52 protein-coding genes (2 of these 52 only partly in view) are annotated in these 57,671 nt (G+C 51.8%); 33 read left to right on the forward strand and 19 right to left on the reverse strand.

Going from position 1 to position 57,671, the window contains the following annotated elements; translation table 11 throughout:
• Both RAL91_RS11765 and rsgA read left to right on the forward strand, forming a co-directional pair.
• A protein-coding gene (locus RAL91_RS11765; RefSeq protein WP_306262472.1) for an electron transfer flavoprotein-ubiquinone oxidoreductase crosses the window boundary here: on the forward strand, positions 1–1,215 show its 3' portion. Its footprint begins 465 nt before the window's first position; only the last 1,215 of its 1,680 coding nucleotides appear in the window; its start codon lies beyond the left edge, outside the window; the stop codon is at positions 1,213–1,215.
• Positions 1,216–1,379: 164 nt separating this feature from the next.
• Entirely contained in the window at positions 1,380–2,435 is a 1,056-nt protein-coding gene (rsgA, locus tag RAL91_RS11770; protein ID WP_306262474.1) for a ribosome small subunit-dependent GTPase A, read from the forward strand.
• A gap of 10 nt (positions 2,436–2,445) precedes the next feature.
• On the opposite strand, the gene RAL91_RS11775 is transcribed toward rsgA, so the two are convergent.
• Positions 2,446–3,231 carry a thioredoxin family protein gene (locus RAL91_RS11775; protein ID WP_306262476.1) on the reverse strand — a complete coding sequence of 262 codons (786 nt, stop codon included), beginning with the start codon at positions 3,229–3,231 and terminating at the stop codon, positions 2,446–2,448.
• A gap of 234 nt (positions 3,232–3,465) precedes the next feature.
• Complete coding sequence (gene recQ / locus RAL91_RS11780) at positions 3,466–5,250, reverse strand: DNA helicase RecQ (protein WP_306262908.1); 1,785 nt, start codon at positions 5,248–5,250, stop codon at positions 3,466–3,468.
• Between the two features lie 376 nt (positions 5,251–5,626).
• On the opposite strand from recQ, the gene RAL91_RS11785 reads away from it, so the two are divergent.
• The 3 genes from RAL91_RS11785 to RAL91_RS11795 are packed head-to-tail and all read left to right on the forward strand — an operon-like array spanning position 5,627 to position 7,116.
• Entirely contained in the window at positions 5,627–5,869 is a 243-nt protein-coding gene (locus RAL91_RS11785) for a hypothetical protein (RefSeq protein ID WP_306262478.1), read from the forward strand.
• Positions 5,870–5,872: 3 nt separating this feature from the next.
• The gene (locus RAL91_RS11790; RefSeq protein ID WP_306262480.1) at positions 5,873–6,301 is read left to right on the forward strand and encodes a molybdopterin dinucleotide binding domain-containing protein; all 429 of its coding nucleotides are present in this window, start codon (positions 5,873–5,875) and stop codon (positions 6,299–6,301) included.
• Positions 6,302–6,333: 32 nt separating this feature from the next.
• Positions 6,334–7,116 (forward strand): Fpg/Nei family DNA glycosylase, encoded by a 783-nt coding sequence (locus RAL91_RS11795; RefSeq protein WP_306262482.1) that lies wholly within the window; start codon positions 6,334–6,336, stop codon positions 7,114–7,116.
• Here RAL91_RS11795 and RAL91_RS11800 read toward each other — a convergent pair.
• From RAL91_RS11800 to RAL91_RS11820, 5 genes are all read right to left on the reverse strand, one after another.
• Positions 7,113–8,045: an AEC family transporter gene (locus RAL91_RS11800; RefSeq protein ID WP_306262484.1), complete on the reverse strand. Its 933-nt coding sequence runs from the start codon at positions 8,043–8,045 to the stop codon at positions 7,113–7,115. The genes RAL91_RS11795 and RAL91_RS11800 overlap by 4 nt on opposite strands.
• A complete protein-coding gene (locus tag RAL91_RS11805) occupies positions 8,042–8,338 on the reverse strand; it encodes a putative quinol monooxygenase (RefSeq protein WP_306262486.1) in 297 nt (98 codons plus the stop codon). Before RAL91_RS11805 ends, RAL91_RS11800 begins: the two co-directional genes overlap by 4 nt.
• Before the next feature lie 15 nt (positions 8,339–8,353).
• Positions 8,354–9,817, reverse strand: a complete 1,464-nt coding sequence (locus RAL91_RS11810; protein WP_306262488.1) for a TRAP transporter large permease subunit — start codon at positions 9,815–9,817, stop codon at positions 8,354–8,356.
• The gene (locus RAL91_RS11815) at positions 9,817–10,386 is read right to left on the reverse strand and encodes a TRAP transporter small permease subunit (protein WP_306262490.1); all 570 of its coding nucleotides are present in this window, start codon (positions 10,384–10,386) and stop codon (positions 9,817–9,819) included. The genes RAL91_RS11810 and RAL91_RS11815 overlap by 1 nt, the downstream gene beginning before the upstream one ends.
• Before the next feature lie 138 nt (positions 10,387–10,524).
• Positions 10,525–11,571 carry a TRAP transporter substrate-binding protein gene (locus RAL91_RS11820; protein ID WP_306262492.1) on the reverse strand — a complete coding sequence of 349 codons (1,047 nt, stop codon included), beginning with the start codon at positions 11,569–11,571 and terminating at the stop codon, positions 10,525–10,527.
• A 380-nt stretch (positions 11,572–11,951) separates the two neighbouring features.
• On the opposite strand from RAL91_RS11820, the gene RAL91_RS11825 reads away from it, so the two are divergent.
• Genes RAL91_RS11825 through otnC form a run of 6 tightly spaced genes read left to right on the forward strand, consistent with a single transcriptional unit; the run spans position 11,952 to position 17,537 of the window.
• Entirely contained in the window at positions 11,952–13,088 is a 1,137-nt protein-coding gene (locus RAL91_RS11825) for an isocitrate/isopropylmalate dehydrogenase family protein (protein ID WP_306262494.1), read from the forward strand.
• A 3-nt stretch (positions 13,089–13,091) separates the two neighbouring features.
• Entirely contained in the window at positions 13,092–14,141 is a 1,050-nt protein-coding gene (locus RAL91_RS11830; protein WP_306262496.1) for a Gfo/Idh/MocA family protein, read from the forward strand.
• Positions 14,141–14,818: a GntR family transcriptional regulator gene (locus RAL91_RS11835; protein ID WP_306262498.1), complete on the forward strand. Its 678-nt coding sequence runs from the start codon at positions 14,141–14,143 to the stop codon at positions 14,816–14,818. The genes RAL91_RS11830 and RAL91_RS11835 overlap by 1 nt, the downstream gene beginning before the upstream one ends.
• 9 nt (positions 14,819–14,827) lie before the next feature.
• On the forward strand, positions 14,828–15,631 hold the full coding sequence (locus RAL91_RS11840) for an N-acyl homoserine lactonase family protein (protein ID WP_306262500.1): 804 nt from the start codon (positions 14,828–14,830) through the stop codon (positions 15,629–15,631).
• Positions 15,628–16,899, forward strand: coding sequence for a 3-oxo-tetronate kinase (gene otnK, locus RAL91_RS11845; RefSeq protein WP_306262502.1), 1,272 nt, complete (start codon positions 15,628–15,630; stop codon positions 16,897–16,899). The genes RAL91_RS11840 and otnK overlap by 4 nt, the downstream gene beginning before the upstream one ends.
• Entirely contained in the window at positions 16,896–17,537 is a 642-nt protein-coding gene (gene otnC, locus RAL91_RS11850) for a 3-oxo-tetronate 4-phosphate decarboxylase (protein ID WP_306262504.1), read from the forward strand. The genes otnK and otnC overlap by 4 nt, the downstream gene beginning before the upstream one ends.
• A gap of 172 nt (positions 17,538–17,709) precedes the next feature.
• Here the strand turns inward: otnC and RAL91_RS11855 are convergent, their stop codons facing one another.
• Positions 17,710–18,183 carry an Lrp/AsnC ligand binding domain-containing protein gene (locus RAL91_RS11855; protein WP_306262506.1) on the reverse strand — a complete coding sequence of 158 codons (474 nt, stop codon included), beginning with the start codon at positions 18,181–18,183 and terminating at the stop codon, positions 17,710–17,712.
• Positions 18,184–18,363: 180 nt separating this feature from the next.
• Between RAL91_RS11855 and putA the strand changes: the two genes are divergently transcribed.
• Positions 18,364–21,912, forward strand: coding sequence for a bifunctional proline dehydrogenase/L-glutamate gamma-semialdehyde dehydrogenase PutA (gene putA / locus RAL91_RS11860; protein WP_306262508.1), 3,549 nt, complete (start codon positions 18,364–18,366; stop codon positions 21,910–21,912).
• A 33-nt stretch (positions 21,913–21,945) separates the two neighbouring features.
• Here the strand turns inward: putA and RAL91_RS11865 are convergent, their stop codons facing one another.
• Together RAL91_RS11865 and RAL91_RS11870 are read right to left on the reverse strand one after the other, a co-directional pair.
• Positions 21,946–23,781 carry a tetratricopeptide repeat-containing sulfotransferase family protein gene (locus tag RAL91_RS11865; RefSeq protein ID WP_306262510.1) on the reverse strand — a complete coding sequence of 612 codons (1,836 nt, stop codon included), beginning with the start codon at positions 23,779–23,781 and terminating at the stop codon, positions 21,946–21,948.
• Positions 23,782–23,826: 45 nt separating this feature from the next.
• A complete protein-coding gene (locus tag RAL91_RS11870) occupies positions 23,827–25,134 on the reverse strand; it encodes a UDP-glucose/GDP-mannose dehydrogenase family protein (RefSeq protein ID WP_306262512.1) in 1,308 nt (435 codons plus the stop codon).
• Between the two features lie 659 nt (positions 25,135–25,793).
• Between RAL91_RS11870 and RAL91_RS11875 the strand changes: the two genes are divergently transcribed.
• Together RAL91_RS11875 and RAL91_RS11880 are read left to right on the forward strand one after the other, a co-directional pair.
• Complete coding sequence (locus RAL91_RS11875; RefSeq protein WP_306262514.1) at positions 25,794–27,074, forward strand: porin; 1,281 nt, start codon at positions 25,794–25,796, stop codon at positions 27,072–27,074.
• A 295-nt stretch (positions 27,075–27,369) separates the two neighbouring features.
• A complete protein-coding gene (locus RAL91_RS11880; protein WP_306262516.1) occupies positions 27,370–29,370 on the forward strand; it encodes a tetratricopeptide repeat protein in 2,001 nt (666 codons plus the stop codon).
• A gap of 242 nt (positions 29,371–29,612) precedes the next feature.
• On the opposite strand, the gene RAL91_RS11885 is transcribed toward RAL91_RS11880, so the two are convergent.
• Positions 29,613–30,626 (reverse strand): hypothetical protein, encoded by a 1,014-nt coding sequence (locus RAL91_RS11885; protein WP_306262518.1) that lies wholly within the window; start codon positions 30,624–30,626, stop codon positions 29,613–29,615.
• A gap of 432 nt (positions 30,627–31,058) precedes the next feature.
• Here RAL91_RS11885 and RAL91_RS11890 point away from each other — a divergent pair, with 432 nt between their 5' ends.
• From RAL91_RS11890 to RAL91_RS11910, 5 genes are all read left to right on the forward strand, one after another.
• Positions 31,059–31,778, forward strand: coding sequence for a porin (locus RAL91_RS11890; RefSeq protein ID WP_306262520.1), 720 nt, complete (start codon positions 31,059–31,061; stop codon positions 31,776–31,778).
• A 211-nt stretch (positions 31,779–31,989) separates the two neighbouring features.
• Positions 31,990–32,895: a sulfate adenylyltransferase subunit CysD gene (cysD, locus tag RAL91_RS11895; protein WP_306262522.1), complete on the forward strand. Its 906-nt coding sequence runs from the start codon at positions 31,990–31,992 to the stop codon at positions 32,893–32,895.
• Positions 32,895–34,787: a sulfate adenylyltransferase subunit CysN gene (gene cysN / locus RAL91_RS11900; protein ID WP_306262524.1), complete on the forward strand. Its 1,893-nt coding sequence runs from the start codon at positions 32,895–32,897 to the stop codon at positions 34,785–34,787. Before cysD ends, cysN begins: the two co-directional genes overlap by 1 nt.
• Positions 34,787–35,641: a 3'(2'),5'-bisphosphate nucleotidase CysQ gene (gene cysQ, locus RAL91_RS11905; protein WP_306262526.1), complete on the forward strand. Its 855-nt coding sequence runs from the start codon at positions 34,787–34,789 to the stop codon at positions 35,639–35,641. The genes cysN and cysQ overlap by 1 nt, the downstream gene beginning before the upstream one ends.
• 291 nt (positions 35,642–35,932) lie before the next feature.
• On the forward strand, positions 35,933–36,556 hold the full coding sequence (locus RAL91_RS11910; protein WP_306262528.1) for a hypothetical protein: 624 nt from the start codon (positions 35,933–35,935) through the stop codon (positions 36,554–36,556).
• Between the two features lie 33 nt (positions 36,557–36,589).
• Here RAL91_RS11910 and RAL91_RS11915 read toward each other — a convergent pair whose 3' ends face one another.
• Together RAL91_RS11915 and RAL91_RS11920 are read right to left on the reverse strand one after the other, a co-directional pair.
• Positions 36,590–37,549 (reverse strand): alpha/beta fold hydrolase, encoded by a 960-nt coding sequence (locus tag RAL91_RS11915; protein ID WP_306262530.1) that lies wholly within the window; start codon positions 37,547–37,549, stop codon positions 36,590–36,592.
• A 4-nt stretch (positions 37,550–37,553) separates the two neighbouring features.
• Entirely contained in the window at positions 37,554–39,716 is a 2,163-nt protein-coding gene (locus RAL91_RS11920) for a lytic transglycosylase domain-containing protein (RefSeq protein ID WP_306262532.1), read from the reverse strand.
• Positions 39,717–39,996: 280 nt separating this feature from the next.
• Between RAL91_RS11920 and dapA the strand changes: the two genes are divergently transcribed.
• Complete coding sequence (dapA, locus tag RAL91_RS11925; protein WP_306262534.1) at positions 39,997–40,881, forward strand: 4-hydroxy-tetrahydrodipicolinate synthase; 885 nt, start codon at positions 39,997–39,999, stop codon at positions 40,879–40,881.
• 24 nt (positions 40,882–40,905) lie between these two features.
• Positions 40,906–41,385 (forward strand): SsrA-binding protein SmpB, encoded by a 480-nt coding sequence (gene smpB / locus RAL91_RS11930; RefSeq protein WP_306262536.1) that lies wholly within the window; start codon positions 40,906–40,908, stop codon positions 41,383–41,385.
• 8 nt (positions 41,386–41,393) lie between these two features.
• On the opposite strand, the gene RAL91_RS11935 is transcribed toward smpB, so the two are convergent.
• On the reverse strand, positions 41,394–42,065 hold the full coding sequence (locus tag RAL91_RS11935) for a uracil-DNA glycosylase (RefSeq protein ID WP_306262538.1): 672 nt from the start codon (positions 42,063–42,065) through the stop codon (positions 41,394–41,396).
• 62 nt (positions 42,066–42,127) lie between these two features.
• Positions 42,128–42,721, reverse strand: coding sequence for an NYN domain-containing protein (locus RAL91_RS11940; protein ID WP_306262540.1), 594 nt, complete (start codon positions 42,719–42,721; stop codon positions 42,128–42,130).
• A gap of 348 nt (positions 42,722–43,069) precedes the next feature.
• Between RAL91_RS11940 and rpoZ the strand changes: the two genes are divergently transcribed.
• From rpoZ to parC, 10 genes are all read left to right on the forward strand, one after another.
• Positions 43,070–43,453: a DNA-directed RNA polymerase subunit omega gene (rpoZ, locus tag RAL91_RS11945; protein WP_306262542.1), complete on the forward strand. Its 384-nt coding sequence runs from the start codon at positions 43,070–43,072 to the stop codon at positions 43,451–43,453.
• A 162-nt stretch (positions 43,454–43,615) separates the two neighbouring features.
• Positions 43,616–45,859: a bifunctional (p)ppGpp synthetase/guanosine-3',5'-bis(diphosphate) 3'-pyrophosphohydrolase gene (locus RAL91_RS11950; RefSeq protein WP_306262544.1), complete on the forward strand. Its 2,244-nt coding sequence runs from the start codon at positions 43,616–43,618 to the stop codon at positions 45,857–45,859.
• A gap of 152 nt (positions 45,860–46,011) precedes the next feature.
• The gene (locus RAL91_RS11955; protein WP_306262546.1) at positions 46,012–46,602 is read left to right on the forward strand and encodes a DUF2062 domain-containing protein; all 591 of its coding nucleotides are present in this window, start codon (positions 46,012–46,014) and stop codon (positions 46,600–46,602) included.
• Positions 46,592–47,398, forward strand: coding sequence for a pyridoxine 5'-phosphate synthase (locus tag RAL91_RS11960; protein ID WP_306262548.1), 807 nt, complete (start codon positions 46,592–46,594; stop codon positions 47,396–47,398). Before RAL91_RS11955 ends, RAL91_RS11960 begins: the two co-directional genes overlap by 11 nt.
• The gene (acpS, locus tag RAL91_RS11965; RefSeq protein ID WP_306262550.1) at positions 47,395–47,799 is read left to right on the forward strand and encodes a holo-ACP synthase; all 405 of its coding nucleotides are present in this window, start codon (positions 47,395–47,397) and stop codon (positions 47,797–47,799) included. The genes RAL91_RS11960 and acpS overlap by 4 nt, the downstream gene beginning before the upstream one ends.
• A gap of 177 nt (positions 47,800–47,976) precedes the next feature.
• Positions 47,977–48,726: a signal peptidase I gene (lepB, locus tag RAL91_RS11970; RefSeq protein ID WP_306262553.1), complete on the forward strand. Its 750-nt coding sequence runs from the start codon at positions 47,977–47,979 to the stop codon at positions 48,724–48,726.
• Positions 48,723–49,460, forward strand: a complete 738-nt coding sequence (rnc, locus tag RAL91_RS11975) for a ribonuclease III (RefSeq protein ID WP_306262554.1) — start codon at positions 48,723–48,725, stop codon at positions 49,458–49,460. Before lepB ends, rnc begins: the two co-directional genes overlap by 4 nt.
• Positions 49,453–50,355 (forward strand): GTPase Era, encoded by a 903-nt coding sequence (gene era / locus RAL91_RS11980; protein ID WP_306262556.1) that lies wholly within the window; start codon positions 49,453–49,455, stop codon positions 50,353–50,355. Before rnc ends, era begins: the two co-directional genes overlap by 8 nt.
• Before the next feature lie 40 nt (positions 50,356–50,395).
• Complete coding sequence (gene recO, locus RAL91_RS11985; protein ID WP_306262558.1) at positions 50,396–51,139, forward strand: DNA repair protein RecO; 744 nt, start codon at positions 50,396–50,398, stop codon at positions 51,137–51,139.
• 9 nt (positions 51,140–51,148) lie between these two features.
• Positions 51,149–53,401 (forward strand): DNA topoisomerase IV subunit A, encoded by a 2,253-nt coding sequence (gene parC, locus RAL91_RS11990; protein WP_306262560.1) that lies wholly within the window; start codon positions 51,149–51,151, stop codon positions 53,399–53,401.
• Positions 53,402–53,493: 92 nt separating this feature from the next.
• Here the strand turns inward: parC and RAL91_RS11995 are convergent, their stop codons facing one another.
• The 3 genes from RAL91_RS11995 to hemB form a co-directional block, all read right to left on the reverse strand.
• The gene (locus RAL91_RS11995; protein WP_306262562.1) at positions 53,494–54,237 is read right to left on the reverse strand and encodes an arginyltransferase; all 744 of its coding nucleotides are present in this window, start codon (positions 54,235–54,237) and stop codon (positions 53,494–53,496) included.
• Positions 54,238–54,295: 58 nt separating this feature from the next.
• The gene (locus RAL91_RS12000) at positions 54,296–54,754 is read right to left on the reverse strand and encodes an RDD family protein (RefSeq protein WP_306262564.1); all 459 of its coding nucleotides are present in this window, start codon (positions 54,752–54,754) and stop codon (positions 54,296–54,298) included.
• Positions 54,755–54,833: 79 nt separating this feature from the next.
• Complete coding sequence (gene hemB, locus RAL91_RS12005; RefSeq protein WP_371932511.1) at positions 54,834–55,874, reverse strand: porphobilinogen synthase; 1,041 nt, start codon at positions 55,872–55,874, stop codon at positions 54,834–54,836.
• A 96-nt stretch (positions 55,875–55,970) separates the two neighbouring features.
• Between hemB and RAL91_RS12010 the strand changes: the two genes are divergently transcribed.
• A complete protein-coding gene (locus RAL91_RS12010) occupies positions 55,971–56,384 on the forward strand; it encodes a DUF6163 family protein (protein WP_306262566.1) in 414 nt (137 codons plus the stop codon).
• A 274-nt stretch (positions 56,385–56,658) separates the two neighbouring features.
• The gene (gene ldtR, locus RAL91_RS12015) at positions 56,659–57,180 is read left to right on the forward strand and encodes a transcriptional regulator LdtR (protein ID WP_371932513.1); all 522 of its coding nucleotides are present in this window, start codon (positions 56,659–56,661) and stop codon (positions 57,178–57,180) included.
• Positions 57,181–57,221: 41 nt separating this feature from the next.
• Here the strand turns inward: ldtR and RAL91_RS12020 are convergent, their stop codons facing one another.
• A protein-coding gene (locus RAL91_RS12020; RefSeq protein ID WP_306262570.1) for a DUF1295 domain-containing protein crosses the window boundary here: on the reverse strand, positions 57,222–57,671 show its 3' portion. The gene runs 363 nt beyond the window's last position; 450 of the gene's 813 nt are visible here — the last part of the coding sequence; the start codon falls outside the window, past its right edge — the gene reads right to left on this strand; the stop codon is at positions 57,222–57,224.

Raw genomic sequence — 57,671 nt, forward strand, 5'->3', positions numbered from 1 at the left:
GATGAAAATGGCGCAATGCGGGGCGTCGCCACTGGCGATATGGGGATTGGCAAGGATGGCACGCCAAAACCATCTCACGAGCGCGGTATGGAATTGATTGGCAAATATGTCTTGATCGCAGAAGGCGTGCGCGGGTCTCTTGCAAAGCAATTGATTGCAAAGTTTGAATTGGACAAGGGCAAGGAACCGCAGAAATTTGGCCTTGGTCTTAAGGAATTGTGGGAAGTCAAACCGGAAAATCACAAGCCCGGTCTGGTGCAGCATTCCTTCGGTTGGCCGCTTAACAACAGCACAGGCGGAGGTTCATTCCTGTACCATTTGGAAGACAATCAGGTGGCAGTCGGCTTCGTTGTCCATCTGAACTACAAAAACCCCTACCTGTCGCCCTTCGAAGAGTTCCAGCGGTTCAAGACCCATCTGGCCATTGCGCCCATTTTTGAGGGTGCCAAACGGGTGTCCTATGGCGCACGCGCTATCACGGAAGGTGGTTGGCAAAGCGTACCGAAATTGTGCTTCCCCGGCGGCGCGCTTATTGGATGCTCGGCTGGTTTCGTAAATGTGGCCCGCATCAAAGGCTCTCACAATGCGGTTCTGTCTGGTAAAATGGCAGCAGAGCATGCTTTTGAGGCCATTGCAGCAGGCCGCAGTCAGGATGAACTCACAGGCTATGAAGAAGCCTGGCGCGGTTCAGATATTGGCAAAGACTTGAAACGGGTCCGCAATGTCAAACCGCTCTGGTCTCGTTTTGGCACCATGCTGGGCATAGCCATGGGCGGCCTTGATATGTGGACCAATACACTGGGATTTTCTTTTTTCGGCACGCGCAGCCATGGAAAGCCAGATCATGCCACCTTGGAGCCCGCGTCAAAGCACAAAAAAATTGTGTACCCAAAACCGGATGGTGTGATCAGCTTTGACCGGCTGTCATCTGTGTTTTTGTCGAACACCAATCATGAGGAAGATCAGCCAAGCCATTTGAAGGTCAAAGACTTGCCCCTGCAGAAAACCAGCGAGCATGATGTTTATGCCGGGCCGTCAAGCCGTTATTGTCCGGCGGGCGTTTATGAATGGGTGGAAGAGGGCAGTGAACCAAGCTTTGTGATCAATGCCCAAAACTGCGTTCATTGCAAAACCTGCGATATAAAAGATCCAAACCAGAACATTAACTGGACAGTACCAGAGGGTGGAGGCGGCCCTGTTTATCCAAATATGTAGCCCAAGTCTTTGTCATTGCAGGGATATACTGGTTGGTCTGGATTGGTCCAAAACCGCTATGTTGACTTGATGCCGTCTCTAAACATAGATTTCGCCATGATTACAATGAACAAAACTGATGCATTCATCGTGCGCGTGCATTGGCACGTCGCCTTCACACGCCCATGAACTCTTTGAACTCTGATCTGGAAAATTGGGGCTGGAACAGCTTTTTTGCAGAACAGTTGGCAGAAATCCCCGAGGGCATTCCGGTCAGAGTTGTTGAAGTTCATCGCAGCGGTATTCGCATTGTCGGCCCTTCAATTGACGAGCAGATTCCGCGTTTCAGCACCACTCAGGATGACGAAGAAAGTGTTGCCACAGTAGGAGATTGGCTGCTTCTGGAGGAGGCAACGCACCGCCCCATAAAGCTGCTGACGAGACGCAGCCTGTTTCATCGCCGTGCGCCGGGTAAGGCCCGAAAGCTGCAATTGATTGCGGCCAATATCGACACTCTGTTCATTGTCACCTCCTGCAATCAGGATTTCAACATAGCCCGCCTGGAACGCTATCTGGCGCTGGCAGGTGAAGCCGACGTGCTGCCTGTCATTGTCCTGACAAAAGCTGATCAGACCTCATCACCTGAGAAATATCTGCTCGCTGCCGCCAATCTTGGCGACAATCTGCAGATTGAAATTGTAGATGCACGCAGCGCCGAAAGTGTTGCACGCCTGGCCAAATGGTGTGGCCGTGGGCAAACCGTTGCCCTGGTTGGGTCCTCCGGTGTTGGAAAATCCACCCTCGTAAACGCTCTATGCGGGAATGATCGCGCTGCAACAGGTGCCGTGCGTGAAGGGGATGACAAGGGCCGACACACGACATCCGGCCGAACATTTTATCAATTGCCAAGCGGTGGATGGTTGCTTGATACGCCGGGCATACGAGAATTGCAACTGGCTGAGGTGAAAGAGGGGCTGGAGCAGGTCTTTTCAGACGTTCTGGAACTGGCAGCCCAGTGCCGCTTCAACGACTGCAAGCATGACACCGAGCCAGGCTGCCGGGTGCAGGCCGCGTTAAAAGACGGAACATTGACGCCAGATCGGCTGAACAACTGGCGGAAACTGGCTGCAGAAGAAGTCCAAAATACCGAAAGCCTGTCAGAGCGTCACACCAAAAACCGCGCCTTCACCAAAATGGAAAAGCGGGCCGTGAAGCACAAGAAAGACCACGAAGAGATCTAGGGTCAGCACCCTAGCTGGACAACCCATTCAAGGTCGCCGCACCCAGGATTGCGCCAGGATTTCCGTCGATTGTTGTTTGCACGATGACGGCGCAATTATCATAACCGCTTTTTGAAAGCTCGCTCAGTGGCAAAACCATCTCGGTTTTGGTGCCTTTCCACATGCCAATCGGGCGCATGTCACGTACCACATTGTGATAGGTCACCTTCTGTCCGCGGTTTTCACCCCGGTTGATGCTTACGGTGTGTTCGTCATCATAGAACACCAGCCAGATTGTTGTGTTCTTACCAGCTTTACCAGGCCCATCAACGCTGATGGTCAGTGCCTCACTCGATTTTACCAGTGTGACATCCAGAGGCAGTGACGAGGATGCATCGGAACTTTCTTCTTGCAACTTAGCTATGGAATTGTCGATGCGGGCACGTCGGCTGCCAACCACATGAACCTGTCCGTTTACCACGGCTTGCGGTGTATAGACATTGCGATCGTCGCGGCCTTTGGCATAGGCGCGTTGACGCTCGGAATGTTCCGGTTTGCCAAGTGTATCGCGCCAGCCCAGATAATCCCAGTAATCAACGGGCAGGGTCAAAGCCAGAACCTCGCCTTCTGCGACAAGATCACCAACGACCTTGTCTGCAGGAGGGCAGGATGAGCAGCCCTGGCTGGTAAACAGCTCCACAACAGCTTTCGGTTTGCCGCCAATCTCTGCATGCGCAGATTGGGTTGTCAGCGGCAAAGCCATCATCAGGCTGGCACTGAAGGCAAATGATAGCAAAAGTGTTGTGCGTGCGACCATGTTGTTGGTTCCTTATTCTTCTCACCTACTCATGTAGCGCCTTACCTCATAACGCTCCAGTCACATCTCAGTGAGGCGATCTGCACCAAAGGTGTTGTGGTGTGTAATAACAGCAACTGCCGCAGCGTAATGTGAGTCGACTAAAATCTGATAAGATTTTGAATTAAAACACAAAAATGCTCTTAAGCTGAATCATTCGTTCAAGGAATTGAATCAGTTTCGTAGCCTTTTGTACTAATGGTCTGAAATGACTCGCAAAAACTCGCCGCCATAGCGTTCAAGCTTTTTCGCGCCCACACCGTTTATCTCAACCATATCCGACAGAGTGCCCGGGCGGTGCTGTGCCATTTCGATCAATGTGCGGTCCGGGAAAATGACATAAGCGGGCACATTTTGCTGCCGTGCAAGATCAGTCCGGCAAACCTTGAGTGCCTTCAGCAGTTCCTGATCTGCAACATTGCTCAGTTCAATAGGGGCTGATCTGGCACTTGTACGTTTGCGCTCTGCCTGCTTATCGGGAAAGCGCAGTTTCAGCGCCTCTTCACCGCGCAACACAGGACGTGCTTTTTCGCACACCTGCCATGAGCCTTGGGCGATGGACACATTGGCATAGCCTGCAGCATACAGTTGGCGAAAGAGACTGCGCCATTGAGATTTGTCAAACTCGGTTCCAACACCAAATGTGGGAAGCTGGTCATGTTTTTGCGATTTGATGCGGTCAGTTTCCTCGCCCACAAGAACACTGACCAAATGCTCTAACCCGTATATCTGCCCGGTGCGCAACATGGCAGACAGCGCCTTTTGGGAAGCCTGTGTGGCATCAAACATCTGCCGGGGGTTTTTGCAAAGATCGCAATGCCCGCAAGGGTCAGCTGCTTCATCGAAATAGCCAAGCAGCGTCTGCCGTCGGCATAACGCAGCTTCTGCCAAAGTGAGAAGCGCATTGAGGCGTTGATGATCGGCCCGCTTACGCACATCTGGCGCATCACCTTCATCAATCTGCCGTCGGCGCAGCTTGATGTCGTCAACGCCATAAAGACACAACGTATCGGCTGGCAGACCATCACGTCCGGCCCTGCCGATTTCCTGATAATAGCTTTCCATGGTTTTCGGTAAATCCGCATGAACGACGAAGCGCACATCCGGTTTGTCAACGCCCATGCCAAACGCAATGGTTGCTGTCATGACTACAGCATCTTCCTGAGAAAACCGCCTCTGATTGGTATGCCGCCGTTCTGCCTCCAGACCTGCATGATAGGGCAAAGCATTTACACCCTTGCTGCGCAGATGCTCTGCCAGATCCTCGGTTTTGCGCCGTGATGAGCAATAGACGATGCCAGCCTGATCAGGCCTTGCTGCAACAAACTCGGTGATCTGGCGCTTCGGATTGTTTTTGGGCTCGAAGGCAAGAAACAGATTGGGTCGGTCAAAACCGCGCAGAAACTGCCTTGGCTCTGACGAGAACAGTTTTGAAATGATCTCGCTGCGGGTCTCTTCATCGGCAGTTGCGGTGAAGGCCGCAATCTGAACACCACCCAGAGCCTCGCGCAGTCTGCCGATTTCCAGATAATCCGGGCGAAAATCATGCCCCCACTGGCTGACACAATGGGCTTCATCGACAGCAAGCAAGTTGATTTTCAGGCGGTTCAGCAGTCCCGGAGATGTGGCAATCCGCTCAGGCGCCATATAAAGCAGCTTCAGCGATCCATCATCAAGCGCTGTAAAAACGCGCTCATTCTCTTCGGCATCATTGTTGGACGTAAGAGCCCCGGCTTCAACGCCGTTTTGCCGCAACTGAGCGACCTGGTCATTCATCAAGGCAACCAGCGGCGAAACCACCAGCGTAACTCCATCACCGCACAGAGCAGGCAATTGATAACAAAGAGATTTTCCGCCACCGGTAGGCATAATTGCCAACACATCGTCACCGCCCAGCACACTGGCAACAATTTCTTCCTGGCCAGGACGGAAATCATCATGTCCGAACACGGTTTTGAGCAGATCGCGGGCTTGCTGCATCACGATGCGTTTTGCCCATGTTGGATTGTCTGACCCAAGCCGCCGCCGTCTGCGAATGGCAAGGCCTGTTTTCTCGAAATTTCGATCTGGATAATCCGGTGGTTCAACGTCAACAAGATGGGCTCTTTAGCTCGGGAATCGCTTTGGTTGGCTCCCCATTGGCTACCATGAACAGCAACTTGTCGGCGTGAAAATTATTCGCAGAAACGGGATCAAACCATTCCCGCACGCATCATTTGATCCACGGCCCATAACGATTTTTGTTTTGGCGCTTCTCAACTGTCGCAATTTCCGACAATGGGTGTCGGGCTGGCGATGAGCACGGGAACATATTTTGCTATCCTTTTCAGCATGAACACCAATCTGAGATTGCTGTATGTCGGTTACGTTGATTGAAAATACGCCTGAGGCCGATACGCAAACCCGCATCCATCCCGGCTCGGGGCGTCGCAAAGCCCATGCCTACAACAAGGGCGGTCAGTTGGACCCTGTTGCCTTTGAGCAGGTCAAAGACCTGCTTCAGGGCGCTCCGCAACGCGATATGCTGATCGAGTACCTCCATACCATTCAGGATGAATTTAACTGTCTCCATGCCCGACATTTGCGCGCTCTGTCGTAATGGATGGACCTGTCCAGGTCAGAGATTTATGAGATCGCAACTTTCTATGCCCATTTCACGGTGCTGGAAGATGATGAGGCACCGCTGCCGGACATCACACTGCGTGTCTGCGACAGTCTGACATGTGCGTTGCATGGCGCCGAAGATTTGCTGGAACCGGAAGCGATGGTCAGTATGAACGGCACCGATATTCGCCGCATGAACCTCAGCGCAGGCGATATGGTTTGCGTGACGACCCGTCGCGGCAGCATCACCCTGAAACTGCGGGAAGACTGGGAGTTGCCGCAAGGGCTGATCTTCATCCCATTTTGCTACGCAGAAGCGCCAGCCAACGCATTGACCAATCCGCAACTTGACCCATTTGGTAAAATTCCGGAGTTCAAATTCTGTGCAGTCAGGGTAGAAGCGCTGGTTCAGGAGGCCGCAGAATAGGCTTTCGCAGCAATACATAATATAGGAAAGCCATGCCTGAAGGACATACGATTCACCGCGCCGCCCGCGATCAGCAGCCATTGTTTGCGGGCAGAGAACTGGCCGTTTCATCGCCACAAGGCCGGTTTTTGGAAGGTGCCGAGCATCTTGACGGGCAGGTTTGCCAGAACGTGGAAGCGCTTGGAAAACATCTTCTATACGGCTTTGAAAGCGGTGATACGCTTCACATCCATCTGGGTCTTTATGGCAAAATCCGGAAGCAGGCACAGCCCATGGCAGAGCCAAAGGGTGCGGTTCGGGTTCGTCTGGAAGCTGCTGAATATGGTGTCGATATCAACGGCCCGAATACCTGCAAGATACTTGATCCGGAAGGCAGGGCGGCCTTGTTCAGCCGTATTGGCCCGGATGTGCTGCGCTCTGATGCTGACCCGGATCGTGCTTATGCCCGCATCGTCAAAAGCCGTTCTCCAATTGGCGTTCTGATCATGAATCAGGAAATCATGGCTGGTATTGGCAATATTTACCGCACGGAAATCCTGTGGCGACAGGGCATTCATCCGGACTTGCCAGGTACTGCGCTCACACGGGATGCGTTCAATGCAATCTGGTCAGACAGTTGCGCATTGCTTGAAATCGGTGTGCAGAAGAACGCCATAATCACGGTTGATGGTGGCACGCGCTCAGGCAAACGCTATGGCGAAAAGGTCAATATTTTCAATCTGGAGACCTGTCCGAAATGCGAGGGTCCGGTACGCAAATTCGAAATGGCAACGCGCCGCGCCTTCGTCTGCGATACCTGCCAGAAACTGAGCTAGGTCAACAGGAAAAGCAGCAGTGTAATGGTAAACACGGCAGCGACTGTCGATAGCAAGATGGCCGCAGAACTGCGTCGGGCCATCACACCATAGTGCTCTGCCATAACATAGACATTCTGCGCCACCGGCATGGCCGCAATGATGGTTCCCATGGTCACGATACTTGCTGGCAGGCCAAGCAAATAGAGCGTGAGGGCCATGACGAGCGGGTGGACTACCAATTTCAGAAAAGTCATACTGATAACTGGCGTCAAATTCTCCCCGACGCTGCGCTGTGACAGCGACATGCCCAGTGCAAACAGGGCCGCTGGGGCTGCAGCACCGCCCAGAAAATTGCTGAAGGTGCCAGCGGCTCCTGGCAGTCCTATGCCGCTGGCAGACAGTGCCACCCCAACCATGATTGCCACTGCGAACGGATTGCGGATGGCGCCGATCAGGGCGCGCTTCACGGCAGCACCGTGCGTTCCTCCGCCCGCAGATTCAATTATCATGATCGAGAGCGGTATCATCACCATCAGATCAATAATCAGGGCCGCTGCAGACAAGCGCACACCTTCCGGCCCGAAAGTGGCACCGACAATCGGGATGGCCAGAAAGCCAATATTTGCGATTGAGGATCCCTGACCAAACAACGCCATTTCCTGACGGGTTGCCTTAAAGAAGCTCCTGGCAAACAACATGCCTAATACAAACAGGATCAAGGCGGCGGCCAGCCAACCGCCAAGAAAGCGCCAGTCCAAAATGGCGGCAATATCCTGTCGCGCCAAAGCTCCGATAACGAGGGCGGGCATAGCAAAATAGAAAACAAACACATTGATCGAGCCCGCGCTTTTCGGGTCGATCATATTCGTTCGCCCGGCAGCGTAGCCGAGGGCAACAACGGCAAAAAACGGTAGCGTGAGTTCCAGAATATTGAGGAAGTTAATCATGTTTCCGGGGCAACACGATGATACAGTCTGATGGTTTTCTCATCCACCATTGCTTCTGTTTCAGCCGCAAATTTCAGGAAGTGATCCGAGGAAAGATGAGCATCAAAATCTGACGGAGCACGATAGACTTCATAGAGGAAGTAGCATGTCGGATCATCTGGATCCGCCGCCACATCGAACTGAAGACAATTGGGCTCGTTGGCCAGAGAATTACGCGCCTGCACGACCAGACGCTGAGCAAAAGCCGACGCCTGATCCGGCTTTGCTTTCCATAGTACTGTCACGACAAACATCGGGCATGACCTTCATTAATCGAGGAGGAGCCTTGGCAGCCAAAGGGCCAGCTCGGGAAACAGCATGACCAAAGACAGACCGGTCAATTGCAGTATCACAAAGGGAATAATCCCCGCATAAATATGCTGAATCTTGATCTCTGGAGGCGCAACCGCTTTCAGATAGAACAAGGCAAAGCCGAATGGCGGTGTCAGGAACGATGTCTGCAGATTGATCGCCATGAGGATGGCAAACCAGTAAACGGTATCGATTGCAGCCACGTGGTCGCCAAAGTCGAGATTTGCAATAATGGGTGCAAAAACCGGCAGCACAATAAGGGTGATTTCAATCCAGTCGAAAAAGAAGCCCAATATGAACACCAGCACCATCAGTGCAAACAGGATGCCCCAAGATCCCAGTCCCCAACTGTCAAAAATATGGATGACAACTTCCTCGCCGCCAATCTGACGGAAGACATAGGAAAACAGGGTCGCACCAATGAAAATACCAAAGATCATTGCATTGGTCAGAGCTGAGCGCATGACCACATCTTTGAAGATGCGCCAGAACCGACCCAAAAGGCCTTCGCCTTCCTTGAAATTGTCGTCTTCCAGCTTTGCTTGTCCTTCAAACTCCATATCCGGAATTTTGAGCGCTGGCAGCAGGATCAGGTTGAAAATGGCCAGAAGTATTGCGCCGAAGGCACCGACAGAGGCGGCCTCAGTCGGAGTGGCAAAGCCGCCAAGAATGGAACCCAGAACCATGATGATCAGAATAACAGGCGGGACAAATGACCGGATGATCATACCGATATATCCGGTCATGGTTTCAGGGCCGATATTGCCCTGTGGCTTTGGCGCCAGGGTCGGATTAATGGAGCAGCGGATAACGATGTAAATCAGATAGAAGCAGGCCAGCATGAAGCCAGGGATGATCGCAGCGACAAACAGATTGCCCACAGATTTACTGAGCAGATCGGCCATGATCACAAGCATAATGGAGGGCGGAATCAGAATGCCGAGCGTACCGGATGCCGCTACTGTTCCAGATGCAAGCGCAGGTGAGTAGTTTCGCTCCATCATGACCGGCAGGGCCAGAAGTGACATCATGATAACCGATGCACCGATAATGCCCGTCGTCGCCGCCAGAATGGTGCCCATAATCACCACAGATAGCGCAAGACCGCCCGGCACACGGCGCAAAATGACTTGCAGGCAATTCAAGAGATCGCGCGCAATGCCGGATTTTTCCAGCATGGTCCCCATAAATATGAACATGGGAATGGCGGTCAGGATTAAATTCGTCGAGATACTGCCATAAACCCGGGCAGGGATGGCGTTGAATTGTGGCCAGTCAAACAGCCATGGATCAACTTGTATTGCGATGAAGGCAAAGCTCAGGCCAACACCGCCCAAAACAAAGGCAACGGGAAAGCCCGAAAACAGGAAAACCGCAAGGGCTGCAAACATCAGCAGCGGAAGTGCTTCAGCAAGGGTCATCAGTGACCGCCTCCCAACACGCGCGCTTCGTTTTCAGTACTCAAATTGCCAAGCAGGCCGTCGATCGCTTTCAGAAATTGCGAAACCCCTGCGAACAGCAAAAGACCGAACATCATTACCAGTGTCGATTTAAGGAGCCAGATATTGGTAAGCCCGACTGTGGAGGGCGATACCTCGCCATCTACAAAGGATTTTACAGCATAGGTGTAGCAGTAAATCGTTCCGATATAGGCAAAGGGAATGAGGAAGATAAGTAGTCCGAAAATCTCCATGGCATATTGGACTTTCCGAGGCATGATATCCCTCAAAAGGTCAATCCGAACATGGACCTGCTTCGTCAGCCCGTAACCCATCACCAGCGCAAACAGAATGCCATGTGCCCAGTATTCTGATTCCTGAACCATTGTGGAATTCAGTCCGGCAAATTTGGGAATGCTGAAATAGCGGGTCAACACGTCGTACATGGTAATTGCGATCAGAGCGACCATTGCAACAGCGCCGATGCGCGCTGCCCATGCCAACACCCAGTCCAAGGTATTGTAGATGGGGGAAAGGGCTGTTTTGTTCATATGAATTGCCGATCAGAAGAATGGGCTGCAATATTGGAGTGTTGGCTGAAAATAGACGCTCGAATTAAGTCGAAACCCTAAAGAAGCAAAGAAACCGCGCCATTTCTGGCGCGGTCTTTTATACGTTTTGCGCGGACCTTATTTCAGATACGCGTTTTCTTTCCAGACATTGTATCCAGTCTGAAATTCTTGCAAAGCAGCCCATGCTTCAGCGAAAATTTCAGATTCAGCTTTCAGCTCTTCCACAACAATGCCCCAGTTTTCTTCGTAAACTGCCAATTGTTCGGCATTCCAGTTACGAATGTTGACGCCTTTTTCATCACGCAGACGCGTAAGAGCAGCACCGTTAATGGCTTCACCTTCAGTCAGCATGTTGGTGTAGGTCGCACGACAGGCTGTCCGGATTGTCAGACGCTGATTATCGGTCATGCCATTCCAGGTATCAAGATTGATCAACAGATCCTGCAATGTGGACTGCTGATGCCAGCCAGGGAAGTAGTTGAATTTTGCAAGCTGATAGAAACCGGCAGCTTCATCCACAACAGGCATGGAATACTCAGTCGCATCAATTGTACCGCGCTCAAGAGCTGGGTAGATTTCGCCACCTGGCAGCAACTGGGTGTCTACGCCAAGCTTCTGCATGACCCGTGCACCAAGACCAAAGAAGCGCATTTTCATGCCCTTCATATCATCAAGAGACTTGATTTCCTGACGGAACCAGCCGGATGTTTCTGGTGGTGAAACACCACAGATTTCAGAATGCACATTGAATGTGTTGTAAAGTTTTTCATTCATCAGTTCCTGGCCGCCGCCATAGAACATCCATGCGCCATATTCGCCGGCACCTGGTCCAAATGGGATGGCTGAGAACATGGCAAATGCGATGTCCTTGGAGGTGTGATAGCCTGGGTTTGACCAAGCTGCATCAGCAGTACCATTGCCAACAGCGTCCAGAACTTCAAACGCGGGCACAAGGGCACCTGGCTCAAAGAAACGCATTTCAATGTCGCCACCGGAAATGGCCGTTACCGTTTTCGTGAGCTCTACACCAGCAGAACCAATCAAAGGTTGTGAAGATGGATAGGACGAAGCGACTTTCATACGTACTTTTTCCGCCATGGCGGGTGCAGCCATCAGGCCGATTGCACTGACAGTCGCCAATGCGATTTTCGTGAACTTTTTCATATAGTCCTCCCAGACTTTTGTGGTGGTCGATTAACACCGCGTCTTAAGCGACGCTGATATGTGTTGAGTTTTGATACCAGAGTTTTCAATTATCTGCTGAGTTATTCATATTACGCAATAGATGTGACGTCTATTCGTACAATGTATAAGCCGAATTTCTCCTCCGACATTCGATGGGTGCTGCGTTGATTTTACGATTTCGACCTGCTTGCATCAACGCATTAATTAATGTATGCATTAAATTACAGCAACGTCAATACCCGAGTGCAAGTGAACCAAATTGCCGTTAGATTGTGATGCGAGACGTCATTACGTAAGTATCCATGACAGTTTTACCGGCTCTGGAATGCACACGTGGATCAAACATATGGGAGAGTGAATTGGGTCAAAAGCCGAAGGTCTATGCAATCACGGTTTTCGATGGTGACGGGATTGGTCCTGAGATCATGGCACCAACGCTGAAGTTGCTGCAACGTGTCGCGAGTCTTTTCGGTTCATTCTCCTTTGACTTTAAGCACGTGCCGGCAGGGGCAGGACATTTCCGGGATACGGGCGAAGCGTTGCCCAAAGCCTCTATAGATGCAGCGCGCGCTGCTGATGCAGTCTTGTTGTCCGCAATGGGGCTGCCATCTATCCGAAAGCCCGACGGTACCGAGATTACACCGCAGATTGATTTGCGTTTTGAGTTGGAGCTTTACGCTGGTGTCAGACCCGTCCGGGTTTATCCCGGGCAATCCACGCCCCTTGCTGATCCACGCGCGGAACAGATTGACTTTGTTCTCATTCGCGAATCCACCGAAGGTCTGTTCGCCCACATGCATGAGGGGCAGATTCACGGCGATCAGGAGGCGACAGAAACACTGCGTATTACCCGTCCGGTGTGTGAAAAGCTGTTTGATTTTGCCTTTCGGTTGGCACAGCAGCGAGCAATCAAATTTGATCGCACAGCACGTGTGACATGTGTCGACAAAGCCAATGTGTTCCGTGCCTTCTGGTTCTTCCGCTCGATTTTCATGGAACGTGCAAAGGCATTCCCCGAAATCGAGGCTGATACGGCCTATGTCGATGCTCTGGCCATGTGGATGGTTCAAAAGCCTTGGGAATTTGATGTTCTGGTCACCGAAAATATGTTTGGTGACATTTTGTCCGATCTGGGTGCCGGAATCATGGGCACACTCGGACTGGCGCCTTCTGCTGATATTGGAGATGACGCCGCTGTTTTCCAACCGTGTCACGGCAGCGCGCCAGATATTGCAGGCAAGGGCATAGCAAATCCACTGGCAATGATCCTGTCAGCAGCGATGATGCTGGAATGGTTGGCCGTTGAGCATGAGGATCAGGATTTGGCGAAGGCGGCGCGCATAATAGACGAAGCTGTTGGTGAAAATGTTGTGGCACAGCGTCATCTGACCGGTGATCTGGGCGGTGCAGCCAACACGATCGAATGTGCGGCGTCCGTGATCGCGAACATCGAAAAACGGGCAGCATCAAACGGTGTTTCCGATAAGGTGGCTTGACCCATGGCAATGCCTGCTTTGCGTGTCGGGATGGTGGGATATGGCTATTTTGCGGAATTCCACCTGAATGCCTGGGAGCGATTGACTGGAGCGTCTTTGCAGGCACTGGCAGATCCCAGCGCTGAACGAAGATCTGCAGCGTTGAAGGTCGCGCCGCAGATTGACGTATTTGAGAGCGTAGAGGACATGCTCTCGTCCGGTGAATTCGATATTCTGGATATTGCCACGCCGTCGGCCACGCATCTCGATTTGATCCGCCCTATGCTGGGGCGTGTGCGAGCCGTGATTTGCCAAAAACCGTTTTGCGAAAATCTGGCTGAAGCTCAGGAACTTGCATCCTTGAGTGACAGCAGCTCGACACTGTTGGTGGTTCATGAAAATTTTCGGTTTCAACCTTGGTACCGGGAGATCAGCAACATCCTCGCAGATGGACGGTTGGGCCGCGTCGTCCAGGCCCAATTCAGATTGAGGCCAGGCGATGGCGCGGCCGACGACGCCTACCTGGATCGTCAGCCCTATTTCAGAGACATGAAGCAATTTCTAATCCGTGAAACAGGCGTTCACTGGATTGATGTCTTTCGCTTTCTGTTTGGAGAGCCGGTTGCTGTGAGCGCAGATCTGTTTCGGACAAATCCCGTCATTGCCGGCGAAGACAGCGGCACCTTCACATTCCAGATGGCGGATGGTGCACGCATTGGTTTCGATGGCAACAGAACGCTGGACCATGTGGCACAGAACAGACGGCTGACGATGGGTGAATTTCTGATTGAGGGAAGCCAGGCCAGTTTGCGGCTCTCTGGCGACGGCGCGATCGAGTTGCGCAATTTTGGTGAAAATCATTGGCAAACTCACGCATATTCTTTTGAGGACAGGGACTTTGGCGGCGATTGTGTCTACCATCTGCAACATCATGTCGTGGCGCATTTGCGAGCGGGAAAAACACTTGAAAACACCGCCACAAACTACCTGAAAAACCTTGAAATCCAGACCTTGGTTTACCGGGCTTCAGATGAAGGCGTAAGATTGTCGCTGGATGAGGGAGACATCAGTTAGTGGCAGGCTCTGCACGAAAAACCGACACACGCACGCAACAGGCCTATCAAACGCTGAAAGGCCTGATTATGGATAATGCGCTCAAACCCTCGGCGTCTTATCTGGAAACGGAACTTGCCGAGATGTTGGGGATGAGCCGCACACCGGTGCGCGAGGCGACGCTTCAGCTCGAAAGCGAAGGGTTTTTGAGCATCAGGCCGAGGCACGGCATAACGATCCTGCCAATTTCGATAGAAGACATGCAGGACATTTACGATCTTTTGACCGAACTGGAGCCATATGCCGCCGAAAAGGTTGCGCGTGATGGGCTTAGCGAACACGGTCATAGTCTTTTGATGTCTCACGTAAGCGCTATGGATGCGGCGCTGCAGGCAAATGATCTGATTGCCTGGGCCTATGCAGATGAGGCTTTTCACATGGATTTGGTGCGTCTTGCAGGAAATGCTCGCTTGTCAAAAGTGGTCGCGACGTTCTGGGATCAGGTTCACCGCGCCCGTATGGCCACTTTGACACTGCGGCCAAAGCCTATGCGGTCCAACGAAGATCACAGACGATTGGTGAGTTTTGTACAGTCGGGGGACTGGCAGGCCGCGCGGAACCTCCACCGCGACCATCGGAAAAATGCAAAGACCATGCTGGTTGATCTGATCACACATCACAATTTGAATCACCTCTAGGAGTTTAATGTGAGTGATATTTGGGACGTTTTTGCGCTGAAATATGCTGAACGCAACACAAGAACGCGCGCAGATTCCTTTCTGGCAGACCCCCATCACGATCTGCCGCACGCTATGGATTATTTTGTATGGGTGCTGCGTCAGGGATCAAAGACCATCGTGGTGGATACCGGGTACGATACAGAGGAGGGGCAGGCCAGAAACCGTAAAATCCAGATCAATCCGGCAGATAAGCTGCGGCAGTTTGGTGTTGATCCCGATACGGTTGACACGGTCATCATCACCCACCTGCATTATGACCATGCTGGCTGCCTGACGGCTTTTCCCAAAGCCAAGCTTCACGTTCAAGCCATTGAAATGGCTTATGCGACGGGGCCTTGCATGTGCCACGATCATTTGCGCGCGCCTTTCACAGGAGAGCATGTCTGCGACATGGTGCGGGCATTGTTTGCGGGCCGGGTCCAGTTTTCATCGGGCAGCGCAAGCATAGCAGACGGCGTTGAAACTCATCTCATTGGTGGGCACAGCAGGGGGCTGCAATGCGTGCGTGTCAAAACCGCGCGTGGCTGGGTTGTTCTGGCCTCTGATGCAAGCCACTATTTCGAGAATTACCGTCGTGAGAAACCCTTTCCCATTGTTGTAAATGTTGAAGACATGCTGACTGGCTTTCGCACACTTAAAAAGCTTGCCGAAAGTGACGACCACATCATTCCCGGTCATGATCCGATTGTTCGATCCATCTACGAGCCTGTCTTCTCCGGTGATGACAGCATTGTTGCCCTGCATGTACCGCCCAAAGGCAAAGTATTATGAGCCAAAAGAAAGTGATACTGGGCGCTGTCGCCGACGATTTTACAGGTGCAACGGATCTTGCAGCTCTGATGGCGCGCGCCGGCCTGTCGGTATCGCTACGCATTGGTATTCCAGAACCGGGAACAGTTTCTGATGCGGATTGTGAGGTTGTGGCCCTTAAAATCAGAACTGAACCGGTTGATGAGGCTGTTGCCGAGGCGTTGAAGGCTTTGGTCTGGCTTCAGGAGATAGGCGCAGGGACATTCTTCTGGAAATACTGCTCGACGTTCGATTCCACGGCAAAAGGCAATATCGGTCCGGTCGCGGAGGCTATCATGCGGCAATTGGGCTGTAATCAGACCGTGTATTGTCCGTCGTTCCCGGAAAACGGGCGCACGGTGTTTCAGGGGCATATGTTTGTTGGCGAAGAATTGTTGAGCGACAGTCCCATGCGCGCTCACCCCCTGACCCCAATGACAGATTCCAATCTGCTGCGTCTGTTGAATCCGCAAGTAACCAAGCCTGTTGGTCTGGTGAACCGCAAAACGATATCTGGCGGCGTTAAAGCAGTTCAGTCCAGACTGGCGGAGCTTGATGCTGAAGGCATCTCACATATTGTTCTGGATGCGATCAATGATGAGGACCTTTCAATTCTGGGACCAGCCATAGCGCCCATGAAGTTCATCACAGGCGGAAGTGCGATTGCGCTGCCGCTGGTTCGGGCACTTTCAGGCATTGGCAATGATGACCGCGCTGCTCTGGAAACCCCAAACACGACAAACGCACCATTGGTCCTAAGCGGCAGTTGCTCTGCAATGACACAGAAACAAGTGGCGCGATTTGCCAGCGGCCATCCTTCTCTCAAATTGGAGCCGCTGGAACTGGCGCTCGGAGGTTGCGCGTTGGAGAAGGCAAAAAACTGGTTGGAGTCTCAACCGGTCAACGCACCAAAACTGATATATGCGACGGCTGATCCGGATGCGGTGAAACAGGCTCAATCTACTTTGGGCCGGGACCGGGCCGGGCAGGTGGTAGAAGATGCGCTGGCAGAACTCGCCCAATTTGCCTTGCAGATCGGCCATCGTCGTTTTGTGGTGGCGGGAGGCGAAAGCTCTGGTGCAGTCACAAAAGCCCTGGCCGTTGAGCAATTGAAAATAGGTCAGGAAATAGCGCCGGGCGTGCCCTGGACCTATACCAGAAGCGGCGCTTTCGATATTGCACTTGCCTTGAAATCGGGAAACTTTGGTGACGAAAATTTCTTTCAACACGCACTGGAATGTCTGCAATGAGCAGTGAAACAAAACAACGGGACGAAATGGTGCTGCTGGCACGGTCCCTTTTTGAGCGCGGCTTAACCCCCGGTTCGAGCGGAAACCTGTCCTGTCGTCTGGAAGATGGCGGGTTTCTGATGACGCCAACAAACTCCAGCTTTGGGTTTCTTGAGCCAGAGACTTTGTCGAAGCTGGATGATGATGGACATCATGTGGCAGGCGACAAACCCACCAAGGAAGATTTTCTGCATCTGGCCATGTATCACGGGCGGCCCGAGACCAAAGCCGTCACCCACCTTCATTCCACTTACTGCGTCTGTTTGTCCTGCATGAAGGATACCGACGATACCAACATGCTGCCGCCAGCAACCCCTTATGTTCATATGCGCGTTGGTCCGATCGCTGCCGCTCCTTACAAAAGGCCGGGAGACCGATCCCTCGGACCGGAAATTCAGAAGCTTGCCAAAAATCATTCCGGAATTATCATCCGCAACCACGGACCTGTTGTGGCTGCCAAATCCATACGAGACAGCGTTTTCGCCATGGAGGAGTTGGAAGAAGCAGCCCGCATTTTTCTGCTGACACGTGGCATCGATCTCAATTTGCTGACAGATAGTGATCTGGCAGAACTGGATGCCATGAAACTCGGTCGGTAGCAGGCCAGGAATTGCAGAGATGAGTGGGCATATCTGACCGAAAGGACCTTCATGCTGGCTGGAGAGTTTTGAAACGCGCAAAGCCGTAAGTTTTGGCCATTTCCCAAGTTTCAGCGGGGATCATTTGCACAATTTGTTCAATCAATGGCTGCAGGCCCAGGACGCTTGAGGGTCACACCCCACGGTCTTTAACCGCTTCCATAGCCACATGCGTGCTGGTATGCGCCACATGCGGTAGACTGGAGATGGTTTCGCCCAGAACGCGGCGATATTCGGAGATATGTTTGGTTCTGACTTTCAGAAGATAGTCAAAGCTGCCCGCAATCATATGGCACTCTTCAATTTCACCCACCCTGTGGGCAGCCAGATTGAACGCCTGCAACGCGGGCTCGCGTGTGTCCTTCAACTTGACCTCAACAAAGGCGATGTGGGCACGATCCAGTTTCTGCGCATTCAGGACAGCACGATAGCCAAGAATATAACCTTCTGATTCCAAACGCTTTAGCCGCACCTGACAGGGAGATTTTGACAGGCCGATTGTCTCTGCTAATTGGGTAACAGTTATCCGGCCATTGCGGGCCAGAACCCGGAGAATCTTTTCATCAAAACTATCAAGATCGTTTGCGTAAAATTCTGTTTCATCCACGGGGAAATAACCTGAAAAATATGGTCTTATCAGGCGATTATACGCCGTAAACCGTATTTGCGGGAGAAAAAACGAATTTGATGCTTATAATATGTGTCCAGCAGACAAAGTGACTGAACACTTTCTAAAACCAACATCAATGCCGGGCTTAATTTCGAGCGCAACACAAGGGCTCATGACATGAACACGCTGAATGAAGTTTCTGCCGATCTTTCTCAATTAAGAGAAAAAATTCGCGACCATGTGTTGTCAGACGAGGCGGCCGCTCTGCGTCAATTGATTGAGCTTGCAGAACAAACGCCCGATATGGCGGCCTCGGTCAAAGAGGAAGCTTCAAAGCTGGTGAAGGACGTTCGCAAGGTCCGGAACCCTGGCTTGATGGAATCTTTTCTGTCCGAGTACGGCCTGTCGACAAAGGAAGGCGTTGCACTTATGTGCCTGGCCGAAGCCTTGTTGCGTGTGCCCGACAGCGACACGATTGATGCGCTGATTGAAGATAAAATCTCGCCATCCAATTGGGGTGCACATCTGGGTCAGTCCAACTCCTCTTTGGTAAACGCATCCACTTGGGCGTTGATGCTGACCGGCACTGTTCTGCGCGAGGACGCAGGAATTGCCGGAACTTTGCGCTCGTTGCTCAAGCGGGTCGGCGAGCCGGTGATCCGCACTGCGGTGGCACAGGCGATGCGTGAATTGGGTCAGCAATTCGTTCTGGGTCGTAACATTGACGAAGCTATGCTACGCGCCGCCAAACAGGAAGAGCGCGGCTTCACCTACTCGTATGACATGCTGGGGGAGGCGGCCCGCACTCAGGCGGATGCCAGGCGCTATCATCTGTCATATTCAGATGCGATCAGCACCATCTCCAGTCGCTGCGAAAGCGATGACATTCGTGAAAATCCGGGCATTTCCGTAAAGCTGTCCGCTCTGCATCCAAGATATGAGGCAACTCAGAAAGATCGGATTGTGCCAGAACTGGTCAATCGAACCCTGGCTCTGGCGAGTCTCGCAAAATCAGCCAATATGGGTTTCAATATCGATGCAGAAGAGCAGGACCGGCTTGATCTGTCTCTGGATGTGATTGAAAGTATTCTGTCGAACCCCGCGCTGGCGGACTGGGATGGATTTGGCGTTGTGGTTCAGGCCTATGGACCACGGGCTGCCTTTGTCATCGACTGGTTGCACGCATTGGCCGTTAAATTGGACCGACGCATCATGGTTCGCCTCGTCAAGGGGGCCTATTGGGACACTGAAATCAAACGGGCGCAGGTTCTCGGGCTGGATGGGTTTCCTGTTTTCACGCGCAAAGCCTCCACCGATGTCAGTTACATTGCCTGTGCGCGAAAGCTGCTGCGCTGCGCGGACCGCATCTACCCGCAATTTGCCACCCACAATGCGCACACCATTGCCGCTGTGCAGGCTATGGCCGCTGATGAAGGCAATCCGGCGTTTGAGTTCCAGCGGCTGCACGGCATGGGGGAGGTTTTGCATAATGCGGTAATGGCAGGCCATCAGTCGCGCTGTCGCATCTATGCACCTGTTGGTGCGCATGAGGATTTGCTGGCCTATCTGGTTCGGCGGCTTCTGGAGAACGGGGCGAACAGCTCCTTCGTTAATCAGATTGTGGACAAGCAAGTGCCGGTGGAAACCATTGTTGCAGATCCCTTTGTGGCGGTGTCCAACTATCTGAAGGATGCGCCAAACCCGAAAATTGCCCATCCGAGCAAAATGTTTGGTGATGTGCGCGGAAATGCCAAAGGCTGGGACATTACTGATTGCCGCGATCAGGCATTCGTGACGCAGGCCATGGCGACCGCCTTGCCGAAAGAGAATACAAATCCGATGCTGGCCGTGGTTGAGAAACACCAAACGCCGACCGTTGCTTCAAGATTCAATCCTGCAAGACCAAACCAAATCATCGGCCACGCAGCTGATACAGCATTGGGTTCGGTGAATGATGCAATAGCGGCGGCAGTGGAGGGCGCTGTCATTTGGTCGGCAACACCGGCTTCAGAACGGGCGAATTGCTTGCGCAATGCCGCTGAACTTTATGAGGCCGATGCAGAGCGGTTCTTTGCGCTGGCGTGTCAGGAGGCAGGCAAGACTGCAGCTGATGCAATTGCAGAGCTGCGCGAAGCCGTTGATTTTCTGAGGTATTATGCCGCTGAAATGGAGCGGATGGTTATGAACGGCCCGGTTGAGGGCAGGGGTGTGTTTGTCTGCATCTCCCCATGGAACTTTCCATTGGCCATTTTCAGCGGCCAGATTTCAGCCGCGTTGGCCGCTGGCAATACCGTGCTCGCCAAGCCTGCAGAACAAACCCCTTTGATTGCAGCTCATGCGGTTTCCCTGTTGCACAAGGCAGGTATTCCAAAAGCTGCCCTTCAATTGCTTCCCGGGGCAGGCGCAGAAATTGGTCAGGCGCTGGTGTCTGATCCGCGTATCAGTGGCGTATGCTTCACCGGATCCACTCCGACAGCCATGCGCATCAACCGCGAGATGGCCAAACATGCCGCGCCCGATGCACCACTCATTGCCGAGACGGGGGGCATCAACGCCATGATTGTGGATAGTTCCGCCCTGCCGGAACAGGCCGTGCGAGACATTATTGCCTCAGCTTTTCAAAGTGCAGGTCAGCGCTGCTCTGCCTTGCGTGTCTTGTATGTGCAGGAGGACATCGCGCCAAAACTGTTGAAAATGCTGCAAGGTGCCATGGATGCGCTGGTGATCGGTGATCCGGCAGATTTGCAAACCGATATTGGTCCCGTAATTGATCAGCCTGCGAAAGCGAAGATAGACAATCACATTCGCAAAGCCGCGCAGGAAGGCCGCCTCCTGAAACAACTGGAAGCGCCACAAGAAGGCACATTTGTCGGGCCGGCACTGATTTCCATCAGCGGAATTGAGGATTTGGACGAAGAGATTTTCGGCCCTGTTTTGCACGTGGCCACTTTCAGGACCAGTCAATTGGCAACTGTCATAAAAGCCATAAACAGCAAGGGCTTTGGCCTGACCTTCGGATTGCACACCCGAATTGATGACCGCGTTCAGACCATTATCGACAGCATTAAATGTGGAAACATCTATATCAACCGCAATCAGATTGGCGCTGTGGTCGCATCCCAGCCTTTCGGCGGCGAGGGCCTGTCGGGCACGGGGCCAAAAGCCGGGGGGCCGCACTATCTGAAACGATTTACAAAGTCGCCAAATATCGAAGTTCAGTGGCCCAAAAATGCACTGCCGATTTCGCATGCCACTGTGCAGGCGGCTCTGGATACATATCAGCCATCCTCAAATCAGCTTGGCCCAAAACTGATGGAAGTCAATGACATGCCCGGCCCAACCGGCGAGTCCAACCGATTAAGCGTATTTTCCAAAGGTGTCATCCTGTGCCTCGGCCCAACTGCGGACGCAGCCATGGCTCAAATATACAAAGCTGCCAGTCTTGGCTGTGCAACGCTTGCCATAGCGCCTGGTCTGTCACGGGAGAGGACGCTGAATGGCATGTTAGCACCGGAGGCTTTGAAAACCCTGTCAGGCTTTGACGGTGTCGCATGCTGGGGAGATACAGAATTCCAACGCACTGTGCGCTTGGCACTGGCCGACCGTGACGGACCGATACTGCCTTTGATCAGCAGCGATGATTTCTCGCCCTGCCTTCTGGAGCGGCATGTTTGCATCGATACGACAGCTGCCGGCGGCAACACATCATTGCTCGCCACAGCCTGAGGAAGAACGCCGGCTTGTCGTCATAGGTGAGACCTAAAACGGTAACCCTTTTTCCAGAACCCGGATCAAAGGCTGCAACTGCGCCTCATATTTGCGCCACTTTTCCACTGAACTCTTATAGATCGGTTGCCTGACCTGGGTCACGCTGGCGGTTCGAATTGCACGGTCAGCCTCGTGGAAATTCAGGCAGTTCGGATCCCAGTCCAGTCCACAGAAATCCAAAACCGTCCGGGTCTGTTTCTCCAGATCAGCCACCATGTCCTCATAGCGGTTCTCCAGAATCTGGCCCGGAAAAATGCTATCCCAATGGGCCATCAGTTCGCGAAACTTATTGTGATACTGCCCAAGTTCCACCAGGTCATAGGCATAAGGGTGACCATCATTGCCGAAAATCTGCTTGAAAATCGCAAACGCATTGTCAATCGGGTTGCGATTGCTGTGAATGATTTTCGCATTTGGCAATGCCAGCTTGATAAAGCCAACCCGCAAAAAATTATGCGGCATTTTATCGGTGATAAACGGGCTGTCCGTTTCGATCTCACGCACTTTTTCAAGATAGGCGGCACCGATACCCCGGAAGGTCTCATTGGTGACCTTGCCAGCTTTCAGCTTGTTCTCAAATATGCGCATATTCTTGAATTCTTCGCGCACCAGTTGCGGCATGAATGCTAATTCACCTGCACCAAACACATCCCGATGCGAATGAAAAACCTGTTCCAGCAAGGTTGTGCCGGAGCGCGGCATGCCAACAATGAAAATCGGAGTTTTGTCCTGATGCCCAGCACCCTTGAATTCAGCCAGCAACGCAGGTGTGAAGAGTTGCCTGTGCAGATCAAATTCACGAAAATCATCAGCCTGATTGTAGAAATATTTCTTGCGTCTAAGCCGGTTGCCTTCTTTGTAGTAAAAGAAGGATTTTTCATATTCCTTGATCGCCTCAAATGCTTTGGCCAGCGCCATGGCCAAATTCATTTTTGGGTCTTCATGTCCCTCTTTTTCCACCTCGCCCTGCAGAACCTTCGAATAGTCGACATCTGGTATCGTCTTGTAAAGACGTTCCATATTCTTCATGTCGTCGTCGTAGGTTTCAAATTTCTTGGTCCGCGCAATCGCATTGTAAGAGTTTATGTTGTCTGGCTCGTGATCAAGAATTTTGCGATGAATTGCTTCTGCTTCCTCAAGTCTCCCGAAAATTGTCAGAAGGCCGGCCTTTTGGTTCAGTAGACGCCCGGCAGTTGGGCGCACCTTGAGCGCCTCATCAAGTGACGAAATTGCTTCATCAATTTGGCCCATTTCACCATACGCGCTGGCTAATTCGGTGTAGGCGTCGAGAAAGTCAGGTGTTATAGATACAGCTTTTTTCAGGACTGGGATCGCTTCTTTATATTCACCCATTGCATTGTAACCCTTGCCGAGATTTACCATAGCCGGCACAAACTCAGGATCGGCATCCAGCGAGGCTTTGAAACAATCAACCGCTTCCTTGTTGCGCTTCAATTCCAACAGCGCCAGACCACGATTGTTGTGAAATGTCGGCCGAGTAGGTTCTGCTTTCGCAGCTTTTTCAAACCAACGTTCTGCCAGATCATGCTTTCCGGCTTCAACATCGATGATCCCAAGTGAGTTATTGGCATCTGGAAAGGAACTGTCGAGTTGCAAAATGGCATGATATGCCAACTTGGCCTGTTCCGGTTGTCCAACTGCATAAATCTTATGTGCTGCCTCCAGCATCGCCATTAATTGCTGTGGATCACCTTTGGTTCGGTAGACACCGTTTCGCTTGTTCCTGCGTACTGGCATGGTAGCGGAAGGAGCTGCCTGTGTAGCCTGTGCCTGTTTCGCAAGGCGTCGTTTTTCAGCGCGATTCATGTGTCGTACCAATTCAATTGGAATTGCAATCTTTGGGGTGTTTTATCATTTTGTGCGGGACCGTCCAACAGAAACATAAGTCAAACCGGCATCTTCAACGGCATCGACCGGATAGATGTTTCGCAGATCAATCACAACGTCGCCGCGCATCAGCTTTTTCACAGTTTGCATATCAAGTGCACGATAGACGTTCCACTCTGTCATGATCACTGCCACGTCTACATCGGTGATGGCATCTTCTGCACTGTCGCAAAATTGCGTATTTGGCAAAAAGGACTTTGCTTCCCCCATAGCTTGCGGATCGTGGGCTTTTACATCCACGCCTGCCGCTTCCAGAACGGGAATAACCGCAAGACTGGGCGCTTCGCGCATGTCATCTGTATTAGGCTTGAACGCCAGCCCAAGAATACCAACAGTTTTTCCTCTCGGTGTGTCACCAAGTTCGGCCAGAATTTTCTGAGCCATTGCTTTTTTGCGCGCCTCATTAACGCTTACCACGGATTCAATCAGATTCTGCGCTGCCCCATATTTGCGCCCCGTAGCAGCAAAGGCTCTTGTGTCCTTGGGGAAGCACGATCCCCCGAAGCCTGGCCCCGCATGCAGGAATTTGCCGCCAATTCTGTTATCCAGCCCGATTGCCTTGGCAACTTCCTGAACATTGCCACCGGTTTGCTCACACAGATCCGCGACTTCATTAATGAAGGTGATTTTCATCGCAAGAAATGCGTTGGCTGCATATTTGATCAGTTCCGCATTTTCAGGCGTTGTCACCACAATCGGAGCGTCTCTTAAATAGAGCGGGCGATATATTTGCTGCAATACACTTTCAGCGCGTTTGTCTCTTACGCCAACGACGACACGATCCGGGCGCATGAAATCCTCAATCGCCGACCCCTCTCTTAAAAACTCGGGATTGGAGGCGAGGGAAAATGGCACGCCGGGCCGCTCAGCTTCAATGATCCTCTGCACCTCCGCATTTGTGCCGACCACCACCGTTGATTTCAGGACAATCACAGTCTCCGGTTTGATGGAACGAGCAATCTGTTTGGCTGCTGCATGAACATATTGCAGATCCGCCTCACCATCCCCCCGCCGCGATGGTGTACCAACAGCAACAAACACCACATCAGCCTGTGCAACAGCTGAGTCAAAATCGGTCGTAAACGTCAGACGCTGCCGATTCTGTTCCATGAGGCGATCAAGGCCCGGCTCATAAATCGGCAAAACGCCACTATTCAATGCGTCAATCTTGTCGGCATCCAGATCAACGCAGGTAACTTCGAAACCAAATTCGGAAAAACAGATGCCTGACACAAGGCCAACATAGCCGGTGCCGATGATAGTGACTTGCATGGAAACTCCTATAAAGAGGCAATCTTGCTGCTGAGGGTCTTCGCTTCTCTTATTGCGGCATTGCGATGAAGTCACGGCAAAATAAGGTGGAGCTGTCTCGAGCGGAAGGACCAGGGCTAAAGACATGCAAATGGCGTCCAGGACTTGGATCAACTGGCCGCGAGCCCCAATGGCCGTCGTCCTCGGATTTATTCCGCGGACCCATAGCGCCGACTACAGTCATAAACGCCGACGTGATTCTACCGGGCACTGATGGAGTTTCAATTGGATGCCTGACCACAGAATCAATGTCGGATTTGAGTTTCGAGGCCAAAATCTACCGAGAATCCGCCATTCACCCACTACGCTCATGCTCGCACATTATAAAGACTCTGGTGACACATCCGAACAGAAGCTTAAGATACCCGTCAAATATGTGTTCAGAATGCAACACTCACACCCCAAGACGCTCTACACAGGCTTCGATGCCCATTTTACCGTTGATGAAACCGGCGCGATCCGTAATTGTCCAATTGCGTTAGGGGCGATTCATCCGGCGGCATGGCCTTCCAGAAGAAATCGCCTCAGCATTGGGGGGTTTGATCCCGGTTCATTAAACCAAGTTTGGTGAACCACATGACATCAGGCCCGATAATTGAAATGACTTTGGAGGTCATATTATGAAAAAGAGCATTTTGCTCGGCTCTGCCGCCGCTCTCGTCGCCGTAACAGGCGCACAGGCTGCCGATTTGCCAATCGTAGAACCAGTTGATTACGTTCGTGTATGCGATGCATTCGGCGCTGGTTTCCATTACATCCCAGGCACAGAAACATGCCTGAAATTCTCTGGCCGTGTACGGACAGAAATCGGTATTCGTGATGACGATGACGATGACACAGTTGACACATCCTTCCTGAATTCAAATTTCGAGCTGGTCGTCAACGCGTCTTCCATGACTGAAGTCGGCATGCTGGTTGGTCAGTTCGCTATCTCCGGTTCTAACGAAGGCGATGTTGCTCTTGGCGATGCCTGGATCACAATCGGTGAGAACATCCTGGTCGGTCGCGAAACATCCCGTTACGATTTCGGTGGTGGTTACGGCATTTATGACGGTCTCTATGTTGATGAAGGCATCAACCAGTTCACCTTCATCATGCCTTTCGGCAATGGCCTGTCCATGACACTGGGTCTCGAAGACGGTCGTGATCGTCGTGCGAATATCGCTCAGTACAATGGCGCGTCATCTGCTATTACCGTGACATCCAGCTTCTCGGTTGTTGTTCCAGCTACAGTTAGCACCAATTACACGATCGCTTCTGGTGCAAATCTTGGCCAGGATGCAACTTATGCTGGAATGGAAATTCCTGAGATTGTAGCCAGCCTTCGCATTTCACAGGGCTGGGGTTCCGCTCAGATCTCTGGTGCTTTGCATCAGATTCGCTCAATCACCACATATGCGGCATCCGCACCTTACACTACCCTGTCAACTGGTGGTGCAGGCATCGCTATTGGTGCTCTTGACGAAGATTACGGTTGGGCTGTTCAGGCTGGCGTTGAGTTGAACGTCGGTTCCATGACCAAAGTTAAAGTTGTCGGTGCTTATGCTGATGGTGCAATGCACTACATCGGTGGATCCGATTACTATGAAGCTGCTGTCGACGCGACAACTGGCAACATCACTGACACCATGAGTGGTTGGTACGCGTTGGCCAGCTTGAACCATGCGTTCTCCAGCGCTCTGAATGTTTCTGTCCTTGGTGCTTACCATGACTTCGACGACCAGGCTAAACTCTGGCAGGTCAGTGCCAACATCGAATATGAAGTTGTTGAAAACCTCATCGTAAGCTTGGCTGGTCAGTACACAGACACAGAAGTCGAAGCAAATACAATGCTCGGTGTCGACGATGATTCAGATACAGACAGCTGGGAAGCTAAACTGCGTATTCAGCGCAACTTCTAAGCTAATCATGATCTGACGTAAGTCAGTTCTGAGAATTGAGGCCCGGCGGGAAACTGCCGGGCCTTTTTTGTAGCATTGGCAGCCAAACACCATGAGCGCCACAAGATCCTGATACACCCACAGTCAATTGGCTCAGTGACGAAGTAGGTTCCTGTATCGTATTGGTTGTGCCGTAACCGAACATTGCTGCAGCAGCCATAATGGACAGAATCTACCATTCTGTTTTATCCAATCCCAATTCTGATATGACCATCCCTGCGGCAAACTGATGTCCGCTGTTGACCGCGGAAATAAGATGACTGATCCTGCTGAACTGTTTTACCAGGCCATTGTGTATATTGAGAAAAAAGAGTTCGAAAAAGCTCTGTCCAGTTTGGAAGCCTGCCTGAAGCTGGCGCCTGACAGAGCCTCTGTGCGATACAATCTGGCATCTGTATTGTGTCAATTGGGCGAATTCTCCCGGGCCAGGCAGTTGGCCGATGATCTGTTGCGAGAGGAACCGCAAAATCCGGATTATTTGAATCTGTTGGCCTCCGCTATCTTTCCAATGGGCGAAAACGCTCGTGCCATTTCAATTTATGAGAGCTTGAGGGAAAACGGCGACGGTTCCGCAGAAACAAACCTCAACCTTCTAAATGCTCTTGTTTCAACCGGAGAATTGGTAAAAGCCGAGTCGTTGATATCTGAACTCAAGGCAAATAATGTCCCGGAGAAGGCTTATCGAACCACGCTTTCAATTCTTCGGTTCAAGCAAAATCGGTTCGATGAAGCATTGTCGCTTCTCGATAAAATTCTGACAATAAACCCGTCAGATACCGAGGCATTGTTTCAAAGGGGCAGATTAAGGTCTCTCCGTCATAACATTGATGGGGCAGTGAAAGACTTTCATGCGCTTGATGCATGTGGGGAGCGGAGCGCCCGCGTCAGAACATACTCGTTTTTAGCCCAGCAGCAGGCGGCAGCTTGGGGTCGATTTGATGAAGATGTTGGCTTTTTGGCCGGGTTCAACGAAAACGACGAACCCAATTGCCCGAATCCGTTCATTTGCCTGCTGCTTCCCAGAACACTTGATTATGAATTCAGGGCCTCGGTGATTGCGGCCAGAACAATTAACGAGTCTGGCCAGGAAGAGCCGCATTCGGTTTTTGCTGTGCCGCGCCATTGCAATAACGAAAAAATCCATGTTGGCTACATGTCGGCCAATTACAGGCGCCATCCTTCGGCCCATAATATCACCAAGCTGATAGAGCAACACGACCGTTCGCGTTTCAAAATTATCGGCTTTGATCTTTTCGGCGAAAACAATTCGGCTGAGCGCACACGGCTGAAAAACGCATTTGATGAATTCATTGACCTCAGTGAAAAATCAGATGCGGAGGCGGGACAGATCATCCGCCATCTGGGCGTGGACATTCTGATTGATCAGATGGGGCACACAGCCAGAAGCCGCGGCAGGATGTTCGCTCAAAAAAACGCACCGGTTCAAGTCAGTTATCTGGGATTTCCCGGAACTTCCGGAATAAATTCAATAGATTACGTCATTGGCGACAACACGGTCATCAAAGCGGATGAAGAACGATTCTACACTGAAGCGGTGTGCTACATGCCAGACACCTATTGGCCTGCCGAAGGTGGGGTGGCAGTTGGAGCACAGACCATAAGCCGCAAGCAATATGGAATTCCGGAAACGGCGATGGTTTATTGCTGTTTCAATACTTTCCAGAAGATCACGCCGATTGTCTTCAACCGCTGGATGAAAATACTGTCAAACGTTTCCGGCAGTGTACTGGTGCTGCTTGATGGGCCGGAAATCGCGAAGAACAATCTCAAGCTGGAAGCAGAAAAGCGGGGCGTGTCGGGCAGCAGATTGATTTTCATACCAAAAGTCAGTCCGGAACAGCACCTTGCACGTCAATCCATCTGCGATCTGTTTCTGGACACATCTCCCTACAATGCACACACCATTGGCAGAGATGCGCTTCTGGGCGGCCTTCCCATGATCACATGCATTGGCAACACCTTTTCGGATCGCGTTGCGGCCAGTCTGTTGCGCGCAAGCGGGCTGGAGGAATTGATCACAACGAACGGTGATGCATTTGTGGAATTGGGCAGTCAACTCGGAAGGGACCCGGCGAAACTGCAGCACATCAAGGAAAAGCTGCATCAAAATAGTCAGGTCCATCCCTTGTTCGATACGCCCTTATTCGCCCGATACTTTGAACGCGCTTTCAAAGAGATGAATCGACGCAGTCTGTCCGGTGAGCCACACACTAGTTTTTCTGTGTCAGAGTTTTAGGGTCCTCTGAAGCTCCACAACATCTACAACATCATTACATGGGAGATGCTGGATGAGCCCCGGGTAGGGATCAGAAGCCGTGCAAGCGCAGGCCGCGAAATTTCTAAATAGATGTCAGAGCTTCTGCCTGCGATATCATCATTTTTGATGAGAATTGGCAGTTAAACCGCAGATAAAACGCAACTTTAGCTAGGCAAAGATTCCGTTAAGCCCTCCGGCAGACCGTCTTAGTTGTCTGCAGATTAACGCTTCAGAAGTTCAGCAATTTGCGCCTGTCTTACACCCGCTTGTTTTCTTACACGTTTAGTAAAAGTATTATATTTTCTTTCGTTTGGGAGTTTGTCAAAGCATCGGTAAGAAAGATCGCCAATAATTTCTGCATATTTAATCCAGGTATCAAAGCAAATAACATCGCGGAGAGTGACTTCATAATTGCTAAAATCGAATATCTCAACAGCGGAATTCGGTGGGATAAATTCCGTTTGACTTTCCGCGTCGGACCATTCTTTCGGCTGATTAAAATTCCTATGAGATCCATCTTCAGAGTATTTAAACTCAGGATATTTCAATCCATATTCAGAGCACCCATGACTAATTCCGCAAATAACATTTGTTATCTCAAGTTTTTTTATAACGGATTTCATTTCATTTAGGCAAATAACGGCTTCTTCTTCAGATTGGCAAAAAATATAGCCTTTGTATGGATTGGGAACTTTTTCACGTATCTCAATCATACATTTCCGAAAATTATCACGTGGCAGAGAAACTTGTTTCATCGCGAAGTATATCATCATACAAGACACGACATCCGCGGGAATTATTTGTACTTTATAACAGCTAAAGCAAGTGCTTTTTATTGAATCTGTTTTAAAAAAAGATTCAATGTATTCTTTGCAGTTGGTATTTTTATCATTTATCTGATTCGTTTTTCCTTCAAATATCTGGGGAACGGGTATTTCTGGATTAACGTCAAATTTACTTAAAATGAATCGACATTCGTTGACCAATTTTATGAGACGGGTCGGTGTCAAGCTTTCATAGTTGATGTCTATTTCAAGGAAATGCGTATTGAGCTCTTGTTGACACTTTGAGTAAAGGCCATCCCCAGTTGTGTGCGGAGATTGGCAATCCAGAAATTTGAGTAAATTGACAACTGGTTGCAGTTCGTTTGGCCGTAAAACAATTCTGTCTTCAAGGCGCGAAATAATTTCCGCCAATTCAGAGTCGTTTTTAGATGTTGGGTTTTTCTGTAGCAATGTTCTTGCGGCCTTTTATCCGGATCGAAGCCCAAATCTTAAAATCATACTCAGGTTTTGTATAGGTAATGCTGAATCTTCCGCATGTCTTCAGTAGTCATCATTACATCAGTTTCAGCACACCCTATATCGTCCGTAAATGGCGCCTCCGTATAAAATGAACCTTTCTTCGAAGTGGTTCCAATTTGCACAGCTTAGTTTCAAGCACAATAGCCGTCTTGTTGGAAAAACAAGCCACGGTCTACAAAAGTTTCCAAATTGTTAACCATACCCGTTTACCGCTTGTTCATATCCGGAAAGGCTTGATGCCCTTGGCGTTGGTAGGACCCAATCCCACCAATCTTTTCTGCTAGGAGAGCCTGAAATCCGGGGGAGAATGATACACACAAGGGTGGATAGCGATCTCAATACGATTTTAGTGGTGGTTACGGCATGTATGACGGCTATTACGCCGACGAAGCGCTGAACCAGTTCACCTTTTTTGCGCCCTTCGGTGATGACATACGCCTTAGCCTGGGTGTTGAGGACGGACGCAATCGAGAAGCAAATATCGCTCAGACAAGCGCAGGCACAGGCTTTTCCAAAAATGTACCCTACGCCGGCATGAAAATACCGGATGTCGTTGCCAGCCTTCGCATTTCCCAGGCTTGGGGAAGCGCCCAGATATCCGGCGCAGTCCATCAGATCAGGGCAAATGCCGATGCAGGTGTTTTTGAAGATTTTGGTTTTGCAGCGCAGGCGGGAGCCGAGTTCAGGCCCAATCGGCAAACGCGGTTCAAGTTTGTTGCAGCCTACGCCGATGGTGCCATGCATTATGTCGGCGGCAATGATTTTTACGAAGCGCAACTCAGAGATACATCCACACAGATCGATGAAACACTCAATGGATGGTATGTTCTTGCCGGGTTGAACCAGAGACTGACAAAAACCGTATCTTTGGAAACCACAGCTTCGTTCCACGACTTTGTCGACCAGGCGGAAGTCTGGCAGTTGGGCGCGACATTATTCTATCAGCCTACGCGGGAACTTCGTATTCGCTTTGGCGCGATGTATGAAGGGTTTGACTATGACGACACTATTCTGGGCCGCGAACTGAATGATGGCGACGACGATAATTGGGAAGTCAAAATGCGCGTTCAGCGGAACTTTTGAGCGTTGAAGCCCGCTTCGCACTGAACGAACACATGCTTCAGCATTTATGACTTGTGGTTGGTAGTTGAGACAGAACTGATGTTTCAGATAGTCTCAACACACACATTTTCCCGCCTCAATTTCCCCAAATTATGCCGACAATAGAAATACATATCTGGCAAACCCTCTCCACACTTGCTATTTCAGCGTTAAACCTAAAAAGCGTGGTCAAATGTCCCAGCAACTGTCTCATCTCAAACGCCTCGAAGCCGAGGCTATTCACATTTTTCGCGAGGTCGCTGCCTCGTTCGAAAAACCGGTAATGCTCTATTCAATCGGCAAGGATTCCTCCGTCCTGCTGCATCTCGCCATAAAAGCGTTTTATCCGGCCAAACCACCATTTCCATTCCTGCATGTGGATACCACCTGGAAATTCCAGGAAATGATCCAGTTTCGCGATGACACCGCAAAACGCCTCGGCATTGATCTGATTGTGCATATCAATCAGGAGGGGGTGGCCCAAGGCATCAACCCGTTTGACCATGGCTCTAATACGCACACCCATATTATGAAGACGGCCTCTCTGCGTCAGGCGCTGGATAAATACGGCTTTGATGCCGCTTTTGGCGGTGCGCGCAGGGATGAAGAGAAAAGTCGCGCCAAGGAGCGCATTTTTTCCTTCCGTGATGCACAGCATGGTTGGGACCCGAAAAATCAACGCCCGGAAATGTGGAAGATTTTCAACACACGGGTTGCCAAGGGCGAGTCCATTCGCGTCTTTCCCATATCAAACTGGACCGAGTTGGATATCTGGCAGTATATTTTGCTGGAAGATATTCCCATCGTGCCGCTCTACTTTGCCAAAAAGCGCCCGGTGGTCGAACGTGACGGCATGCTGATCATGAAAGATGATGATCGCATGAAGCTGAACCCGGGGGAGGCGACCAGTGACCAGATGGTGCGCTTCCGCACACTTGGCTGTTATCCGCTGACTGCCGCCATTGAATCAAACGCAGATACGTTGGAAGCCATTGTCAGCGAAATGCTGGTCGCCCGCACATCCGAGCGACAGGGCCGATTGATCGACCGGGATGAAGCAGGCTCGATGGAGAAGAAGAAGCGCGAGGGGTATTTCTGATGAACACTCTTGATTCACCTGCAGCGCTGAAATCCTTTCTGGCTGAACAGGAACAGAAAACCCTCTTGCGGTTTCTCACCTGCGGCTCCGTCGATGATGGAAAATCCACTCTGATTGGCCGTTTGCTCTTCGATACCAAGCTTATCTATGAGGACCAGCTGGCGGCGCTTGAAAACGAAAGTCGCAAATGGGGCACAGTCGGTGAGGATATTGATCTCGCGCTTTTGGTTGATGGGCTGGAAGCCGAGCGCGAGCAGGGCATCACAATTGATGTCGCCTATCGGTTCTTCTCCACATCACGCCGCAAATTCATCGTCGCCGATACCCCCGGCCATGAACAATATACGAGAAATATGGCGACTGGAGCTTCAACCGCGGATCTGGCTGTGGTCCTGGTCGATGCGCGCAAAGGGCTTTTGACACAAACACGTCGACACACTTTCATTGCGTCACTGCTGGGCATTCGGCACATCATTGTCGCCATCAACAAAATCGATCTGGTCAATTATGACCGCTCGATTTTTGAAAAAATTGACGCGGATTTCAGAGCCATGTCGGCAGATATGGGCTTTGCCAGCATTACGCCCATCCCTCTGTCCGCGCGTTTTGGTGACAATGTCACGGCACCGTCTCCGAATATGGAGTGGTATAATGGCCCAACGCTGCTCGGGCATCTTGAGACCGTGGAATTTGAAGATGAGCGCCTGGACAGCCCGTTCCGGTTCCCGGTGCAATATGTGTTGCGTCCCGATTTGAATTTTCGTGGTTTTGCAGGAACGCTGGCGGCCGGCACTGTGAAGCCGGGTGATCCGGTTGTGGTTGCCAAATCCGGTAAGCCCAGCACCGTCAAGCGCATCGTCACAATGGATGGTGATCTTGATAAGGCCGTTGAAGGGCAGGCAGTTACGCTTGTGCTGGAAGATGAAATTGAGGTGTCTCGCGGCAATATGCTGGTTGCGCCAGAGGATCGGCCAGAGGTCGCTGATCAGTTTGCAGCTAATATCGTCTGGTTTTCAGAAGAGGCGATGCTGCCCGGACGACAATTCATTCTGCGCACCGAAACAGATCGCGCCACGGTTTCAATAAACGATCTGCGCCACCGTATTGATGTGAACAGCTTTGCCCATGAGGCGGCCAAAAGCCTGGAATTGAACGAAGTTGGCTATTGTCATCTGTCGGCCCAATCCCCCATTGCATTTGACCCATATTCTGCCAACCGCGCGACTGGCGCATTCATTCTGATTGACCGCCTGACCAACGCAACAGTCGGGGCAGGCATGATCGTACACGCACTGCGCAGGGCATCCAACGTCCACTGGCAAGCCATAGATGTGGACAAGAAAACCCGAGCTGACCAAAAGGGACAGAAAGCTGCCGTTCTCTGGTTCACCGGCCTGTCAGGCTCTGGCAAATCCACCATTGCCAACCTTCTTGAAAAGAAGCTTCTGGCTGAAGGGCGGCACAGCAGCATTCTGGACGGGGACAATGTGCGTCACGGTCTCAACCGCGATCTCGGCTTTACCGATGAAGACAGGGTGGAAAACATTCGCCGCGTTGGCGAGGTTTCCAAACTTATGGTCGAGGCCGGCCTCATCACACTGGTGTCTTTCATTTCGCCATTCCGCGCTGAACGCCAACTGGTGCGCGATATGCTGGACGAAGGTGAGTTCGTTGAGATTTTTGTCGACACTCCGTTTGAGGATTGTGCAAAGCGCGATCCCAAGGGGCTTTATGCAAAAGCCTTGAGGGGGGAAATCAAGAATTTCACCGGCGTTGATTCGCCGTATGAGGCACCGACGGAACCGGACATTCATTTGCAGACATCGGGCACGTCCCCGGAGGAATTGCTGGATGTTCTGGAAGACGCATTGCGGGCAAAAGGGATTTTGTGATGGACAATTCGCAGTCTGAAAAACTGTCGGAAGCAGTTCTGGCACCCATGGTCGCACATTTTGAAGAACTGGCAATCAAAGCTGGCTCTGTGATCATGCCGTTTTACGAAAATGGCTGCGAGACAATGATCAAGGATGATGAATCCCCGGTCACAGCCGCAGATCACGCAGCTGAAGCGATTATTCTTGCCGGATTGCGTGCGACCTATCCTGATATTCCTGTCGTTGCGGAAGAAGAAATCTGCGCAGGCCACATGCCGGAAGCGTTGGGACGGCGTTTCTTTTTGGTAGATCCCCTGGACGGCACCAGAGAATTCATCAATCAGCGCTCGGACTTCACTGTCAACATCGCTCTTATTGAAGATGGCTGCCCGATTGCTGGTACGGTCTATGCACCGGTGCGTGGCGAACTGTTCTCAGGATTTGGTAACACTGCAAGCTATCTTGAAATAGCGCAGGAAGGTCCTGGCGAACGCGTTGCACTGCAAGTGAGCGGCAAGACCAAAGCCGAAGTGGCCGTTGCCAGCAGATCCCACAGAACGCCGGAAACCGATGCGTTTCTGGAAACCCACAATATTACCGAATGTGTGTCAGTTGGTTCGTCCCTTAAATTCTGCCTGCTGGCCAAGGGAGACGCCGATATCTACCCTAGATTTGGCCGCACCATGGAATGGGACACTGCCGCAGGAGATGCGGTATTGCGCGCGGCAGGCGGCCTGACAACCTGTTCAGACGGGTCTGTCTTTACCTATGGCAAACAGAATCAGACCCATGATGCCCCTTTCGCAAACCCCTTCTTTATCTCATGGGCAACCCAAATTATTCCAGATTTGGAATCGGAAGGTTCCAGTTAGGGCACGCCGTCAGACAAGAGCTTATGTCATAAGGGCTGCGGATCCCTGTGAATCTGGCATTCATCACGAAAATCAAGGGTCCGCACCTTAGATTGCAAGCGAATTTCATTTGAGTTTTAGTTTTCGAATTCAGATGCTATGCTAACTGCGGACTTTCAACAGTTGAAGGGATTGAGCAGCTATGGGATTTACATTCGGAACCTGGATTCTGGCACTGATCTTGCTAGCGATCGGATACTGCGTTGGCTGGACCACGCGTCCCCAAAAAGCTGACGGTAAGGAGTAGCGGCCATGTTCTCCATTCCTGCATTATTACTCTACATTCTGTTTTTCGTGGTCGGTTGGTTGTTTGCGCGTTGGCGTGGCGCACAGGAGCAATCCAGACGAGTGATGGCGCCTGCCGTCAGCACGCCACAGCCGCAAGCAAAAGCACCAGAGGTTGCAGCGAAACCGAAAGCGGTTTCGACAATCGAAAAAGAGCCAGCCAAGGCTCCCAAGGCAGTGCCAAAGGCAAAGGCAGAACCTGAGCCAAAGGATTCAGTTTCGGCTTCTGACAGTCAGCCGATCGTCAAAAAAGAAGTTCCCAAGGAAAAGAAAAAAGCCGCAAAGGCAGCTTCAAAGCCAATTGTTTCGTCGGACCCCGACAAGCCAGAGCGTCTGTCGGCTCCGCGTGATGGCGATGCGGACGATCTCAAGCGGGTAAAAGGCATCGGACCGGCGAACGAGAAAAAGCTGAATGCATTTGGTGTCTATCACTTTGACCAGATCGCCAATTGGAGCGCCGAGCAGGCCGAGTGGATTGGCAAGGAATTATCCTTTCCCGGACGGATTGAACGGGAAGAATGGATCGAACAGGCCAAGGTTCTGGCATCTGGCGGTGATACAGAGTTTTCCAAACGTTCTGACAAGCGTTAAAGCGTTTACTGTCTTTGACAGCAGGGAAGGCGTCTAGCCGATGCCTTCCGCCTTGTTGCAATGCTCAAGAATTACATCCTGTGTGCTGCGGTCCCACAGCAATGGTGCATGCCCTTCGTCCTTGATGGTTTTGGCGACCATCTCCGGATGTACCTCTTTCATCTCCTCGACTGTAGACTTTGCCAGAATATCTGACCGCTCACCGCGCAAAACCAAAGTTGGCACATGTTTCAAAGCGGCAAATTGCGGCCACACAGAGGGCAGGGGTTGACTGAGGTCGAGATAGTCAAAGCTTTTGAGTAGCTTCTTGTCATAGTCTGGTTGAGCACGCTTTTTGCCTTGCACATATAATTGACGCGCCAATTTCAACCAGCCGTCCGAATCAAGACCTGGAAATTGCTGATTGTGTACCGTTTGCATATAGGCGGCGGCATCCTCAATCGTATTCTGCGGTCGCATATTATCTGAATATGATTTGATCCGTGCCAATCCGCCGGCTTCCACAACCGGGCCAATATCATTCAGGACAACAGACTTCATTATGCCGGGTCGTATCGCCGTAAGCGCGAATAAAATGAGCCCACCGCGCGAAGTTCCGATAAAATGGGCATGCTCAATGTTTAGTCGAGCAAGCGTTGTCAGAAGGTCGTTTGCCTCCTGAAGAATCGTATAGTTCCGCCAGTCCGGATCTGCGCCCGACAGGCCGCGCCCGCGATAGTCAACGCAAACCACTTTCCGCGCAGGATTGGCCACCTGGCTGAGATAGGTGGCGATATCGTGAAAGTCTTTTCCATTTCGGGTCAGACCGGGCAGACACACCACGGGAATGGTATGTTGATGCTCATCTCCATAAACCCTTGCATGAAGTTTGATGCCGTCCTGCGCGTGCAGGAAGACATCTCTGGCACCGGGGGGAGCCGCAGGAACGTCTGGAGTTGCGGCCTCATCAGCCCCATCTATGGTTTCGGCTGGGCTTTCGACCTCATCAGTCATGCTTCTAGCCGCCCCGACGCAAATCTGTACTCATGGTCAGACCGCCTTCGCTAAGTCTCGCGCGATAGACCTGATTATTCTCCATGATCTTCTGCACATAGGAACGGGTCTCGGTAAATGGAATGCTCTCCACCCAGTCGACAATGCCATCGACGTTCATTTTGCGTGGATCACCATAGGTCTTGATCCATCGGCGGACCCGACTTCCGCCAGCATTGTAGCCAGCAAACGTCATAATCATGGATCCGTTATATTCCGCCAGCAATTGCTCAAGATACGCCGCCCCAAGTGTTGCGTTATAGGTGGGGTCACTTGTCAGCCGGGCCTTGGAATATTTCAGCTTCAGTCCACGAGAAACTTCCTTGGCGGTCGCAGGCATCAGTTGCAGCAATCCGCGCGCACCCGCACCACTAACAGCATTCGGGTTGAAGCCACTTTCTTGTCGGGCGATAGAATAGACCAGCGCCTTGCCAACTGAGCGTGGCACACGGGTCTTACCTGGAATGGCCGCCACCGGGAATGACAGCAGATGCAGGGGATGACCTTCAGCTTCTGCCAGTCGACCAATCTGCAGCGCAAGCCGGTGTTGTTTGGTTTTTTCAGCAAACTGCGCGAGCAGAACAATCTCTGCAGGATCTTTCAGAGTTTGCGATAAGGCCCGCGCAAACGTACCGGCAAGATCATCGCGTCCGATCTTCATCAGCCGGTCAATTGCCTGGACGGGAATGCGCGCTTCGTGCCGCTTCCGAATATCTCTGCTTACCTTGGGGTTACCCGCCAGTTGCAGGGAACGGCTTCCAATTTTTTCATTGGCAAGTTGGCCATAAAAAACCGTGGGATATCGTGCTGCACGCTGGAAATTCTGTTTCGCTTCGGCTCGGTTGCCCATGGCTTCATCAGCACGGCCCATCCAGTAATAGGCTCTGGCAATGCTTCTGGGTTTGGTTGCAATGCGTGCAATATTTTCAAAATGCGGCTTCGCCAGTTTGGGTTTGTCCAAAAACCGAAGTGCAAACCAGCCGGCGTGGAATTCTGCATCGGCTATGGTTGCAGGTGAACCGCCACGATGGGCCGCTGCAATGTCATAGGCCTGCTGATTGCGGCCAAGCTGCATCATTTCACGCGAGGCCAGTTTGCGTTCAACCCACCATTCATCAGGATTAACCAGAAGGAACGGATCAGTTGGCGCGGTCTGCAATAGTGCAGCAGAATCACGCGGATTCTTGGTGCGTCGCAAATGTTGGACCTTGCCGAAAATGTAACTCGGTTCCTTACGCAACGACGCGGGAACCTGTTTCAGAGCAGATGCGGCTTTTGATCGACGAATGACGGCCTGGCGTGCCTTTGCAAGCTTAAGATAATCCTTGCTGACAAGACCTGCGATGCGCACGGCTTCAGACGTCCGTTCGCGATAGAGCAGCATTTCCGCACGCCACTTATGATCGCTTTTGCGCAAAACGGATTTGAATTTCGACTTGATTTCATTCTCATACGACCGCGACAGGCGGCTGGTCCGCCAAAGGTTGCCTATGAGCTTTGCAGCTTCATCTTTTCGTCCTGCAGCCAGAAGCGCTTCTGATTTTTGAATAATGCCACGAATTGAAACCGGGTCGGAATTTCCGTAGACTGAAAGCACCATGCTGCTTCCAATTTTCTGCCGGGCCAGCGCTTCTTCAGCACGCCGTTGCATTGTCGTTTGCAAGGGGAAGTCGGGATGTTGCGCCTGGAACTCGGAAATCATGCTGTACGGGATGAGCGGGTCACCCTTTCGTATCAGCCGCCAAGTCAGAATGGCTTTGTCCACGGGGTCTTTCATCGCGGCGCGGTAGGCAAGCGCGTCAAGAATCTTGTTGTTCTCAACAGCCACCAATGCCGTCTTCAAGCTTCCATTACGCGCCTTCACGTTGGGCATATCTGCCGCCATTTTCGGCAGGAAGGACATCAGCGTTTTGGGCCCTTCTGCGGGACGGGGCGTTGGAACCGGAACTTTGGCACCTTCAATGAGCCTGGCGATACCATCAGCTGGTGCATTTGCTTGCGCACCAATAGGCGTCAGCATGAATGCGCCCACAACCGCGATGACGGTCAGTGGGACGGTCAGGGGCTTGGTAAACATGCGTTTGTAAGCCGGGTTCCCCGGTAGGTCAGAAGCCTCTTGGAAATGCATTGGCGACGGGCCTTTTTTTTGAGAAAGAATCTGCAGATTTCATTTTAGGTGATAAATCGTTAACCGAGGCTTTGAAACCTGAGAATTAGGTCTTTTTTTTGAATTTTCCAGCAATTCGGTAACCAGATGTGTCGTCTTTGTGACGGTTTTTCACAGACCTGCCTTCTTTAACCGGTCCCGAACCTAATCGCTTGAAGAAATGCAGAGGCCCCTCTATGGTCCCGCTCACTTCGAAATCATGATAAACGGCCTTGTATAAAGGCAGATATTAACAACGGAAATGACCATGTTTAAAGGCTCGCTTACCGCTCTCGTTACTCCCTTTCTGTCGGGTGGCGCATTGGACGAAAAGGGTCTGGAGCGTCTGGTGAACTGGCAAATTGATGAAGGCTCTCATGGTCTTGTTCCTGTCGGTACAACTGGCGAGTCGCCCACGCTCACGCATGAAGAGCACAAGCGCGTCGTCACCCAGTGCGTAGCGATAACCAATCGCAGGGTGCCGATTATTGCTGGAGCCGGCTCGAACAATACGGTTGAGGCGATTGATTTTGCTCAGCACGCCCAACATGCCGGTGCGGACGCTGTGCTTGTGGTAACGCCCTATTATAACAAGCCCAGCCAGGAAGGCCTTTATCAGCATTTCAAGGCTGTCAATGACGCAATCGACATTCCGATCATCATTTATAACATCCCGCCGCGCAGCGTTGTGGACATGTCCGTGGAAACCATGCAGCGCCTGTTTGACGATTGCGCTAACATCGTCGGCGTCAAAGATGCCACTGCAAATGTTACCCGTGTCAGTGATCAACGCTTGGCGATGGGTGACAAATTCCTTCAATTATCGGGCGAAGACGGGTCCGCAATCGGCTACATGGCCCATGGCGGACATGGCTGCATTTCTGTCGCCTCAAATGTTGCGCCTGCTTTGTGCGCCAAATTTCAGGAAGCCTGTCTTGCTGGAGAGTATGCGACGGCGCTTGAATTGCAGGACAAATTGTACCCGCTTCACAAGGCTCTTTTTGTCGATCCCAATCCGGCACCTAGCAAATACGCCTTGTCGCTCTTAAATATCTGTGGCGAGGAGTTGCGTCTGCCGATGGTGCCAGCGTCCGATTCAACCCGCGCAGAGGTTCGCTCAGCGATGGAACATGCTGGGCTGTTGTAACGCCAAATTGTAAGCGAGTTTATCGTGAGTGCCAAACAGGCTGAAAAGCCAAATCGACAAATCATTGCCGACAATCGCCGTGCCCGGTTCGACTATGAAATTGGGGATGTGGTTGAAGCTGGCATTATGCTGGTCGGAACCGAGGTCAAGGCTTTGCGCAATGGTCGCGCAAACCTGCAGGAATCTTATGCCGGCCCTGACGGGGATGAGCTGTTTCTGTTCAACTTCCACATCCCGGAATACACTGAAGGCAATCGTAACAATCACGAGCCAAGGCGCCCCCGAAAATTGCTGATGAGCAGACGGGAAATTGATCGGATGCTCAGTGGCATCCAGCGCGGTGGCATGACCATCGTACCTCTGAAGACCTATTTCAATGATCGTGGTCTGGTGAAGGTGGAACTGGCGCTGGCGAAGGGCAAGAAAAGTCACGACAAGCGCGAAACTGAAAAGCAGCGGGACTGGAATCGCGAAAAAAGCCGCTTGATGAAAAATTTGAGTTAGAGCCCGTTTCAGTTGGTTTCATCAACCATGTTTCGAATGTCCTGAAATACGCTTTCAAACATGTCGGTTGTCAGCCGCCTGGTATTGGTATTGTAGCGCGAGCAGTGATAGCTATCCACCAGCGTAAATGACCGGCCTTCCCATTCCGGAAGTGCATGGATGGCACCGTGCCCGAACGAAAACGTTGCCAGACGCAGCCCCAGCGTGCGCAGAAACGTCTCATGGGCAATACGCCCAAGTGCCAGGACAATCTGCATTGAATCATTGGCATGCAATGTGTTTTGCAGAAATGGCCTGCACGTATTGATCTCGGCACCAACTGGCTTGTTGTCAGGAGGGACGCAGCGCACTGCATTTGTAATGGCTGTATCTATGAGCCTCAGCCCATCATCCGGACGGGCTTGATAAGTCCCGCTGGCAAATCCGAATTTTATCAAAGTGGCATAGAGTAAATCACCCGCATAATCGCCTGTGAAAGGTCTTCCCGTAGCATTTGCGCCCCGAATGCCCGGCGCGAGACCAAGAACCAATAATCTGGGATCAGGTGCGCTGAATGTCGAAACCGGCGCATTGTGCCATTCGGGATGTTCTGAACGCCATTTTTCGCGAAACGCCACCAGACGTGGACAGAAGGGGCATTCTGTTTCGGGGTCCGTTGCAGTTATTGTCTCATTTTTCATGGTTTGGGCGGCGTCCCTCTTCTGCAACGCATTTGTAAAATAACTCGTATTCCGGTCGGTTTCTAAACCTGGTCCTCATCATTATTTTCACCGCCAGCGTCGTCAAAAACCTTCGCCGGTGGTCGTTCTGAAGGAGCACGGCCCAACTCTTCCATGAGTTTGGACAATTCCAGAAAATGGTCAGCCTGACGGCGAAGTTCATCAGCGATCATCGGTGGTTGGCTGTTCACAGTGGAGACAACGGTTACCTTCACGCCTTTACGCTGGACCGCTTCCACAAGTGAACGAAAATCACCATCCCCGGAGAACAGAACAATGTGGTCAACACGCTCGGCAATCTCCAGGGCATCGACTGCCAGTTCGATATCCATATTGCCTTTGATCTTCCGGTGTCCGGATGCATCAACGAATTCCTTGGCTGGCTTGGTGACGACCGAATAGCCATTATAAGCAAGCCAATCAACGAGTGGCCGGATGGATGAATATTCCTGATCCTCAGCAATTGCGGTGTAATAATAGGCTCTCAGAAGATAGGCATCGGTCTGAAACCGCTTTAAAAGGCGCCTGTAGTCAATATCAAAGCCCAGCGCTTTGCCTGCGGCATACAGATTGGCGCCGTCGATAAACAGAGCAATCCGCTCTTTCGACTCAAACATAAACAGGTCCTCGATAGTAAAAGATCATCGCCGAGTGAGATGAAAATTCAAAAAACTCACACCGTGAAGAGTGTTGAGAGATACTATCGGGCCTGCTGGCTTGCAAGAAATTTGATGGAAACAGCCTTCGCTCTCGATTGTTCGCAACGCCCGAATTCTGACATTGACCAAAATCCCGATATCATCGGGTCCAACGTCACTGGGATAAGCCCGGGAGCCAGCGTTTTTATAATGCCTGCAGAGCAGAAACTTTAAGTGATCACAGACGCTTGATTTCCCGCAAGAATCCTTGCAATTGCGAAGGATGGCGCGTATATCCACGGCAAATTCCCATACAAGGAGACTGATATGGCACGCGTAACCGTTGAGGATTGCGTCGACAAGGTCGAAAACCGTTTCAATCTGGTGCTTTTGGCAGCCCATCGCGCGCGGATGATTTCAACCGGTTCTGAGCTGACAGTTGATCGCGACAACGATAAAAATCCGGTTGTGTCGCTGCGTGAAATCGCAGACGAGACCATTTCACCGGATGATTTGAATGAAGAACTGATCCATTCTCTGCAGAAATATGTTGAGGTTGATGAACCTGAATCTGCAACTGTCCCACTTCTGGAGCACACCGCTGCAACGGCTCCTGGTGATCAGCCGGATGTCACATTCGATCAGATGTCCGAAGACGATCTTCTGGCTGGACTGGAAGGGCTCGTCCCACCAGAGCGTTCGGACGACTAACCGACCCGAATGCAATGAATTCAGGCCGTCTCAGGATTTAATTCTGAGGCGGCTTTTTTGTGTAACTATTTCGCGATTGCAAAATGATAGCGTCCTGCGTTTAGTACCTACATAGTAGACATCAGCTAAAATTAGCCGAATTGAAAAGGTAAGAAGACGCCGATGATGCGTCAATTTGAACTGCTTGAGCGCGTTCAGCGCTACAATCCAGCCGCCGATGAGGTGCTGCTGAACAAGGCGTATATCTACGCCATGACGAAGCACGGCAAGCAGACCCGTGCGTCCGGCGATCCCTATTTTTCGCACCCACTGGAAGTCGCTGCCATTCTCACCGACCTGCAAATGGATGACGCTACGGTGGCTGTAGCCCTGTTGCACGATACGATTGAGGATACTGACGCCACGCGGGATGAAATTGATGCGCTGTTTGGCCGAGAGATTGGACACCTCGTCGATGGCCTGACGAAAATCAGGCAGCTCAATCTCGACTCGCGGCAGGAAGTTTCGCAAAAGGCCAAACAGGCTGAAAACCTGCGTAAACTGCTTCTGGCCATTTCAGACGATGTGCGTGTCCTGCTGGTCAAGCTGGCCGACCGCCTGCACAATATGCGTACACTGGATCATATGGCACCGGAAAAACGCGTGCGCATTGGTCAGGAAACACTGGACATCTATGCACCATTGGCCGGACGCATGGGCATGCAGGACATGCGGGAAGAGCTGGAAGACCTTGCTTTTTTCCACAGCAATCCGGAGGCGCACAACGCTGTTAGCAAGAAGCTGACAAAGCTGCTGGAGCAGAGCGAAACCGCCAAACAGAAAATTGAGGAAGAGCTTTACCAGAGACTTCAAAAGGCTGGCATCAGCGCAAAAGTTACAAGTCGTCACAAAAAACCGTACTCGGTGTTCAAGAAGATGGAACGCAAATCCATAAGCTTTGAGCAACTGCCGGATATTCTGGGATTCCGGATCATTACGGAAGATGAGCCAAGCTGCTACGCTGTGTTGGGAATTATCCATACGACCTGGCCTCAGGTACCCGGTCGTTTCAAAGATTACATCTCGGTTCCGAAGCAAAATGACTACCGGTCAATACATACCACGGTGGTGGGCCCGGCACGGGAACGGGTGGAATTGCAGATCCGGTCTGAGGAAATGCAACAGATTGCCGAATACGGGATTGCCGCCCACAGCCTCTACAAGGACGCTGCGGTTGCAAAGGAGCAGATTGGTGAAATGGCCGCTGAATCCAATGCCTATGCCTGGTTGCGGAAAACAATTGAGTCCCTGTCGACCGGTGGAACGGCAGAAGAGTTTCTGGAAAACACGAAACTGGAATTGTTTCACGATCAGGTTTTCTGTTTCACGCCAAAAGGACGACTGATTGCGTTGCCAACCGGCGCGACCCCACTGGATTTTGCCTATGCTGTGCACACAGATGTCGGCAACACCTGCGTTGGCTGTAAGGTCAATGGACGTATTATCGGTCTGGCCAGTACATTGAAAAATGGTGACGAGGTCGAAATCATGACCTCTACCGGACAGACACCACCGATTGCCTGGGAAAAAATTGCGGTGACCGGCCGCGCGCGCTCTGCCATTCGTCGCGCCAACAGAGCACTGGAACGAGAGAGATTTATTTCGCTGGGTCGCCAGATGCTGGATTGGGGGTTTCGCGCAGTGGATCATCCTTTTGATGCAGGACTGGTCGACAAGGCTGTCAGCATTTTGAAGTGCGCGAACCGGGAAGAATTGATGGAAGCCCTTGGCGGTGGCGATCTTGGGGTCGATACGGCCATGAAGACCATTTTCCCCGACTTCCAGAAGAGCCGGGCCATGGTAATGCCACTTCCCGAAAGTGAAGGTTGGTTCAGCCTTGCCTCCAAAAGATCGATGCGCTTCCGGTTCCCCAATGAGCCCATATCAAACGAGCCGGGAGAACGCCTTGACCACAATATGACGAACATCAAGCAGCTTGCCGGCAACTCGACCGTACGATTTGCGCCTGGCGGCGGTGCGGTCCCTGGTGACCGCATTGTTGGCATAGTGACTGCCGGAGAGGGGATTACGGTTTACCCGATCCACTCGGAAAGCCTTATGCGGTTTGATGAAGAACCCGATCGGTGGCTGGATGTTCAGTGGGATGTTGATCCAGCCAGCAATGAGCGCTTTCCAGCCAATCTGTTTGTTTCAATGATCAATGAGCCCGGCTCGTTGGCCGGTGTTGCCAACATTATTGCTCAGACCGACGGAAATATCGACAACATCAAGATGACCAAGCGGGCTGATGATTTCACAGAAATGGCAATTGATTTGGAAGTTTGGGATTTAAAACACCTGATGCGTATCATAAATGAAGTGCGTGCCCTCAAAATTGTGTCGCATGTTGAGCGTATAAGTGAATAGGAAGCCAAAACAACAATGCAGGTGAGGAATGGTGATGTTTGATGATAGCCGCTATTTATTGGGACGATTTTCGTGAACAATTCATGTTCTTAGGTTAAACCAGCCCCTTAGCGGCCCTTTCAAATCAAGTCATCGCGTTGAAATTTTAGTCTATGCTCTTCAGACGCAAACACCCTGAACAATTCTGGCAAAAGCTCAGGGTAGCTTTGTGGCCGCGCAGAAACTGGTGGCGCTCGGCGCAATACATCTCCAAGCGTGTTTTGCGCTTGTCGGCATCGCCTCATGTCGTGGCAATGGGGTTTGCAGCCGGCGTGTTTGCGTCCTTCACCCCGTTCATCGGCTTTCACTTCGTGATCTGTTTTGCAATCGCCTACATCATGCGCGGTAATATGATTGCAGCGGCTCTTGGAACCTGGCTCGGGAACCCCATCACTTTTCCCTTCATCTGGTTTTATACATACAAGCTCGGAAACCTGCTCCTGCACGGCAATGAGGGCGCATTGACCATGAGAGAGGTTTCTGGCCAATTGCTGCATCTGTCGTTTGGTAATCTGATTGAATTGTTAAAGCCCATGACGCTTGGCGGATTCATGCTTGGTGTTCCCATGGCCATCATTTCCTATTTCATCATCAGACGACTTGTCTTTGTCTATCAACGATCTAGACTGGCCATAATAGCACGGCGTACAGAAAAACGAGTTCTGGACAAGGTGCTGCATCGTGGAGAAAGTCATGGCGAATAAAGCAAACCCTCCGGGCAACAGTGTCAACGACGCTTCAGTCTTGCGACTGGGAATAAATATCGATCACGTAGCGACCGTGCGCAACGCGCGAGGCGGTCCGCATCCCGATCCTGTTCGGGCAGCGCTTTTGGCGGAAAAAGCGGGGGCTGATGGAATTACGGCCCACCTCAGGGAAGATCGCCGGCACATCACTGACCGCGATATTGAGCGGCTGCGTCGGGACATCAGTGTTCCGTTAAACTTTGAAATGGCAGCCACGTCGGAAATGCTGGACATTGCGCTGCGCGAAAAACCACATGCCGCCTGTATTGTTCCTGAAAAGCGCGAAGAGCGCACGACAGAGGGCGGACTTGATGCGGCGTCCGCACACAACCGGCTGGCGCCGCTGACCAGACAATTGCGCGAAGCTGACATTCGTGTGTCTCTGTTTATTGAAGCAGATGAGACCCAGTTGGATGCCGCTGTATTGCTCGGTGCACCGGTGGTGGAACTACATACCGGTACTTATTGTGATGCATTTTTGGCTGGCGATATGGAGACGTTCGAGCGTGAGCGGGTGCGCCTTGAGGCCATGGCCAATGCAGGTTTGGAACGTGGTCTGGAAGTGCATGCCGGTCATGGTCTGACTTATGACACGGTGCAACCGGTCGCGGCCATTTTGGGGTTTCGCGAGCTTAACATCGGTCACTTTCTGATGGGTGAAGCCCTGTTTGTCGGTCTGGAGCAATCCATCGCAAAAATGCGACGCTTGATGGAACAGGCGCGTCAGTCCGCGCTGCAAAAGGCCACATCGTGATCATCGGCCTTGGCAATGATCTATGTGATATCAGGCGCATCGAGCGCACTCTTGAAAAGTTTGACCGTCGCTTCATCGAGCGTATTTTCACGCCCATAGAGATTGCAAAGTCCGAACGTCGACATCAGCGCGCTGCGTCTTATGCCAAACGATTTGCAGCAAAAGAAGCCTGTTCAAAAGCACTGGGTACAGGATTTCGCAAAGGCGTCTTCTGGCGTGATCTGGGGGTTGCCAATCTTCCATCGGGCAAACCGACCATGGTTATGACCGGGGGCGCGCTGGCACGTCTTGAAGAAATCACGCCCGAAGGCATGGGTGCACAAATTGATGTGACGATTACAGACGACTACCCGCTGGCCCAGGCAATCGTAATCATTACAGCCGTCAATCCATCGTCCTGACCTGGTTCCCGTACAAGCTCCCAAATTGTAGCGGTTTGTAACCCATTTCACGTTGCGAAAGGGCAGGTGAGGGAGTACATACCCCATAATAGCGTCTATGTTCGTTTTGCAGGCAGTCGGACTGCTGCCACTTATTCAGCAATATGGACCGATTAATTCTTCGAATTGCGAGTTTTCATGAGCATGGCACATTCCAAGGCGGGTAAAAAAGACGGCGGCATCCGCGAAATGATCGTTGTGATCGTTCAGGCATTGCTGATTGCGGTCGTGTTCCGCACATTTTTCTTTCAGCCCTTCAACATTCCTTCAGGCTCTATGATGCCTTCATTGCTGATAGGGGATTACGTATTTGTTTCAAAATTCTCCTATGGCTACAGCAATTATTCCATGCCATTCGCGCCTGATTTGTTTGAAGGTCGTATTCTGGAAGACGCGCCGGAGCGTGGGGATGTCGCAGTCTTCCGCGTGCCAACTGACGGAAACAAGGATTATATCAAGCGGGTGATCGGACTACCCGGTGAGAAAATCCAGATGAAAGATGCCGTGCTCTATATTAATGGTGAAGCGGTTCCAAAGGAACTTCTGGACGAAGTTACCATGAAACGCGCTGACGGAGGCGAGTTCAAGTCGCGTCGGTATGTAGAGACTCTCCCAAATGGTGTGACACATTATACTCTTGACAGTCCGCTAACGGCTGCCGGAGAAAATACGGATATATATACAGTTCCCGAAGGTCACTACTTCATGATGGGCGACAATCGAGATGGATCCAGCGACAGCCGGTTTGGGCTTGGTGCAGTTTCATTGGAGTTGTTTGTCGGTAAGGCTCAAATCATTTTCTTCTCAATTGAACCACCCGCACGCGCACGACACATCTGGCGCTGGCCGAGTGATGTACGCTTTGATCGGTTGATGGACACACTTTGAGTGAACGCCTGACCAAATCGGAAATTGCACGGCTGGAAGACGTTTCCAGCCGTCTGGGATATAAATTTCGCGATCTCAGCCTGCTGAAGCGCGCCATGACCCATATGAGCATCATTGGCGACAGGCAATCCGGCGAAAGCTATCAGCGCCTCGAGTTTCAGGGCGACCGGGTTCTGGCGCTGGTTGTCACTGATATGCTGATGGCCGAGTTTTTGTATGCCAATGAGGGTGAGCTTGCGCGGCGACTGACGGCTCTGGTGCGCAATGAAACATGCGTGGAAGTTGCGCGGGAGCTTGATCTGGGATCTGCTATCTATCTGGGGTCCGGGGAAGCCGGCTCCGGGGGACGGCGCAAGAAAGCTATTCTGGGCGATGTTTGCGAAGCAGTTATAGCCGCGATTTATCAAGATGGTGGTTTTGACGCGGCACGTGATTTCATTGTGCGCAACTGGCAGCCCAAAATGCACCGCTATAATCAGGCCCAAAGAGACTCCAAAACCGAATTACAGGAATGGGTCCAGGGCAAGGGGCATGCTGTCCCGAAATATGCAATTGCACGGCGAAGCGGGCCTGACCATGCACCTGAATTTCTGGTCAGTGTGACTGTTGAAGGCTTGCTGCCAATGGCGGCCGCAGGTGCGTCAAAGCGATCCGCAGAGCATGCTGCGGCCTATCGGTTGCTGCTGCGTGAAGGTGTGATCGAAGAAGAAGAAGGTGGAGCCAACAATGAGTGATGACCAGACGCGGTGTGGCTATGTCACTTTTCTCGGGGCCACCAATGCCGGCAAGTCGACCCTTTTGAACCAGATGGTCGGTTCAAAAGTATCGATTGTCACCCACAAGGTGCAGACCACACGGGCCCTGATCAGGGGCATCGGAATTCATGACCAGACCCAGATCGTCTATATCGATACCCCCGGCATTTTTGACCCAAGGCGCAGACTTGACCGGGCCATGATCAAAACCGCATGGAGCGGCACTCAGGATGCCGATGTTGTGTGTCTGCTGGTTGATGCCAAGCGCGGGTTTACCGAAGCCATCAGCGAAATTCTTGAGCGCTTGAAGAGTGTTCGCCAGCCGAAATTGCTGATCCTCAACAAAATCGATCTGGTGCCGCGCAGCGAGTTGCTGGAATTGACTGAAAAAGCCAACGCTCTGTGCAATTTTGACGAGACTTTCATGGTGTCGGCTCTGAATGGCGATGGCATTGCTGATTTGCTGAGCTATCTGTGTGCCAAAATGCCGATTGGGCCATGGCTTTATCCCGAAGATCAAGCCTCGGACCTGCCCATGCGTCAACTCGCAGCCGAGATCACCCGGGAAAAACTGTTCCTGCGTCTTCACGAGGAATTGCCTTATGCCTCGACAGTGGAAACGGAAGACTGGAAAACCCTGAAGGACGGCAGTGCACGGGTGGAACAGACCATCTACGTGCAACGGGCGAGCCAGAAGAAAATCGTTATTGGCAAGGGTGGCCAGACCATACGCGGTATCTCAAGTGATGCGCGTCGCGAAATGGCGGAGATTTACGGCCAGAAGGTACATCTTTTCCTGTTTGTGAAGGTGCGGGAGAACTGGATTGATGATCCGGAGCGCTATCGGGAAATCGGAATTGATTTCATACAATAGGGTTGGCCCCTTAAGCTCCACGCCCTGAGGGCTTTGTTTCATGGAATGGACGGATCGCGGAACAGTGCTGGGCGTCAGACGCCACGGCGAAACCAGCGTCATTCTGGAATTGATGACCGAAAAGCGCGGCCGCCATCTGGGTCTGGTACGTGGTGGTCGCTCCAGAAAGCTGCAGCCCGTACTGCAACCTGGAAATGATGTTACCGTAACTTGGCGTGCGCGCCTTGATGAGCATCTGGGAACCATGATTGTTGAGCCGCTCAAGTCCCGCGCGGCCGACATTATGCAGGATCGTTTGGCATTGAGCGCATTGCAGATGCAGGCGGAATTGCTGCGCCTGTTACCGGAAAGAGAGCCGAACACACAATTATTCACAGCACTGCAGGTGTGTCTGGAGCATCTGGATGCGCCTTTATTGCTGGCAGAGTTGCTGATCCGCCTGGAACTGGCCGTCCTGGAAGAACTCGGATTTGGACTGGATCTTCACCAATGTGTGCAGTCAGGTTCGAATTCCGGACTGATTTATGTCTCACCAAAATCCGGCAGGGCCGTGGGTGCCGCAGCAGGTGAGCCTTATAAAGACCGCCTTTTGCCACTGCCGCAATATTTGACATTGCAGCATGCAGCAACGGCTGATCGGTCCCATGAGACTTTGTCGCATGGCTTTGCCTTGTCGCATTTCTTCCTGCAACGGCATGTTTACAGGCCGCGAGGCATTCAAAACTCTGTACAACGTGAAGAAGCCGTGCGTCTGATCCTTGCCGCCGTGCAGCGTTCCGGCTAATTCTAACTCATGGGCGAAGAACTGATTCCCGAAGGCGAGATTGAACTCATTAATTTGCGCTCCGCATTGGAGGAGCGCTATCTTGCCTATGCGCTATCGACAATCATGCATCGTGCCTTGCCGGATGTTCGTGATGGGCTGAAGCCGGTGCATCGCCGCCTGCTGTTCGCCATGCGCCAGTTGAAGCTGGATCCCAAATCATCATTCAAGAAATCCGCGCGTGTCGTGGGTGATGTGATCGGTAAATACCACCCTCACGGTGACCAGTCAGTCTACGACGCCTTGGTGCGTCTGGCGCAGGATTTCGCGGTGCGTTATCCGCTGGTGGATGGTCAGGGCAATTTTGGCAATGTCGACGGCGATAATGCAGCTGCCATGCGCTACACCGAAGCGCGGATGACAGAGGTGGCGAACCGTCTGCTCGAAGGGCTGGATGAGGACGCTGTTGATTTTCGCGAGACGTATGATGGCGAGGAGGAGGAACCGATTGTTCTTCCCGGCAATTTTCCAAATCTTCTGGCGAATGGCTCATCCGGCATTGCCGTGGGAATGGCAACGTCCATTCCACCGCATAACATCGTCGAATTATGTGATGCATCTCTGCATTTGATAAAATTTCCCAATGCTGGAATTGAGAAACTCTGCGAGTTTGTAAAAGGGCCTGATTTTCCGACCGGTGGTATTATCGTTGAAAATGAGGCGTCAATCCGCACGTCTTATGAAACCGGACGCGGTGGTTTCCGGGTTCGGGCGCGCTGGCACGCAGAAACCCTGTCGCGGGGCACCTATGTCGTTGTTGTCACCGAGATTCCCTATCAGGTCCAGAAATCAAAACTGATCGAGAAAATCGCGGAACTACTTCACGTCAAACGCCTGCCGCTGCTGGCCGATATTCGTGATGAATCCGCCGAAGACATCCGTGTTGTGTTGGAGCCGAAAAGCCGCTCGGTCGATCCGGCTCTTTTGATGGAATCGCTGTTCAAGCTTACAGACTTTGAAAACCGCATTTCGCTGAACATGAATGTGCTGTCCCATGGAAAGATTCCAAGGGTTCTGAGTCTACGCAGTGTTTTGCGGGAGTGGTTGGAACACCGCAAGGATGTATTGGTTCGCCGCACCAAATTCCGTGTAGGCAAGATTGATCACCGCCTGGAGATTTTGGTCGGGTATCTGGTCGCCTTCCTCAATCTTGATGAAGTGATCCGGATTATCCGCGAAGAAGACCATCCAAAGGCTGATTTGATGAACGCCTTCGCGCTGACCGATGTTCAGGCTGAGGCCGTTTTGAACATGCGGCTGCGCTCCCTGCGCAAACTTGAAGAAATGGAGCTGCGTCAGGAACATGAGGATCTGACGGCTGAGCGCGCTGTACTGGCCGAACTTCTGGCTTCAGAAGACCTGCAATGGGGACGTATCACCGAGCAGATCAGGGATCTCAAGAAAGCATTCGGCCCGGATACGCCTTTGGGCAAGCGGCGCACTGATTTTGCAGTGGCACCGGAACACAATCTTGATGACATCCATCAGGCCATGATTGAACGTGAGCCAGTGACAATCGTCTTGTCTCAAAAGGGCTGGATTCGTGCCCTTAAGGGGCATTTGGCTGATGCCGAGACATTGACATTCAAGCAGGATGACAGCCTGAAACTTATGTTCCATGCCGAGACCACTGACAAATTGCTGGTGGCAACAACCGGTGGTAAATTTTACACAATTGGCGCTGACAAACTGCCTGGCGGGCGCGGCCATGGTGAGCCAGTCCGCATTATTGTGGATATGGAGGCGGGCCACGACATTCTGACCGTCTTCACGCACAAGGCAGGCCGCAAACGACTGCTTTCCAGCACAGAAGGACGTGGCTTCATTGTGTTGGAGGACGATCTTCTTGCAAATACCCGTAAAGGCAAGCTGGTTCTGAACATATCCGCGCCACACGAGATGGTTCTTTGCCCACCCGCTGTCGGTGACCGTGTTGCGATCGTTGGGCAAAACCGCAAACTACTTGTGTTCCCTATGGAGCAGATTGCCGAAATGGGCCGCGGCAAGGGCGTACGCCTGCAGCGTTACAAGGACGGCACCGTGTCCGATATCAAGATTTTTGCGGCTGATGAAGGCCTCACCTGGAGCGACAGCTCAGGCCGACAATTTAACCGCAGCATGGAAGAGTTGGCCGAATGGGTCGGCGAACGCGCACAGGCTGGCCGCATGGCACCGCAAGGCTTCCCAAGAACCAATAAATTTACCGGTTCAACAAGTCTTTAAATCGACGCCCGGTTGTAATTTAGCAGGCGATACAAGTTTCGTTTGCAGAAATCCCGGTCAACTGATTCCATAAAAACAATAAATGCTTTGGGCTAACCGCGAACCCAGCCGCGATTGCCAAGCCGTTCCTGTGGCTGGAAGCGGCCTTTATAAGCCATTTTTGGCGAACCTTCGACCAGATACCCGAGATATAAATAGGGTAATCCCATACGCCTGGCGCGTTCCAGGTGCTCAAGGATCATATAGGTTCCAAGACTGCGAGCGGATTCCGACGGGTCGAAATAGCTGTACACCATCGACAGGCCGTCGCTGAGAACATCACTGAGTGCCACAGCAATAAGGGGTTTGCGGCTGCGTCCCGTTATTCCGCTGTCAACGTCTCGTTGGCGAAACTCAAAGACACGGGTCTCAACTTCGCTTTCTTCCACCATGGAGGCATAGTCCAGAACGCTCATATCCGACATGCCACCACCGGGATGACGCGTATCCAGATAGGTGCGGAAAAGATCATATTGTTCGGAACTGGCTTCGGCCTTGCGTTCCTCTACGATGAGGTCTGTGTTCTTGCGCATGATGCGCTGCATCGATTTGTTGGCCTCAAACTCGGACACAACCACGCGCACGGACATGCAGGCGCGGCAGCGTTCGCAGGCCGGTCGATAGGCAATGTTCTGACTGCGCCGGAAACCACCCTGGGTCAGAATGTCGTTCAATTCCGAAGCGCGTTCACCGCCCAGATGTGTAAAGACTTTCCGCTCCTCCTGACCATGCAGATACGGGCAGGGTGAGGGAGCCGTCAGATAGAATTGCGAGGTGTGGGAGGGCCGTTCAGTCATAATCTGATGATAGCCCCTCGACGTTCTCATGCCGTTTCAGTGTCATTTGTGCCCTGAGCTACAGATAGTCGCTTCGAACAATATAGGTGCCCAGAATAAGATCATGCAGCAGACGACCCCGCTCTGTAAACAGCCCAACCAGAACAACAAATGGTGTCAGAAACGAGATTGACAAGTAGAACAGAAGCCCGTGCAGCATGGCGCCGAATGGTCCGGAGCGGCTGCCATCATGCAGGCGCATCTGAATACCGGCGAGTTTCATACCCGGAGTGGCCGCATTCGGTCCACCAAGCGTGAAGGCCAGATAGCCGGCAATAACCAACGGCATGAAGATCAGATAGAGCAGCCACCCCAGTCCAAATGTCGCAATGCCAAGAAGGAGTACGGCAAATCCGGCCACCAATGAGACGATCGCGATCATGATGAAGTCGAAAATAAATGCGACGACCCTGCGTGACACAATGCCATCGTAAAGCTCTTTTCGGGTCAAAATGCCGCTTTCGTCAATTACAGACATCGAGATCAATCCTTGTCGTTTTCACTAATTTGTCTTCCTGACACGATATAGGGATCAAATACCAAGACCCAAGAGCAAATCAATCCGCAAGCATTTCGGCCACTTCTGCAGCGAAGTAGGTCAGAATACCATCGCAGCCTGCGCGTTTGAAGGCCAACAGACTTTCCAGTATGGCTTTCTCACGATCAATCCAGCCATTGGCCGCGGCAGCTTCGATCATCGCGAACTCCCCGGAGACCTGATAAGCGAAGGTCGGCATCTGGAAAGTATCTTTCAGACGCCGAACGATATCGAGATAGGGCATTCCGGGCTTGACCATCAGCATGTCAGCACCTTCGGCAATATCAAGTTCCGCCTCGCGCAAGGCTTCATCCGTATTGGCCGGGTCCATCTGATAGGTTCGCTTATCACCCTTCAGCGTTCCGCTGCTGCCTACGGCATCGCGGAACGGGCCATAAAAGGCCGATGCATATTTCGCAGAATAAGCCAGTATCTGGATGTGCTGGAAGCCATTTTGGTCAAGACCATGGCGGATGACACCAACGCGCCCGTCCATCATGTCCGACGGGGCTATTACATCTGCGCCTGCAGCCGCCTGATTGAGCGCCTGCCGGACCAGCACATCCACAGTTGGATCATTGACGATCTCGTCACCCTCAAGCAATCCGTCATGCCCGTGAGATGTATAGGGATCAAGGGCTACATCCGTAATGATGCCCACATCACTGACAGCTGCCTTGACCGCACGACAGGCCGTACATACGAGATTTGCACTGTTGAGCGCTTCGCTGCCTGTCTCATCGCGCAAGGCCGGATCGGTATAGGGAAACAGCGCTACGGCTGGAATTCCCAGACGAGAAGCACGCTCTACTTCTTTAACGGCCTTGTCGACACTGTGGCGAAAAACACCAGGCATCGATGGAATCGCTTCGCTGTCACCCTGTCCATCCTTGATAAAGATGGGCCAGATCAGATCGTTCACTGAAATTTTGTTTTCCTGGACCAGCCGACGTGACCAGTTTGTGCGGCGGTTGCGCCGCATGCGGATAGGACCAACCACATCTGCTGCACTAAGGCTGAGCGGCAATGTATCGGCAATCTGATGTGTTTCATCTGTCATGGGGCAACTCCAAAAAAACTCATCCGCCCATAGCATGACCTGTTCAACTTGATAAGCGGCTTGGCAGCGCCCGCAGCTTCTGGCATGGATGCAAGCATGTTTGAACAATTTCTTGATGGCGATCTTTCTGCGCGGCGATATCTCATATCGGCGTTGGAAAATTTTATGCGGGTGCTGGGGGTGTTTCTGCTTCTGGCTGGCCTTGCGCGAGCTATGATCATTTTCGGCATGGTCCCCAACCCGGAAGATGCTTTTTTGGCGCTATCTGCAGAACGGCGCGTGCTACTGGTGTTTTTCACCGTGTTCAATTTAACGGCTGCTGTGGGACTGTGGAACAAAATGTCCTGGGGCATTGTGGTGTGGTTGATCTCGGTCGGCGCAGACTTTTTTTCACAGATTTTCTTTTCCGGAACATTTGGCATATCACCGCTGACGCTGATCTTTCACGTCATCATGATCATCATTTACGTCATACTGACGATGCTGGTTCGCAGGACAAGACTGAACTGACCATGTCCAAGCGCATCAGGAAAACTACAGTTCTTCACGCTGTCTGGGCGGGACTGATAAAAGGTGATTCAAATCGTCAGATAAGTTGGTTAAGTTTCAGTAATATAAATGAAATCTGAATCCGGCATACACAAATCTTAAACCATCAAATCAAGCATTTGCAGGTAAGGTTTCCTTAAGCGTGAAACTTAAGTGCTTTTTGACGAGCCCGGCCTAGTTTGTGTTCATCAACGAGGGAATAGCCCTCTTACATGTGCAAAGCAGTATTGGCTGGATGACAATGAAACAGACAACACAATTAGCCCCGATCAACGAAGACAACGACAAGGACGTGGAAGCTGGGCTTCCGCTCTATCTGGAATCCGTGACACTTGTAGAGCGGCTTCACCGCCGGCTGCTTGATGTAGTCAAGGACGAGTTCGAGCGAAACGGGGAAGGCGACATTAATGCCGTTCAGGCATTGCTGCTCTTCAACCTGGGAGACGCAGAGTTGACCGCAGGTGAATTGCGCAGTCGCGGTTACTATCTTGGCTCAAATGTTTCTTATAATCTTAAGAAGCTGGTCGACATGGGCTATGTCCATCACCAGCGATCACGTACAGACCGTCGATCGGTTCGTGTCCGCTTGACTGAAAAGGGCAAGGAAATCGCTGCCGTGGTGGATGGGCTTTACAAGCGCCACATGCGGTCTATCGAAAAGGTCGGTGGTCTTGCCACTGCAGATTTTGAAAACCTCAACAGATCGCTTCAGCGTCTTGAGCGTTTCTGGACCGACCAGATTCTTTATCGCCTCTGAGTTTCAACTAAAACGCTTTGTGCATGTCATACCGTCCTGCCTTAAATGGCGGGACGGTTTTTTTTTGTTATGTGTTGATAGAGCGTTGGCGGCAGAGGCAAAATGGCGCTGGTCTCCAGCTTGTATTGTGAAAATGCCGCCCCGCGGCTGTTCTGCATATGGTCGTCGGTCATCCTGCCAGTGACACCCACCAGAACAATCGTCAGCACCAGCGGTCCCAGCAAAGAAACAAACGACCCTGTCAGCGCAAGGGCGTAGAGCCCCAGACCCCACCAAAGCAGAGCCTCGCCAAAATAATTTGGATGACGGGCCCACGCCCACAAACCTGTCCGTAACAGCTTGGTTGGTTCCGGATTGGAAGATTTGAAGCGAGCCAATTGATGATCAGCAATCGCTTCAAACACAAGACCAACACAAAACAGGATAACTCCAAATCCCAGCAATGCTCCACCAAGCGGTTCAACTGACGGAAGTATCAGGGCTGTATGGAG

The organism is Pararhizobium sp. IMCC21322, from assembly GCF_030758295.1.
In the GTDB taxonomy this organism is placed as follows: domain Bacteria; phylum Pseudomonadota; class Alphaproteobacteria; order Rhizobiales.

Coding starts and splice junctions, on each gene's coding strand:
- rsgA (WP_306262474.1), top strand. CDS start 1,380: ATGAACTCTTTGAACTCTGATCTGGAAAATTGGGGCTGGAACAGCTTT.
- RAL91_RS11775 (WP_306262476.1), bottom strand. CDS start 3,231: ATGGTCGCACGCACAACACTTTTGCTATCATTTGCCTTCAGTGCCAGC.
- recQ (WP_306262908.1), bottom strand. CDS start 5,250: ATGCAGCAAGCCCGCGATCTGCTCAAAACCGTGTTCGGACATGATGAT.
- RAL91_RS11785 (WP_306262478.1), top strand. CDS start 5,627: ATGTCGGTTACGTTGATTGAAAATACGCCTGAGGCCGATACGCAAACC.
- RAL91_RS11790 (WP_306262480.1), top strand. CDS start 5,873: ATGGACCTGTCCAGGTCAGAGATTTATGAGATCGCAACTTTCTATGCC.
- RAL91_RS11795 (WP_306262482.1), top strand. CDS start 6,334: ATGCCTGAAGGACATACGATTCACCGCGCCGCCCGCGATCAGCAGCCA.
- RAL91_RS11800 (WP_306262484.1), bottom strand. CDS start 8,045: ATGATTAACTTCCTCAATATTCTGGAACTCACGCTACCGTTTTTTGCC.
- RAL91_RS11805 (WP_306262486.1), bottom strand. CDS start 8,338: ATGTTTGTCGTGACAGTACTATGGAAAGCAAAGCCGGATCAGGCGTCG.
- RAL91_RS11810 (WP_306262488.1), bottom strand. CDS start 9,817: ATGACCCTTGCTGAAGCACTTCCGCTGCTGATGTTTGCAGCCCTTGCG.
- RAL91_RS11815 (WP_306262490.1), bottom strand. CDS start 10,386: ATGAACAAAACAGCCCTTTCCCCCATCTACAATACCTTGGACTGGGTG.
- RAL91_RS11820 (WP_306262492.1), bottom strand. CDS start 11,571: ATGAAAAAGTTCACGAAAATCGCATTGGCGACTGTCAGTGCAATCGGC.
- RAL91_RS11830 (WP_306262496.1), top strand. CDS start 13,092: ATGGCAATGCCTGCTTTGCGTGTCGGGATGGTGGGATATGGCTATTTT.
- otnK (WP_306262502.1), top strand. CDS start 15,628: ATGAGCCAAAAGAAAGTGATACTGGGCGCTGTCGCCGACGATTTTACA.
- otnC (WP_306262504.1), top strand. CDS start 16,896: ATGAGCAGTGAAACAAAACAACGGGACGAAATGGTGCTGCTGGCACGG.
- putA (WP_306262508.1), top strand. CDS start 18,364: ATGAACACGCTGAATGAAGTTTCTGCCGATCTTTCTCAATTAAGAGAA.
- RAL91_RS11865 (WP_306262510.1), bottom strand. CDS start 23,781: ATGAATCGCGCTGAAAAACGACGCCTTGCGAAACAGGCACAGGCTACA.
- RAL91_RS11870 (WP_306262512.1), bottom strand. CDS start 25,134: ATGCAAGTCACTATCATCGGCACCGGCTATGTTGGCCTTGTGTCAGGC.
- RAL91_RS11875 (WP_306262514.1), top strand. CDS start 25,794: ATGAAAAAGAGCATTTTGCTCGGCTCTGCCGCCGCTCTCGTCGCCGTA.
- RAL91_RS11880 (WP_306262516.1), top strand. CDS start 27,370: ATGACTGATCCTGCTGAACTGTTTTACCAGGCCATTGTGTATATTGAG.
- RAL91_RS11890 (WP_306262520.1), top strand. CDS start 31,059: ATGTATGACGGCTATTACGCCGACGAAGCGCTGAACCAGTTCACCTTT.
- cysD (WP_306262522.1), top strand. CDS start 31,990: ATGTCCCAGCAACTGTCTCATCTCAAACGCCTCGAAGCCGAGGCTATT.
- cysN (WP_306262524.1), top strand. CDS start 32,895: ATGAACACTCTTGATTCACCTGCAGCGCTGAAATCCTTTCTGGCTGAA.
- cysQ (WP_306262526.1), top strand. CDS start 34,787: ATGGACAATTCGCAGTCTGAAAAACTGTCGGAAGCAGTTCTGGCACCC.
- RAL91_RS11910 (WP_306262528.1), top strand. CDS start 35,933: ATGTTCTCCATTCCTGCATTATTACTCTACATTCTGTTTTTCGTGGTC.
- RAL91_RS11915 (WP_306262530.1), bottom strand. CDS start 37,549: ATGACTGATGAGGTCGAAAGCCCAGCCGAAACCATAGATGGGGCTGAT.
- RAL91_RS11920 (WP_306262532.1), bottom strand. CDS start 39,716: ATGCATTTCCAAGAGGCTTCTGACCTACCGGGGAACCCGGCTTACAAA.
- dapA (WP_306262534.1), top strand. CDS start 39,997: ATGACCATGTTTAAAGGCTCGCTTACCGCTCTCGTTACTCCCTTTCTG.
- RAL91_RS11935 (WP_306262538.1), bottom strand. CDS start 42,065: ATGAAAAATGAGACAATAACTGCAACGGACCCCGAAACAGAATGCCCC.
- RAL91_RS11940 (WP_306262540.1), bottom strand. CDS start 42,721: ATGTTTGAGTCGAAAGAGCGGATTGCTCTGTTTATCGACGGCGCCAAT.
- rpoZ (WP_306262542.1), top strand. CDS start 43,070: ATGGCACGCGTAACCGTTGAGGATTGCGTCGACAAGGTCGAAAACCGT.
- RAL91_RS11950 (WP_306262544.1), top strand. CDS start 43,616: ATGATGCGTCAATTTGAACTGCTTGAGCGCGTTCAGCGCTACAATCCA.
- RAL91_RS11955 (WP_306262546.1), top strand. CDS start 46,012: ATGCTCTTCAGACGCAAACACCCTGAACAATTCTGGCAAAAGCTCAGG.
- RAL91_RS11960 (WP_306262548.1), top strand. CDS start 46,592: ATGGCGAATAAAGCAAACCCTCCGGGCAACAGTGTCAACGACGCTTCA.
- lepB (WP_306262553.1), top strand. CDS start 47,977: ATGAGCATGGCACATTCCAAGGCGGGTAAAAAAGACGGCGGCATCCGC.
- era (WP_306262556.1), top strand. CDS start 49,453: ATGAGTGATGACCAGACGCGGTGTGGCTATGTCACTTTTCTCGGGGCC.
- recO (WP_306262558.1), top strand. CDS start 50,396: ATGGAATGGACGGATCGCGGAACAGTGCTGGGCGTCAGACGCCACGGC.
- parC (WP_306262560.1), top strand. CDS start 51,149: ATGGGCGAAGAACTGATTCCCGAAGGCGAGATTGAACTCATTAATTTG.
- RAL91_RS11995 (WP_306262562.1), bottom strand. CDS start 54,237: ATGACTGAACGGCCCTCCCACACCTCGCAATTCTATCTGACGGCTCCC.
- RAL91_RS12000 (WP_306262564.1), bottom strand. CDS start 54,754: ATGTCTGTAATTGACGAAAGCGGCATTTTGACCCGAAAAGAGCTTTAC.
- hemB (WP_371932511.1), bottom strand. CDS start 55,874: ATGACAGATGAAACACATCAGATTGCCGATACATTGCCGCTCAGCCTT.
- RAL91_RS12010 (WP_306262566.1), top strand. CDS start 55,971: ATGTTTGAACAATTTCTTGATGGCGATCTTTCTGCGCGGCGATATCTC.
- ldtR (WP_371932513.1), top strand. CDS start 56,659: ATGACAATGAAACAGACAACACAATTAGCCCCGATCAACGAAGACAAC.